At 38.8% G+C, this 56,819-nt stretch carries 64 protein-coding genes and 1 pseudogene (1 of these 65 only partly in view); 16 read left to right on the top strand and 49 right to left on the bottom strand.

Going from position 1 to position 56,819, the window contains the following annotated elements:
* Positions 1-981, top strand: the 3' portion of a protein-coding gene (queG, locus tag NE257_RS03830) for a tRNA epoxyqueuosine(34) reductase QueG (RefSeq protein WP_040366592.1). The gene continues 159 nt to the left of window position 1, outside the view; only the last 981 of its 1,140 coding nucleotides appear in the window; its start codon lies beyond the left edge, outside the window; the stop codon is at positions 979-981.
* A gap of 8 nt (positions 982-989) precedes the next feature.
* Here the strand turns inward: queG and NE257_RS03825 are convergent, their stop codons facing one another.
* Positions 990-1,511 carry an ECF transporter S component gene (locus tag NE257_RS03825; protein WP_251855037.1) on the bottom strand — a complete coding sequence of 174 codons (522 nt, stop codon included), beginning with the start codon at positions 1,509-1,511 and terminating at the stop codon, positions 990-992.
* A gap of 80 nt (positions 1,512-1,591) precedes the next feature.
* Between NE257_RS03825 and NE257_RS03820 the strand changes: the two genes are divergently transcribed.
* A complete protein-coding gene (locus NE257_RS03820) occupies positions 1,592-1,795 on the top strand; it encodes a hypothetical protein (protein WP_251885812.1) in 204 nt (67 codons plus the stop codon).
* 104 nt (positions 1,796-1,899) lie between these two features.
* Here NE257_RS03820 and NE257_RS03815 read toward each other — a convergent pair whose 3' ends face one another.
* The 17 genes from NE257_RS03815 to NE257_RS03735 all read right to left on the bottom strand — a co-directional run bounded on the left by NE257_RS03815 (position 1,900) and on the right by NE257_RS03735 (position 17,402).
* On the bottom strand, positions 1,900-2,262 hold the full coding sequence (locus NE257_RS03815) for a TIGR02328 family protein (protein ID WP_251885811.1): 363 nt from the start codon (positions 2,260-2,262) through the stop codon (positions 1,900-1,902).
* A 375-nt stretch (positions 2,263-2,637) separates the two neighbouring features.
* Positions 2,638-3,315, bottom strand: a complete 678-nt coding sequence (locus tag NE257_RS03810) for an ABC transporter permease (protein WP_040366598.1) — start codon at positions 3,313-3,315, stop codon at positions 2,638-2,640.
* A 4-nt stretch (positions 3,316-3,319) separates the two neighbouring features.
* A complete protein-coding gene (locus NE257_RS03805) occupies positions 3,320-4,240 on the bottom strand; it encodes an osmoprotectant ABC transporter substrate-binding protein (RefSeq protein ID WP_251885810.1) in 921 nt (306 codons plus the stop codon).
* Positions 4,237-4,875, bottom strand: coding sequence for an ABC transporter permease (locus tag NE257_RS03800; protein WP_251851512.1), 639 nt, complete (start codon positions 4,873-4,875; stop codon positions 4,237-4,239). Before NE257_RS03800 ends, NE257_RS03805 begins: the two co-directional genes overlap by 4 nt.
* Before the next feature lie 2 nt (positions 4,876-4,877).
* Positions 4,878-6,041, bottom strand: coding sequence for a betaine/proline/choline family ABC transporter ATP-binding protein (locus NE257_RS03795; RefSeq protein WP_007208362.1), 1,164 nt, complete (start codon positions 6,039-6,041; stop codon positions 4,878-4,880).
* Positions 6,042-6,202: 161 nt separating this feature from the next.
* A complete protein-coding gene (locus tag NE257_RS03790) occupies positions 6,203-6,676 on the bottom strand; it encodes an Lrp/AsnC family transcriptional regulator (RefSeq protein ID WP_251885809.1) in 474 nt (157 codons plus the stop codon).
* An 80-nt stretch (positions 6,677-6,756) separates the two neighbouring features.
* A complete protein-coding gene (locus NE257_RS03785; protein ID WP_251885808.1) occupies positions 6,757-7,932 on the bottom strand; it encodes an MFS transporter in 1,176 nt (391 codons plus the stop codon).
* Positions 7,933-7,941: 9 nt separating this feature from the next.
* Positions 7,942-8,700, bottom strand: a complete 759-nt coding sequence (locus NE257_RS03780; protein ID WP_251885807.1) for an amino acid ABC transporter ATP-binding protein — start codon at positions 8,698-8,700, stop codon at positions 7,942-7,944.
* Between the two features lie 11 nt (positions 8,701-8,711).
* On the bottom strand, positions 8,712-9,686 hold the full coding sequence (locus tag NE257_RS03775; RefSeq protein ID WP_251885806.1) for a D-2-hydroxyacid dehydrogenase: 975 nt from the start codon (positions 9,684-9,686) through the stop codon (positions 8,712-8,714).
* A 12-nt stretch (positions 9,687-9,698) separates the two neighbouring features.
* Positions 9,699-10,925, bottom strand: a complete 1,227-nt coding sequence (locus NE257_RS03770) for an aminotransferase-like domain-containing protein (protein ID WP_251885805.1) — start codon at positions 10,923-10,925, stop codon at positions 9,699-9,701.
* Positions 10,926-10,936: 11 nt separating this feature from the next.
* Positions 10,937-11,683, bottom strand: a complete 747-nt coding sequence (locus NE257_RS03765; RefSeq protein WP_251886442.1) for an amino acid ABC transporter ATP-binding protein — start codon at positions 11,681-11,683, stop codon at positions 10,937-10,939.
* Positions 11,684-11,685: 2 nt separating this feature from the next.
* Positions 11,686-12,396: an amino acid ABC transporter permease gene (locus NE257_RS03760; RefSeq protein WP_251885804.1), complete on the bottom strand. Its 711-nt coding sequence runs from the start codon at positions 12,394-12,396 to the stop codon at positions 11,686-11,688.
* A 15-nt stretch (positions 12,397-12,411) separates the two neighbouring features.
* Positions 12,412-13,233, bottom strand: a complete 822-nt coding sequence (locus tag NE257_RS03755) for a transporter substrate-binding domain-containing protein (protein ID WP_007208370.1) — start codon at positions 13,231-13,233, stop codon at positions 12,412-12,414.
* 24 nt (positions 13,234-13,257) lie between these two features.
* Complete coding sequence (locus tag NE257_RS03750) at positions 13,258-14,016, bottom strand: amino acid ABC transporter permease (RefSeq protein WP_251851505.1); 759 nt, start codon at positions 14,014-14,016, stop codon at positions 13,258-13,260.
* 280 nt (positions 14,017-14,296) lie between these two features.
* The gene (locus NE257_RS03745; protein WP_251855045.1) at positions 14,297-14,983 is read right to left on the bottom strand and encodes a DUF554 domain-containing protein; all 687 of its coding nucleotides are present in this window, start codon (positions 14,981-14,983) and stop codon (positions 14,297-14,299) included.
* A gap of 2 nt (positions 14,984-14,985) precedes the next feature.
* The gene (locus tag NE257_RS03740; protein WP_007208373.1) at positions 14,986-16,014 is read right to left on the bottom strand and encodes a 3-deoxy-7-phosphoheptulonate synthase; all 1,029 of its coding nucleotides are present in this window, start codon (positions 16,012-16,014) and stop codon (positions 14,986-14,988) included.
* Between the two features lie 308 nt (positions 16,015-16,322).
* The gene (locus tag NE257_RS03735) at positions 16,323-17,402 is read right to left on the bottom strand and encodes a S66 family peptidase (RefSeq protein ID WP_251885803.1); all 1,080 of its coding nucleotides are present in this window, start codon (positions 17,400-17,402) and stop codon (positions 16,323-16,325) included.
* 190 nt (positions 17,403-17,592) lie between these two features.
* Between NE257_RS03735 and tuf the strand changes: the two genes are divergently transcribed.
* A complete protein-coding gene (gene tuf / locus NE257_RS03730) occupies positions 17,593-18,780 on the top strand; it encodes an elongation factor Tu (protein WP_251885802.1) in 1,188 nt (395 codons plus the stop codon).
* A gap of 328 nt (positions 18,781-19,108) precedes the next feature.
* On the opposite strand, the gene NE257_RS03725 is transcribed toward tuf, so the two are convergent.
* On the bottom strand, positions 19,109-20,032 hold the full coding sequence (locus tag NE257_RS03725) for an SMP-30/gluconolactonase/LRE family protein (protein ID WP_251885801.1): 924 nt from the start codon (positions 20,030-20,032) through the stop codon (positions 19,109-19,111).
* A gap of 353 nt (positions 20,033-20,385) precedes the next feature.
* On the opposite strand from NE257_RS03725, the gene NE257_RS03720 reads away from it, so the two are divergent.
* The 4 genes and pseudogenes from NE257_RS03720 to NE257_RS03705 all read left to right on the top strand — a co-directional run bounded on the left by NE257_RS03720 (position 20,386) and on the right by NE257_RS03705 (position 24,049).
* On the top strand, positions 20,386-20,577 hold the full coding sequence (locus tag NE257_RS03720) for a hypothetical protein (protein WP_251885800.1): 192 nt from the start codon (positions 20,386-20,388) through the stop codon (positions 20,575-20,577).
* A complete protein-coding gene (tnpB, locus tag NE257_RS03715) occupies positions 20,567-20,920 on the top strand; it encodes an IS66 family insertion sequence element accessory protein TnpB (RefSeq protein ID WP_251885799.1) in 354 nt (117 codons plus the stop codon). The genes NE257_RS03720 and tnpB overlap by 11 nt, the downstream gene beginning before the upstream one ends.
* A gap of 96 nt (positions 20,921-21,016) precedes the next feature.
* A complete protein-coding gene (gene tnpC / locus NE257_RS03710; protein WP_251885798.1) occupies positions 21,017-22,612 on the top strand; it encodes an IS66 family transposase in 1,596 nt (531 codons plus the stop codon).
* Positions 22,613-22,747: 135 nt separating this feature from the next.
* Positions 22,748-24,049 (top strand): annotated as a pseudogene (locus NE257_RS03705) (ISL3 family transposase).
* Between the two features lie 197 nt (positions 24,050-24,246).
* Here the strand turns inward: NE257_RS03705 and NE257_RS03700 are convergent.
* The 9 genes from NE257_RS03700 to NE257_RS03660 are packed head-to-tail and all read right to left on the bottom strand — an operon-like array spanning position 24,247 to position 30,190.
* Positions 24,247-24,843: a YdhK family protein gene (locus NE257_RS03700; RefSeq protein WP_251885797.1), complete on the bottom strand. Its 597-nt coding sequence runs from the start codon at positions 24,841-24,843 to the stop codon at positions 24,247-24,249.
* Positions 24,844-24,863: 20 nt separating this feature from the next.
* Entirely contained in the window at positions 24,864-25,070 is a 207-nt protein-coding gene (locus NE257_RS03695) for a hypothetical protein (protein ID WP_002307659.1), read from the bottom strand.
* Positions 25,071-25,084: 14 nt separating this feature from the next.
* Positions 25,085-26,479 (bottom strand): sensor histidine kinase, encoded by a 1,395-nt coding sequence (locus NE257_RS03690; protein WP_007208412.1) that lies wholly within the window; start codon positions 26,477-26,479, stop codon positions 25,085-25,087.
* On the bottom strand, positions 26,479-27,159 hold the full coding sequence (locus tag NE257_RS03685) for a response regulator transcription factor (protein WP_251885796.1): 681 nt from the start codon (positions 27,157-27,159) through the stop codon (positions 26,479-26,481). The genes NE257_RS03690 and NE257_RS03685 overlap by 1 nt, the downstream gene beginning before the upstream one ends.
* 27 nt (positions 27,160-27,186) lie before the next feature.
* The gene (locus tag NE257_RS03680) at positions 27,187-28,770 is read right to left on the bottom strand and encodes a multicopper oxidase family protein (protein WP_251885795.1); all 1,584 of its coding nucleotides are present in this window, start codon (positions 28,768-28,770) and stop codon (positions 27,187-27,189) included.
* A gap of 10 nt (positions 28,771-28,780) precedes the next feature.
* A complete protein-coding gene (locus tag NE257_RS03675) occupies positions 28,781-28,969 on the bottom strand; it encodes a heavy-metal-associated domain-containing protein (protein ID WP_052607508.1) in 189 nt (62 codons plus the stop codon).
* A 20-nt stretch (positions 28,970-28,989) separates the two neighbouring features.
* Complete coding sequence (locus NE257_RS03670; protein ID WP_251885794.1) at positions 28,990-29,211, bottom strand: cation transporter; 222 nt, start codon at positions 29,209-29,211, stop codon at positions 28,990-28,992.
* Entirely contained in the window at positions 29,195-29,560 is a 366-nt protein-coding gene (locus NE257_RS03665; RefSeq protein WP_251885793.1) for a BlaI/MecI/CopY family transcriptional regulator, read from the bottom strand. The genes NE257_RS03670 and NE257_RS03665 overlap by 17 nt, the downstream gene beginning before the upstream one ends.
* Positions 29,561-29,575: 15 nt before the next feature.
* A complete protein-coding gene (locus NE257_RS03660; protein WP_002405071.1) occupies positions 29,576-30,190 on the bottom strand; it encodes a TIGR01906 family membrane protein in 615 nt (204 codons plus the stop codon).
* A gap of 155 nt (positions 30,191-30,345) precedes the next feature.
* On the opposite strand from NE257_RS03660, the gene lgt reads away from it, so the two are divergent.
* The 4 genes from lgt (at position 30,346) to NE257_RS03640 (ending at position 31,865) form a co-directional block, all read left to right on the top strand.
* Complete coding sequence (gene lgt / locus NE257_RS03655; protein WP_007208418.1) at positions 30,346-31,149, top strand: prolipoprotein diacylglyceryl transferase; 804 nt, start codon at positions 30,346-30,348, stop codon at positions 31,147-31,149.
* Complete coding sequence (locus tag NE257_RS03650; protein WP_251870046.1) at positions 31,133-31,357, top strand: hypothetical protein; 225 nt, start codon at positions 31,133-31,135, stop codon at positions 31,355-31,357. The genes lgt and NE257_RS03650 overlap by 17 nt, the downstream gene beginning before the upstream one ends.
* A complete protein-coding gene (locus tag NE257_RS03645; protein ID WP_002307645.1) occupies positions 31,354-31,539 on the top strand; it encodes a DUF2933 domain-containing protein in 186 nt (61 codons plus the stop codon). Before NE257_RS03650 ends, NE257_RS03645 begins: the two co-directional genes overlap by 4 nt.
* A gap of 221 nt (positions 31,540-31,760) precedes the next feature.
* Positions 31,761-31,865: a type I toxin-antitoxin system Fst family toxin gene (locus tag NE257_RS03640; RefSeq protein ID WP_022797289.1), complete on the top strand. Its 105-nt coding sequence runs from the start codon at positions 31,761-31,763 to the stop codon at positions 31,863-31,865.
* A gap of 310 nt (positions 31,866-32,175) precedes the next feature.
* On the opposite strand, the gene NE257_RS03635 is transcribed toward NE257_RS03640, so the two are convergent.
* The 6 genes from NE257_RS03635 to NE257_RS03610 all read right to left on the bottom strand — a co-directional run bounded on the left by NE257_RS03635 (position 32,176) and on the right by NE257_RS03610 (position 38,083).
* A complete protein-coding gene (locus NE257_RS03635; RefSeq protein WP_251885792.1) occupies positions 32,176-32,604 on the bottom strand; it encodes an LPXTG cell wall anchor domain-containing protein in 429 nt (142 codons plus the stop codon).
* 672 nt (positions 32,605-33,276) lie between these two features.
* Positions 33,277-33,612, bottom strand: coding sequence for a metal-sulfur cluster assembly factor (locus tag NE257_RS03630; RefSeq protein WP_007208451.1), 336 nt, complete (start codon positions 33,610-33,612; stop codon positions 33,277-33,279).
* Between the two features lie 66 nt (positions 33,613-33,678).
* Positions 33,679-34,605, bottom strand: coding sequence for a YitT family protein (locus NE257_RS03625; protein ID WP_251885791.1), 927 nt, complete (start codon positions 34,603-34,605; stop codon positions 33,679-33,681).
* A gap of 105 nt (positions 34,606-34,710) precedes the next feature.
* Positions 34,711-37,071, bottom strand: coding sequence for an ATP-dependent DNA helicase (locus NE257_RS03620; protein ID WP_251885790.1), 2,361 nt, complete (start codon positions 37,069-37,071; stop codon positions 34,711-34,713).
* Between the two features lie 39 nt (positions 37,072-37,110).
* Positions 37,111-37,482, bottom strand: a complete 372-nt coding sequence (locus NE257_RS03615; protein ID WP_251885789.1) for a phage holin family protein — start codon at positions 37,480-37,482, stop codon at positions 37,111-37,113.
* 61 nt (positions 37,483-37,543) lie between these two features.
* Positions 37,544-38,083, bottom strand: a complete 540-nt coding sequence (locus tag NE257_RS03610; protein ID WP_251885788.1) for a hypothetical protein — start codon at positions 38,081-38,083, stop codon at positions 37,544-37,546.
* Between the two features lie 194 nt (positions 38,084-38,277).
* Between NE257_RS03610 and NE257_RS03605 the strand changes: the two genes are divergently transcribed.
* The 3 genes from NE257_RS03605 to NE257_RS03595 all read left to right on the top strand — a co-directional run bounded on the left by NE257_RS03605 (position 38,278) and on the right by NE257_RS03595 (position 40,598).
* Positions 38,278-38,898, top strand: a complete 621-nt coding sequence (locus NE257_RS03605; RefSeq protein ID WP_251885787.1) for an MBL fold metallo-hydrolase — start codon at positions 38,278-38,280, stop codon at positions 38,896-38,898.
* A 38-nt stretch (positions 38,899-38,936) separates the two neighbouring features.
* Positions 38,937-39,620, top strand: coding sequence for a histidine phosphatase family protein (locus NE257_RS03600; protein ID WP_251885786.1), 684 nt, complete (start codon positions 38,937-38,939; stop codon positions 39,618-39,620).
* 144 nt (positions 39,621-39,764) lie between these two features.
* Complete coding sequence (locus NE257_RS03595) at positions 39,765-40,598, top strand: undecaprenyl-diphosphate phosphatase (protein WP_007208458.1); 834 nt, start codon at positions 39,765-39,767, stop codon at positions 40,596-40,598.
* Between the two features lie 153 nt (positions 40,599-40,751).
* On the opposite strand, the gene NE257_RS03590 is transcribed toward NE257_RS03595, so the two are convergent.
* Both NE257_RS03590 and NE257_RS03585 read right to left on the bottom strand, forming a co-directional pair.
* Positions 40,752-41,375, bottom strand: coding sequence for a DUF47 domain-containing protein (locus tag NE257_RS03590; protein WP_251855210.1), 624 nt, complete (start codon positions 41,373-41,375; stop codon positions 40,752-40,754).
* Between the two features lie 11 nt (positions 41,376-41,386).
* Positions 41,387-42,403, bottom strand: coding sequence for an inorganic phosphate transporter (locus NE257_RS03585; RefSeq protein ID WP_251851447.1), 1,017 nt, complete (start codon positions 42,401-42,403; stop codon positions 41,387-41,389).
* A gap of 264 nt (positions 42,404-42,667) precedes the next feature.
* On the opposite strand from NE257_RS03585, the gene rpsT reads away from it, so the two are divergent.
* Positions 42,668-42,922: a 30S ribosomal protein S20 gene (rpsT, locus tag NE257_RS03580; RefSeq protein WP_007208461.1), complete on the top strand. Its 255-nt coding sequence runs from the start codon at positions 42,668-42,670 to the stop codon at positions 42,920-42,922.
* Between the two features lie 79 nt (positions 42,923-43,001).
* On the opposite strand, the gene holA is transcribed toward rpsT, so the two are convergent.
* The 11 genes from holA to NE257_RS03525 form a co-directional block, all read right to left on the bottom strand.
* Positions 43,002-44,036: a DNA polymerase III subunit delta gene (holA, locus tag NE257_RS03575; protein WP_251885785.1), complete on the bottom strand. Its 1,035-nt coding sequence runs from the start codon at positions 44,034-44,036 to the stop codon at positions 43,002-43,004.
* Positions 44,037-44,085: 49 nt separating this feature from the next.
* Complete coding sequence (locus tag NE257_RS03570) at positions 44,086-46,203, bottom strand: DNA internalization-related competence protein ComEC/Rec2 (protein ID WP_251885784.1); 2,118 nt, start codon at positions 46,201-46,203, stop codon at positions 44,086-44,088.
* 103 nt (positions 46,204-46,306) lie between these two features.
* Positions 46,307-46,804 (bottom strand): ComE operon protein 2, encoded by a 498-nt coding sequence (locus tag NE257_RS03565; protein WP_251851445.1) that lies wholly within the window; start codon positions 46,802-46,804, stop codon positions 46,307-46,309.
* Positions 46,805-46,826: 22 nt separating this feature from the next.
* Entirely contained in the window at positions 46,827-47,426 is a 600-nt protein-coding gene (locus NE257_RS03560) for a helix-hairpin-helix domain-containing protein (protein WP_251851444.1), read from the bottom strand.
* 185 nt (positions 47,427-47,611) lie between these two features.
* The gene (locus NE257_RS03555) at positions 47,612-48,226 is read right to left on the bottom strand and encodes an HAD-IA family hydrolase (protein WP_251851443.1); all 615 of its coding nucleotides are present in this window, start codon (positions 48,224-48,226) and stop codon (positions 47,612-47,614) included.
* A 12-nt stretch (positions 48,227-48,238) separates the two neighbouring features.
* On the bottom strand, positions 48,239-49,588 hold the full coding sequence (locus NE257_RS03550; protein ID WP_251851442.1) for a PFL family protein: 1,350 nt from the start codon (positions 49,586-49,588) through the stop codon (positions 48,239-48,241).
* A 15-nt stretch (positions 49,589-49,603) separates the two neighbouring features.
* Positions 49,604-49,870: an ACT domain-containing protein gene (locus NE257_RS03545; RefSeq protein WP_007208468.1), complete on the bottom strand. Its 267-nt coding sequence runs from the start codon at positions 49,868-49,870 to the stop codon at positions 49,604-49,606.
* A 183-nt stretch (positions 49,871-50,053) separates the two neighbouring features.
* A complete protein-coding gene (apf, locus tag NE257_RS03540) occupies positions 50,054-50,641 on the bottom strand; it encodes an aggregation-promoting factor (RefSeq protein WP_251885783.1) in 588 nt (195 codons plus the stop codon).
* Positions 50,642-51,063: 422 nt separating this feature from the next.
* A complete protein-coding gene (locus tag NE257_RS03535) occupies positions 51,064-52,215 on the bottom strand; it encodes an aminotransferase class I/II-fold pyridoxal phosphate-dependent enzyme (protein ID WP_251885782.1) in 1,152 nt (383 codons plus the stop codon).
* 17 nt (positions 52,216-52,232) lie between these two features.
* On the bottom strand, positions 52,233-52,955 hold the full coding sequence (locus NE257_RS03530; protein WP_251885781.1) for an amino acid ABC transporter ATP-binding protein: 723 nt from the start codon (positions 52,953-52,955) through the stop codon (positions 52,233-52,235).
* Positions 52,948-54,378 (bottom strand): ABC transporter substrate-binding protein/permease, encoded by a 1,431-nt coding sequence (locus NE257_RS03525; protein ID WP_251886441.1) that lies wholly within the window; start codon positions 54,376-54,378, stop codon positions 52,948-52,950. Before NE257_RS03525 ends, NE257_RS03530 begins: the two co-directional genes overlap by 8 nt.
* Positions 54,379-54,640: 262 nt before the next feature.
* Between NE257_RS03525 and NE257_RS03520 the strand changes: the two genes are divergently transcribed.
* Positions 54,641-55,732, top strand: a complete 1,092-nt coding sequence (locus NE257_RS03520; protein ID WP_251885780.1) for an iron-containing alcohol dehydrogenase family protein — start codon at positions 54,641-54,643, stop codon at positions 55,730-55,732.
* Between the two features lie 55 nt (positions 55,733-55,787).
* On the opposite strand, the gene NE257_RS03515 is transcribed toward NE257_RS03520, so the two are convergent.
* Complete coding sequence (locus tag NE257_RS03515) at positions 55,788-56,216, bottom strand: YbaK/EbsC family protein (protein ID WP_251886440.1); 429 nt, start codon at positions 56,214-56,216, stop codon at positions 55,788-55,790.
* A 59-nt stretch (positions 56,217-56,275) separates the two neighbouring features.
* Positions 56,276-56,773 carry a DNA alkylation repair protein gene (locus tag NE257_RS03510; RefSeq protein ID WP_251886439.1) on the bottom strand — a complete coding sequence of 166 codons (498 nt, stop codon included), beginning with the start codon at positions 56,771-56,773 and terminating at the stop codon, positions 56,276-56,278.
* Positions 56,774-56,819 lie beyond the last annotated feature (46 nt).

The raw sequence follows: 56,819 nt of genomic DNA, 5'->3' as shown, positions 1-56,819 counted from the left end.
GAGCGGATTTACCCCGAACGGACTTTTGATAATCCAAAAAGCATCATTGCCATCGCTCTTGCTTATCCGACTAGAATTCATGAAAGAATGCCCAGAGATCAAAGGCGTGGGCAATTTGCTAGAGTTTCGTGGGGAATTGATTACCATGATGTATTAAATGAAAAGCTGCAGCAGCTCATTGCCTTTATCCAGGCAGAAACTGCAGGTGTCGATAGCCACTTCAAGCCCCAAGTCGATACTGGTGAATTCGTCGATGTTGCCGTAGCACAACGCGCGGGTTTGGGATTCATTGGTAAGAACGGCTTATTGATTACGGAGGAGTTTGGCTCATTCGTCTACCTAGGAGAAATTGTGACCAATCTTTCGCTTGAACCTGATGAACCTGTAGCCAATGGTTGTGGCGACTGCACGCGCTGTATCACAGGCTGTCCGACGACGGCTTTACTAGGCGATGGTCGCATGAACGCCAAACGCTGTCTCTCTTATCAGACGCAAACAAAAGGCATTATGCCAAATGAATTTCGTAAAAAAATGCATACTGTCATTTACGGTTGTGATATTTGCCAGCTGGTCTGTCCTTATAATCGTGGCAAAGATTTCCACTTCCACGAAGAAATGGAACCAAAAACCGATGAAGTCTATCCGCCACTCGTCCCTTTGTTATCAATTTCGAACAAAGAATTTAAAAAACAGTATGGTCATTTATCAGGCTCATGGCGTGGGAAAAAACCTTTGCAACGAAATGCTCTCATTGCTCTTGTTAACTTAGGTGCTAGGGAAAACTTACCAGAAATTATGCGTTGTCTGAAAGATCCACGTCCAGTTATCCGTGCGACAGCAGTATGGGCGACCGCTGAATTAACGAAGAAAGAACCAGCGGAAACAATTGCTCTTTTTGAAGAATTGCTCCTGGAAGAATCAGATGAAGAAGTTCAAGCGGAAATTAAAAAAAATCTCCACTATTTAGCGAAGATTTCCTAAGAGTCAACTTACTTTTCAATTGAAAAGTAGTTTCTTTGATTTAAATAACGAAACACTGGATATAGAATCACGTAAAAAATACCATTGCCGACTGCATGTACCGCGTCAAAGGAAACTCCTTGCAAATAGTACACCCAATAATTAGTCATGCCATAAATAAAATAATCAAATATGGACATGATAAAGCCGTATAAGAAGCCTGCCACTACCGCAAAGATAACTTGTAAGATGAGACTTTTTTGAAACACAGGTATTTTTTTCAAAAATTGGAAAACCAGTAAAATAATTGCATAAGCTAAAATTTGTTCGACCGTCCAAATACCAATCCCAAAATAAAGACTCGTAATCACTAGCGATAGTGCTGCGACAATGATGCCTCTTTTGACACCATTATAAAAGGTGAATAATAGAAAAATAGTCGTTAGTGGTTGAAAATTGGGTATGAATTGAAAAGCAAATCGTCCAACAACACAAGCTGCCGTAACCATTGCCAGTAATGTTAATTCTCTCGTTACGTATCGTTGATTCATAAATTTATTCCCCTTTTAATAAATTATTGGATCATCAGCATAATTAGTTTACATAATTTTATTATAGGAGGTTTTTTAAGATGAATACAGCCAAAGAAATCGAATTAAGTGTCCAACAGGTATTGGAAACAGTGCGAGCAAGTAGCTATCTTTGTGATAGCTATGGCAATAAAATTGAACAGGTCACCGCTATTGGAGAGTCACTTTTAAAGATTGAGTTTGCTAACAATCAAAAAACACTGATTGAGCATGTATCACAATTTCGTTGCTTTATTGCAAAATAAGCGAACTTTTACAAAATGTTTACTTAAAATTGATTTCAGTACGATAAGCTAACTATATCAAATAAGCACTCCAAAACCCTCACTCTCCCCCTATAGTGAGGGTTTTAGATGTATACACCTTTATTTGCTAGGTTCTCTTTGCATTCATTCAAATAGTCTAGATTGTGTTCAGGATAGATTGGATGACGGGAAACTGTTTCGCTAAGAGTTAAAAAAGCATCACATTTTTTCCCCCTGTACAAGGGATTCAGCCATTCCTCACTCACCTTGTATCCTCTTGACTTCATTTCGTCCATTACCAACTGGTGATAGTCAACTAAATAAGAAGGCGGATAATGAAAAACATAGTTCACCGTTGCATGAGGTTTTCCCCAACCGTTTCCCCGCAAGGCACAGCATTCGCGATGCTGACCTAATAATTGCTGGCGCGGCAGCTTTTCAATTAAATCTTGATGCCATAAATGCATAAATCCTCCACTCCTTTCGAATTCTTTCAACTAATTAGCCAAATAACCTATATTAAGGTACCACAGCCCAGTCGCTATAGACTATAAAACTGCTCGCAAACAAAAAAAAACTATGACAAGATGGTCCGAGTACTAACTTCGGAAATTTAAAATATTCTCAAACTATTAAAAATTTTTTTAAATATTGTCAGGAAAGCTACTTTTGGAACCCATTTTCATATTGATGAGTGTGAATGTATGTCGCAAAAATCAAAGTCAGCCAAATCAACTTACGACGAAAAAAGCCATAAAATCCAAAGCTTAGAATAAACTTCAGATTTTATGGTCTTCTTGCTTGTATCTTAGTGATTTCCTACCAACCACTTTTACTCGCTTCTATGAATCAGTCCGAGATGTCTTCGTTGTCGGATCAAGTCTCCGTTCAACAATCCCTAACACCCAGTCTGTCATAATGGCCATTAATGCTGTAGGTAACGCTCCCGCTAAAATAATCGCCGTTCCATCAGTTGCATTCGTCCCCCGGATAATAATATCTCCTAAGCCTCCTGCCCCGACAAAGGCACCGATTGCCGTAATACCAATAGCTACGACTAAGGCATTTCGAATCCCCGCCATGATCACAGATACCGAAAGCGGTAGTTCAATCATAAATAAACGCTGCGTAGCCGTCATCCCCATTCCTTTTCCGACATCAATAATATCTCGATCAACTTGGATCATGCCTGTGTAGGTATTTTTGATGATTGGCAACAGTGAATACAAGGTTACTGTCACAATCACTACATTTACCCCTAATCCTAATCCAATCATTAAAATCGAAACCATCGCGAGAGAGGGGACTGTTTGAATAATATTCGCTAGACGAATAACCCAGTCAGCCAGGCCACGTTTCTTGGAAATTGCGACTCCAATTGGTATCGCGATGATTGCAGCAAACAACACACCGTAGATTGAAATCAAAAAGTGACGAAGAAATTGACTAAAGACGTAGGTACCATTTTCTTTAAAATAATACACAAATTGCTCCAAAACATTCATATTTTGCAAATCCATTTCATCACTCTCCTTCAAAATACCTATTTTTTTCAAGAAATTCTTTGGCTACGACACTTGGTTCGACTAAGTTATTGTCTGCCTCAAAATTCAGCTTTTGCATTTCATCTGTTGAAATCGTACCAGCCAATTTGTCAATAATTTCTTGTAGTTTCGGTTGTTCTTTTAGAAGTTTGTTGTCAATTATCGGCACCGCATCGTACGGTGGAAAGAATTTCTTGTCATCTTCTAACATGACAAGATCATAGCTACCAATCCGTCCGTCGGTTGAATAACCTAATACGATATCCATTTTACCTGCCGCTACTGCATCATACACCAACCCAATTTGCATAGGTAAGATTGTTTTAAATTCAAATCCATATGCTTTTTTAAACCCTTCATAACCATCACCAGCCCGGGTAATCCAAGCTGGATCGACGCCAGCAGACAATTGATCAGCTACATTTTTCAGGTCACTGACTTTTGATAAATGATATTTTTCCGCTGTCTCTTTTGTCACTAAATACACATATGTATTATCAAATCCGTATGGTTTTAACCACGTTTCATTGTAGCGTTTTTCAAATTCTTTACTGACAATATCATATGCTTCGGTCGGATCTTTGACCGGATCAAGTCCAAGTGTGGTCGTTAAATCCGTTCCCGTATAACGTGCAGTCGAAATTTGTGCATCGCCATTCATCATCGCTTGGTGATTAATGGTTGTTGTCGCCAAGTTGTTGATGATAGTCACTTTATTATCTGTATAGTGCTCAATCATACCAGCAACCAAGCTAGCTAAAATTTGAGATTCCGATGTAATTCCGCCCGTTATCGTGATGGTCTTTTTTGAGTCACTGCTAGAAAGTCCAGGTAAAGAACAAGATGCTAAAAAGACTAGCAAACTGAAACAAAGTACGATGGTATAAGATTTTCTTTTCATTCCTCTACCCCCTTCAATGCACTAGGAGTAAGCATTTTTTCGACTAAGCCTAATAAATAGTCCGCTAATAAAGCTAAGATTGTCACTGGAATTGTCCCAGCAAAGATGAGTGCTGGTTGATAATTATTTAACCCACTAAAGATCAGATCACCCAAACCACCTGCGCCAATATAAGATGCTAAAGTCGCCCACGCAATCACATAGACGGCCGCTAAACGGATACCAGCCATAATCGTCGGCATTGCCAAAGGAAGCTCGACTGAAAAGATTGACTGTAAATTCGTCATCCCCATTCCTTTTGCTACGTCGACGTAATCTCGGCTAACATTTTTCATCCCGATATAAGTATTTCTTAATATCGGTAACAACGAATAAATAAACAAAGCGACAATCGCCGGTGTCTTTCCTACACCAAAAATTGGAATCATTAGTGCTAACAACGCCAAGGAAGGAATCGTTTGTAAAGCACTGGTTAAGCTAATCACGACATTAGCTATTTTTTTAAAGCGCGTCAATAAAACGCCAAATGGCACAGCCACAAGCACACCTAAAACCAGAGCAAAAGCCGAGATATACAAATGTTGAATACTTTTTTGTATTATGTCATTTCCATATTCTGCAAAGAAGTTTTCCATTACTAGACCTCCTCTTTGGCTGATTCAACTGCTCCACTAACTGTTTCTTCTTCGCCCCAAATAACATCATAGACAATATCCACTAGTGAAGCTCGCGTTAGAATGCCCACAAGTCTTTTCTCTTCATCGACCACTGGCACATACTTAATTCCTCTAGTCAAAATTCTACGCAAAGTATCCCGTAAAAGTGCCGACTGTTTTACAAAGAAGACTTGTGGATTCATGACTTCTCCGACTGACTTCCCTGATCCCCGTTCACGGTCGATGACTTCGACATCGATATAGCCTTCAAGGTGGTTCGATTCATCCACGACTAGTAGTGTATCCACTCGTTTTTGCCGCATCAAGCGAATGGCTTCTTGTAATGAGTGTTCGCGCGTAATCGTAATTGGATTGGCCAGTGCTACTTCACCAACTATTGTTGCATCCGGTTTTGCTTGCAATAAGCGGTCCTCACCGATCAGCTCTTCGACAAACTCATTGGCTGGATTCCGTAGTATCTCGTCAGGCGTGCCAAATTGAATTACTTTTCCGCCACTCATGATCACAATGCGATTCGCTAATTTTAACGCCTCATCCATATCATGGGTAACAAAGACGATGGTTTTTCCTAAACGCTCTTGCAAATCTTTCACCAAATCCTGCAAGGCGTCTCTCGTGATTGGATCTAGTGCGCCAAAAGGTTCATCCATTAATATAATATCCTGATCAGCAGCCAATGCGCGCACCACCCCGATCCGCTGTTGTTGCCCACCTGAAAGCTCGCTTGGATAACGATCGAGCATCTCTCTAGGTAGTTCAACAAGATCAATCATTTTTTCTGCTGTTTTGTTTCGTTCTTCATCGCTAACTTTTAACAGTTTTTGCACTAAGGTAATATTGTCGCGAATCGTCATATGTGGCATAAGACCAATACTCTGAATGACATAACCGATCTTTCTTCTTAATTCCACCGGATTAAGAGATTGTATATCTTGGCCGTCGATTAAGATCTTCCCCTCAGTTGGTTCATTCATCCGATTAATCATACGCATACACGTAGTCTTCCCGCTACCACTCGTACCAATAAAACAAATAAATTCACCCTTTTCAAAGGACACATTGACATCCTCGACGGCGATTTTTCCACCCTTGTAAACTTTTGTAACGTGTTGGAATTCGATCAAAACACTTCACCTCTTCTTCTTTTTTGTGTCTACATAAATAAGTATGGGTGAAAGACTGAGAATTCACAATTATTTTGCACGAAATATATTTTATTCCAGGACAGATGTTTTTCTATAAAGTAAAAAAAGCTTTCAAAAGAAAGCTTTTTCCCCATATTTTATCAATCTTTGTGATTCTTTTTATTTAAAGAGACATTCTCTTCAGAAAGATGTAGTCCTCTCGGGCCAATATGGGTAGAGAAGACAATGTTTGTTTTTGTATCACCAAATTTTTGAAGTTGATTAATGAATTCATCCAATTCAACCGTATTCGGAAAAAATACTTTTAACATCATCGAATATTCACCTGTTACACAATCACACTCCGTAACATTGGCCACATTTTCAATGAATGTATAAAAATTTTGTTTATCTTTGGCATTAACAGCGCAATGGATATACGCTTTTATTGAAAAACCTATCTTTTGATAATTTAATACGGCTTGGTAAGAATTAATGAATCCGCGATTTTCTAAATTTTGTAACCGAACAGAAACAGAAGGTGAAGAGATAAAACATTCCTCTGCCATTTGTTTGACGGTTTCTCGTGCATTTTTTTGAAGAATATTTAATATATTTTGATCAATTGCATCCATTCATGACACCTCACTTTTTTTTATTTTAGCGAGTAATTCACCAAGATGCAAGTAATTTTTGCATTTCATGTTATATTTTCTTACATTCGGAGTGTTTTTCTGAAAAGAATCACGAAAAATAAGCTGATTCCTGCAAAAAAAGCACAACTTAGATACATGATTGTAAAGTTTGTTAACGAAGCAACGACACCCCATAGTAATACGCCTCCGCCATATGCGACGTCCAATGATGCTGAAAAAATAGCAGTCGCTTTCCCTCGTTCTTGTGGCAAAGCATTTTCTAAGACGATGGTATTCATCATCGGAAGTAAGCATGCATAGCCAATACCATACAACATAGCAGCAACTATCAATCCCCAAAAAGAGGTCGTCCATGCAATTGTCAAAAAGGAAACACCAATACTAACAATGCTTCCAACAACCAAAACCATCGATTGAATGCGAATGAAGATACTCGGTAAAATAAAACGAATGCCAACCATTACCAGGGACATAATGGTAAAATAGTAGCCCGCGCCACCGATATGCTTTTCATTTGCAAATTGTGCGATAAAGGAAACTACACCAGAATTGGCAAAACAAATAAAAAATAAAATGGCGCTCGGAATAAGGATTGTTTTGCGTTTACTTAGCGCTTCCTCCTCTTGTTTTAAGCTGCTCTTTTGCAGCGTACCTTGAGCTTCATAGCCATCACGAATCAGGAAACTAAATAAAAAGGCAATCAATACAAATAAAAACGCACATTGGAACAAATGCTCGAAGCCAAACTTACTCGCAATGGTAAGTCCAATTAAAGGACCAATTGCACTAGGCAATGCTTGAGCAATACTAAAATACCCTAAACCGGCTGCTAATTGATCTTTAGGAATGCAATCGGCTGCAATCGTACTTGTCGCTGTACTTTGAATACTATTTGCTACTCCTTGGACCATACGTAAAACCAATAAAATGAGGATGGTTTTATAAAGTGTTAAAAAACCAAAATCAAGCAATAATAATACAATCCCTAAGATTAAGAGGCGTTTGCGTCCATATTTATCAAGCCAGATGCCTACAGGAAAACGGGTCACTAACGCAGCTAGTCCTAAGATACCGACTATAAAGCCAGACATAGCTTTGGAGCCACCAAATTGACTGACGTAAATTGGCAGTGACCCCATTTGCATAGTGACCGCTGTCGTAGCAAACGTACTGACGATCATTGTTACTATAAAATTTTTTGACCAAATTTTTTCGGATTGTTGGACTTCTTCCATACGCCCTCCTTAGGCAGACATGACTTCTTTGAAGCGCACTTGAGATAGGAATTGCTTCGTGCGATCTTCTTTCGGATGATTAAAAACTTCATCCGGTGATCCTTGCTCAATAATGTATCCATCTGCCATAAAAATAACTTTGTCTGCAACCTCTTGCGCAAATTGCATCTCATGAGTGACGACAATCATTGTTTGCCCACTATCAGCCAGACTGCGCATGACACTCAAAACCTCACCGACTAATTCAGGATCGAGAGCCGATGTCGGTTCATCAAATAGTAAAATCTCTGGTGTTAGCGCCATTGCCCGTGCGATCCCTACCCGCTGCTGCTGTCCACCAGACAATTGGATTGGATACATATCCTTTTTATCCTCTAGTCCGACTTGTCGCAAAGCATCCAGGGCGATTTGTTCCGCTTCTTTCTTTTTCACCTTGCGAGGTGTCACTAATCCTTCCATGACATTTTTCAAAATAGTCATATGACTGAATAGCTCGTATGATTGAAACACCATTGCCGTCTTCAAAGCAATTTCACGCGCTTGTTTTGCGCCAATTGATGCTAAATTGTACATCGTATCGGCAAGTTGATAATTTCCCTCATTGGGTTCTTCAAGTAGATTTAAACAGCGTAAGAAAGTTGTTTTCCCTGAACCACTGGGACCGATAATACAGACCACTTCACCACGATGGATGGTCAAGTCAATCCCTTTTAAGATTTCATTTTTGCCAAATTGCTTCTTTAAACCAAAAACTTGTGCTTCAATCATAAGACCACTCCTTATAATGATATTGTGTTTCTTGATGCCCCAGACTCTAAAATATCGCGTGCATTGTTCAATGCGGTCTCGGCAATTTCTTTGACTGCAAGTTGTGTGTAATAGGCAATATGTGGCGTGATAAAGACATTTGGATAAACCATCAGCTCTTGATAAAATGGATTTTGCTCTTGTCCTACTTGGAAGTACTTCTCTTCATCTTCCAGTGTATCTAACATACATCCACCCTCACTATGTTCTAACCAACGAATCAGTGCTTTCGTGTCAATAATTTTTCCTCTAGCGGTGTTGACGATTTTGGCAGTCGGTTTCATTTTGGCAAAGAGCTCACCATCAAAAAGATGCACCGATTCCTTTGTCAAAGGTATATGTATGGATAAGATATCAGCCTGACTAACCAAATCTTCTAACGAAAGATAGCTGACCAGCGAGGCAAGCTCCTTGTCCTGTGTGCGACTATAGGCCAGGACAGTTCCACCCATAGCGACGATTGTCTGAGCGACTACTTTGCCAATTCGACCAGTGCCGATAATGCCGACCTTAATATCTTGAATCTCATCGCCAATAGCTGTTTTTCTGACTAACTGATCATCCGTGTGCATACGCATCGGAATATTGCGAGCGAGCATTAGGATTGCCATTACGGCAAAGTGTCCGACCGACGTAGGACTGTATGCGGGGACATTGGTTACTTGAAGGTGATATTTTTTCGCCCACTCAAGATTAACACCATCGATACCTGTCGATTTAATCGACAACTGCTTCATGCCATAATTACTCAACATCCGATAAAAAGTCTCACTTTCACGCATATCAACACTGGGATAAAGACAGATACCGTCATGACCTTTTGCATATTCGATGGTTTCTTTACTGATTTGTTCTTTTCTTATTGTGACAGGAATTTTATGAAGGAAGGACCATCGTTGAATGAATGGTTCCTCCTCTTCACTTACTCCATAATAAATTAATTTCATACACGACTCTCCTCAGATAGCTTTTGATACTTGTTCAACACGAGCAAAGCTGATGGCATCTTGCATCTGCTGAATGCCAAGTCTAATATCTTCAATCGTTGGTTTTGTAAAATTCAGACGAAAGAATTTTTCATATCCTTTACCGTCAACACTCATAATGTTACCAGGAATCACGATAACTTTGTGATCAAACAAATAATCTAAGAAGGCTTCTTCGTCGACATCTTCTGCTAACTCACAACAGATAAAGTAGCCACCAGTCGGTTCAATGTAGTGTATCGCATCTTGGGGGAGCTTTGCTAATTCTTCTAACATGACCGTGAGTTTTTCACGATACAACTCTTTCAAATAAGAGACATGTTGTTCAAAATCATAATTTTTCATGAACTCTGTAAGCAATACTTGCCAATAAAAATTGGTGTGAGAATCAGAAACTTGTTTGGCTAATACTAATTTTTCAAAGATTGCTGGCGGCGCCATGACAAATCCTAGCCGTGTACTTGGTGCGAGAATTTTTGAGAAAGAGCCAGCATAGATAATCAAATCATCCGTATCAAACGACTTCATCTTAGGGATGGAATCGCCAAAGTAAAGCAAATCTCCATACGGATCATCCTCAAAAATGAGCAGGCCATATTTTTTCGCTATTGCATAAATTTCCTGCCGTTTTTCCAATGGAATCGATGTGCCTAGTGGATTTTGAAAGGTAGGAATCAAATAGAGTAACTTAATGCGATGCTCCGTATCTTTTGCCAACAGTTCTTCTAAGACTTTCGTATCGAGACACTCCTCATCGACATTCATCGGCACGGGGACAGCTTTTGCACCATATCCTTTAATCGCATTGACTGCTCCGGAGAACGTTTGCTCCTCGCAAAGGACGACATCCCCTTCATTACATAGAACTTTAATGACTAAATCCATTGCTTGTGTCGAACCCGAGACAATCATTAAGTCATCGTCACTCGCAATCGCAGACTGTTTGGCAATCCGTTGTTTGACTAATTCTCTTAATTCAGGTAAGCCTTCACTAGCACCATATTGGAGAAACGACTCTGGATCAAATTCGGTATACATTCTTTCCGAAATGGTCTTTAAGGTCTCCATCGGAAAAGCATCAATTGATGGGTAACCATAGGCAAAAGAAATCACATCTTTTGCTTCCATATTTCTTTTCGCATTTTCTCGTAAGGGTGACCCTTGTAATTGGTTAATTCGATCCGCAAATTGATAGTGCATCTAGTTTCCTCCTATACAGCAAATTGATTCGTAAAACGTGAAAGAAAGGCTTTTGTCCGCTCTTCTTTTGTGTGTTCAAATACTTCTTGTGGTGATCCTTGTTCGACGACGTAGCCATTTTCCATAAATACTACTTTATCAGCTACCTCATAAGCAAATTTCATTTCATGTGTGACTAAGACCATTGTCGCACCAGTCTCCGCAATCTCACGAAGCAAGGCTAATACTTGGCCAACAAGCTCAGGGTCAAGTGCAGAGGTCGGTTCATCAAATAAAATGACTTTTGGATTGAGCGATAATGCACGCGCAATGCCAATCCGCTGTTGCTGCCCACCTGAAAGTTGACTAGGATAAAAGTTGCCCCGCTCCGATAGACCGACCTGCTCCAATAAATGCGTTGCCAACTGATAGGCTTCTTCTTTTGATTTTTTTTGGGCCATCATGACCGGCATTGCAATGTTTTCAATCGCCGTCTTATTTTGAAACAGCGCATAATTTTGAAAAACCATTGCCGTTTTTCGCTGATGAGCTAAAATCTCTTTTTCTTTGGCCTTACCAACTTCGATTAATTGATTATCCAAGGTCATTTGTCCGTGATCCGCTCGCTCCAAAAAATTTAAGCAGCGAAGAAACGTCGTCTTTCCTGACCCACTCGGACCTAACAAGACGACCACCTCGCCTTGATGGACATCCAAATCGATTCCTTTCAGTACTTCTTTTTTGCCAAACTTTTTATGTAAATTTCTTACTTCTAACATGGTCATAGAGAAGCCCTCCTTAATTTCCGATTCATGCGTTGCTCGAATAGCTGCGCACATTTTTCGATAATAATACTAATCACCCAATAAATAATCGCAACCGCCACATAAGCTTCTAAAAATCGGTAGTTTTGCTGAGCTGAGATTTTCGCTGCAGCAAAGACATCCACGACACTGACCATTGAAGCTAGTGCAGATGCTTTGATTAACGTAATCAGTAAATTACTAAACATCGGTACGGACACTGGAAAAGCTTGTGGCAATAACACTCGTCTGATCGTCTGGAAATTGGTCAATCCTAAAGATTTTGCCGCATCGAATTGTCCTTTTTTTATCGAAGAAAATGCTCCACGAAAAATTTCACTACTATTAATGATGGATAAAATACTTAAAGCAAAAATCGCAATCCAAATCATATTAAAATCTTTAAAACGAACCGACCAGTGCATCGCTTCTGCTAGATCATCAAATTTCTTGGAAGCAATCAAATAGCTTGCCAGAATAATTAACACAATCGGTACCCCTTTAAGTAAGGTGATAAATACTTGGAAAAAAGGCGCAATCACTTTGATTTTGTATTGTCTTGCTAGAGCAATCAATAGGCCAAAGAAGATACCTATGACTAAAGAGGAACCCGCCATGAAAAGCGTGGTTCCTACATAGTGACTAGCAATCTTTAAAGAATTTATCATTGTCGAAAAATCAAAACTCATAGTTGCTCACCCCTCTTAATCTTTTGGAACATAATCTCCATCTAAATATTTTTCAGATAGCTTCTTAATCGTGCCATCTTCTTTTAGTTCTTTCAATGCAGTATTGACCGCATCAATCAACTTTGTATCAGTCTTTTTATTAAATAACAAGTAAGCATCCGAGTTATGAACAGGTTCATCACCAATCTTTAGATCAACATCAAAGGTTTTATTGTAGTTATCAATTTGATATTTTGGTGCCAGGGTCGCATCCACCGCTCCAGACGTTAAGGCTTGAACGATTTGTTCGTTACTGTATTCACCATAAACTAAAGTAAAGGCATCAGGATTATCCTTTAAGTAATTTTCCGCCATCGCTGCTTGGTTCGTCGATGTCGTCACATAGACTTTCTTTCCTTTCAAATCATCAAAAGTGTTGTACGTTTCACCTTTATCTGGATCGTACGCGATATATGTATCCCAAACCACATAGCCGACATCACCATAAACAAATTTTTCTTTCCGTTCATCATTCACTTCATATTCATAAGCAGCCATTTGTGCTTTATTACTTTCAAGATTGGATAACGTCGTAGGGAAATCAGATCCTTCAAACGTAAAACTATAATCTTTCAATTTTTCGTCAATTGCTTTTACTACTGCGACATCATACCCATCATAGTCTCCATTTTCATCTAAATAAGCGTAAGGTAAGGCATCATTCCCTGTCGCAACGGTAACCTTTGTGACACTACTATCATCAGATGAACTTGATGCCGAACTGCTGCTCCCACAAGCAGCTAATAACAGTGATAAAGCCATGACACTTAAACCTGAAACAAGAGTTGATTTTTTCATACATTTTCCCCCTAAGAGCTATTTTTATAATGAAGTTGTTTTAACCTTCTCCTTTTTTTGAAAAAAAAGAAGCGATGGCAACGACACTTTTTTACTAGATGCTTGTTCGAATTTCATTTGCTCCTCTAACCATGCAAATGCTCTTTCAAGCACAAAACTTAATACAATAAAGATGACCGCAGCCCCTACATAACCTTCTAATGTATGGAAAGTAACAGCACCGATTGCTTTAGCTTTCCCTACTACGTCGATGACCCCGATTGTAAACGCTAATGAAGTATCTTGTAATAGTGCTACCGTTGTTGTGCCAAATGAAGGCAAAGCCACTCGCACCATTTGTGGTAAAATGACTGTGCGATAGGACTGGACTCGTGTAAGCCCACAAGCAATAGCGGCTTCTTTTTGTGTCGCAGGAACACTTAATATTGCGGCTCGAATCGTTTCAGATTGAAAAGCTGCTGTATTTAATCCATACGTAATATAAATGAAAAAGATTTTGTTCCAAGATGATACGTCAATATTTACCGCTTCTAACAAAGTCGGGACGCCATAATACACTACATAAAGTTGTACTAAAATCGGTGTCCCTCGTATAAACGAAACAAAAATGGCACTGAGTTGAGTCAATATCGGGATCTTTTCTACTCGTATGAAAGCAATGATACTACCTAAAACGAGTCCTACTAATGTCGCAATGACTACGATCATTAACGTAACAGGCAATGCACTTAGTATTTTGGGAAAGTATTGATACACTAATTCCCAATTGAAAAAACTTTTCATGGCCATTCCTCCTCGTTGCAAAAATCTGAATTTTCTGATTTTTAAAAGCATACCTTGTTTCACTAACTTTTCCTATATTTCCCTTGTCTATAATCGAAATATTTTATAAATTGTGAAGTTCACCTTATCTTCATCAAAATAAATCGATTTCATCTATAAATTATTAAGCACAAAAAAACCATAAAATCCGTAAGTTTCTTTGTAAACTTCTGGATTTTATGGTTTTTTGTATTAGTAATTCGTTCTTTTACACAGATTATTCGGATTTGGCATCACAAAATTATAGACCGAGTGTAATCGACAAGAAGACAGTAATAATCATGGAAACAAATAATCCCGGCAAGAGATTCAGTGTTGGAAGCTCTTTGATTTTTAAAATTGCCAATCCTGAAGCAAAGATCAATATCCCTCCGATAATCATCGGCTCTACAAAAAGTGTCGGATCTAACGATTGCTGAAAAAGAAAAGCCACTAAGTAAATGCTTCCTTGCCAAATAAATAACACCAGCGCAGCCCACATGATACCAAAACCAAATGTTGCTGCTAATACAATCGAAGTAATTCCATCCAATACCCCATTTGTTATCAAAAAAGTGTAATCTTGATTGATCGCAGCTTGAATCGGCCCTAGTATCGATAGACTGCCAATACAATATAGTAACACAGCCGTTGTCAGGCCACTTGCTAAACTGCCATTTGTACCCTGATCAATTTTTGAATTCATCCTTTGTTGTAACTGCAAGCTTTCACCGATGACAGCACCGATTGCCAGACTTAGGATAAACACTATTGGGTACTGGCTTTTTTCTAGATTTACGACTGTTGTATGTAGACCGATAGCAATCGCTACTAATCCCATTGCCTGTAATAAAATCGTTTGGAAACGCACCGGAAATCGTTCCCTTAAAGATCCTCCGATGAGGGACCCTATAATAATGGTACTCACATTAAATAATGTTCCCCACATAGCTAGACATTCTGATGGATATAGTTAACCAAGTCGGCAGTCTTATCCCATCCTAAACATGGGTCAGTAATCGATTGACCATATTCTTGCGAGCCGCCTTCTCCGCGACCATCCGCCAAGTAACTTTCAATCATTAGCCCACGAACTAGTTTACTGATTTGTGGATTCCAAGCACGGTTAGTTAACACTTCTTTGGTAATACGGATTTGATCCAAGTATTTTTTCCCTGAGTTGTCATGATTTGTATCGATTAGCACAAATGGATTGCTAAAGGATTCTTTGTTGTACATCGCAGCTGCTTCTAATAGGTCTTCATAGTGATAATTGGGTTTAATTCTACCACAATCATCCAATCCACCACGTAAGATTAGATGAGACAATGGGTTTGAGCTTGTTGATACCTCTACCCCATTGTAGATAAAGGATTGCGAACGCTGAGCCGCATGCAGCGCATTAAACGCAACGGATAGATTCCCACTTGTTGGATTTTTAAGGCCAACTGGTGCATCAATTCCACTTGCAACAAAGCGATGTTGTTGATTTTCAACCGAGCGTGCACCAACTGCATGGTAACTTACGAGGTCTGACACGAGTTCAAAGTTTTCTGGGTACAACATTTCATCCGCTGTCGTCAAGCCAGTCTCTGTTAATACGCGACGATGAATTTTGCGTACTGCAACCATACCACGAATTAAGTTAACTTCTTCATCGGGTGATTGTTGGTAAAGCATCCCTTTGTAGCCATCGCCATTTGTCCGAGGCTTATTTGTGTAAACACGTTGAACAATAAATACTTTGTCTTTTACTTTTTCTTGTAATTCAGCAAGGCGCTGCGCATAGTCAAATACCGCTTTTTCATTGTCTGCCGAACAAGGACCGATTACTAGTAAGAAGCGTTGATCTTCCCCGGTAATAATTCGTTTTAATTCTTCATCGCGCGCAGTTTTGTAGTCTGCTTGCTCTTTCGTCAATAACGACGTATTCTTTACCAAATCCAAATTTATTTTTTTGCTTAGTTTTTCAAAACTCATACTATTCTTCCTTTCTACATGCCCTTTTCTATTTAAGAATGATATCTCAAAAACAAGACAAAAAAATCCTTAGCATCACCTGCTAAGGACGAATAATTATCCGCGGTACCACCTTAATTGAAGAATAACTCTTCCACTTTACGTCTATTTAATTCTAAACCAACCTGACGTACTTCAACTTGACACTATCATCGATTTGCAGCAACCATCGACTTTCTATAAGAGGGAATGCCAAATTTACTTCATTAGGAGGTAACGTCCATACGTTAGCTGAACTATAGCACAAGACTCGTTTTCACGTCAATACTTTATCTGAATAAACTCTCATTAAAGCGTATCACTTGGGAAATGGTATCGACCGTCACGTTAATACCATACGGCAATACTGTTCGTGGATACGCATGACCAAATGGAAAGTTATACGCAATCGGCAGTGACTCATCCGCAATGGTATCAAGCAATACTGATTTGTATTCTTCATAGAAGCACTCATCTTGCGGTTTTCCTACAATAATTCCTACAATTTGTGAGAAGACACCAGTCTCTTTTAAAATGCCTAGTTTTTGTTTGTACGCTTCTGGTGAGATTTTTTCTTCGCACGTTTCTATAAATAGAATCGCACCTTGCCATTGTGAGCTTTCTGGCCAGAGGTGATAGTTTGCTGTAATTGTCTTTTCATCTGGATACCGTTCCCCAGATAAAAAATCAGTCAAGCTTTCAAAGCAACCACCTAATAGATGGCCAGTAAAGCTAGGTGCCCCTTGCAACAGTTCAAATCCTCGGATATCTTGGTGACTACTACGCGCCTCTCCTTTAGCATTGGCTGAAAAGTCTTTACGCTCCTCGTACCAGATTGCACTCGGTAAGATAGTTTCTTGAAGTGGCTCTTCTGCTATAAACTGCTCGATAGCTGATTTGGTATAGGGAAGCATAGCTGGTCCAATGTCACCAAAATCGGTAAGAAAGGACGGACCATAAAAAGTCTGCAACCCTAGCTGATAAAACATCAGATGATTAATCGTTGTATCTGAATAGCCGGTAAAAATCTTTGGATGTGTTACTACAGCCTCACGAAATTCTTCATCCTCCATCAAATACGGCAATATCCGATACGTATCGTCGCCCCCAATCGCGCACACAATACCTTTGATACGTTCATCCAAAAAGGCCGCCTTGATATCTTCCGCTCGCTTTTCTGGATGATTGCGAATATAGTCACTTCCCGCAAGTGCGTGCTTCGTAAATACAGGCTCTAACCCCATCTCTCTCATACGCTTTGTACCAATTTCTACATTATATGCACAGTGGTCATCACCTAAAATACCACTAGATAAACTTACGATGGCAACTTTGTCTCCTTTTGCTAGACGAGCTGGTTTTTTTCTCATGTCGTTCCTCCAATCTAAGTCACTAGACACTCAAAGACTAATCCTTGTTGCTCTTATCCTAAAAGAATCCTACCCAAAAAGCAATGGCAAGTGCAATTAATTGACTTTGACTTTATTTGACCTATAATGAAGGTATCAAAGATAGTGCTTACAAATTGTAAGACACTACAAATAATGGAGGGATTTTCAAATGGCAAAAGAACATTACAGTCGAACAAAACCACACGTAAATATTGGAACGATTGGACACGTCGATCACGGTAAGACGACATTGACGGCGGCGATTACTTCTGTTTTAGCCAAAAAAGGTCTAGCAAACCCTCAAGACTACGAAAGTATTGATGCCGCTCCTGAAGAACGCGAACGTGGGATTACGATTAATACCGCTCACGTCGAATACGAAACCGAAAAACGCCACTATGCGCATATCGATGCTCCAGGACATGCGGACTACGTAAAAAACATGATTACCGGTGCCGCTCAAATGGACGGTGCGATTCTCGTCGTCTCAGCGACTGACGGACCAATGCCCCAAACGCGTGAACACATTTTGCTTTCACGACAAGTAGGTGTAAAAGATTTAATCGTCTTCTTAAATAAAACAGATTTAGTTGATGACGATGAACTGATTGATCTAGTCGAAATGGAAGTTCGTGAACTCTTAAGTGAATACGATTTTCCTGGCGATGATATTCCGGTCATTAAAGGCTCTGCATTAAAAGCACTAGAAGGTGATCCTGATGCCGAAGCTGCCATCATGGAACTGATGGATACTGTCGATGACTACATCCCTACTCCAGACCGTGATACGGACAAACCATTGCTATTGCCTATCGAAGATGTCTTTACCATTACCGGGCGTGGGACCGTTGCTTCTGGTCGAATCGATCGCGGTACTGTAAAAGTCGGTGACGAAGTCGAAATCGTCGGTATCAAACCTGAAACCCGTAAAGCAATCGTTACCGGAATCGAAATGTTCCGTAAAACATTGGATTTAGGTGAAGCTGGTGATAACGTGGGTGTCTTATTACGTGGTGTCGATCGCGATGAAATTGAACGTGGCCAAGTTTTAGCAAAACCAGGCTCCATTACTCCACATACTAAATTCAAAGGTGAAGTCTATGTCCTTACAAAAGAAGAAGGCGGTCGCCATACCCCATTCTTCAACAACTATCGACCACAATTTTACTTTAGAACAACCGATGTCACTGGGAATGTCGTGCTTCCAGAAGGTACAGAAATGGTCATGCCTGGCGATAACGTCACCATCGAAGTCGAATTGATTCACCCAATTGCCGTCGAAAAAGGGACAACCTTCTCTATCCGTGAAGGTGGCCGGACAGTCGGATCTGGTATCGTAACAGAAATCGAATCATAAAAGCTGAACGAAAGCTAGTCAGCCACAAAGAAAAAGCCCATAACATCCAAAAGTTGTTTTCAAACTTTTTGGATGTTATGGGCTTTTTGTCTTTATAGGTCATTCTCGGATTTTTAATTAGCATTTGCAGCCCTCTCGGAAATTTTAGAACTGATTTTCAGAAGTTCTGATTCATTACTCAGAGCTAAACGCTTTTGACACATCCTCTTTTAACGGTGAGTCAAAAGCAGCTCTCTCGACAATGAATCAAAACTTCTTGAAAATTTGGGAACCAATTTTCAGAAGTTCTGATTCATTACTCAGAGCTAAACGCTTTTGACACATCCTCTTATACAATGCCTGGACTCAAACTTTTACAAGAATACAGCCATGAGCCGCCATCACCTTCCCCATCATTCGAGCAAAGAATCATTTTTTTCTTATCTGGATGGATTGCAACTGAAGTCGAACGCATCATTTTTTGATTGATTCGCTCAGGAATGAGCACTTGCTCGATTGGATTACCATTACGATCAAAAACCATTACGCGACCTTGCATATACATCGCGACATATAAATGATCTTGTGCGTCAATACAAATTGAATCCGGTCCTTCTAGCCCTGTAAAGTTATAAGGTACGGAACTTCCATAGTTGGCAATCACTATCGGATCATCTGTCATCGTCAGATAGTGCAGACGATTTTGACTCATCTCAGTCACCCACAGACCATCCCCCGCTAAATTTAACGCAACTCCATTTGGCACCGCCATATTCCCCATGACTTTGGTAATCGTTTGATAATCAGGTGCAACATAGTAGACACCGCCAGTCGGCTCACAAGAATACCCTTTAAAGTCCGTAAAATAGAAGCCGCCATTTTTATCAAAAGTTAAATCATCGACCACATAGCCTAAAGAAGAATCAACAACGACTTGGACGTCACTTCCATCAGCATTCATCGAAATCACACTACCAGTTGATTTCATATCTCCTAAGAAACAAACAAAGAGGCGTCCATCTTGACGGCGCTTGACCGTTGCAGGATTTTCATCTGGAAACGAAGCAATCTGCTTCAGTTCCATCTCATCTAACGAAAGACAATACACCCCACCACCAAACACATCAACAAAAAACAAATGCCCTTGACCATCAAAGCACAATCCTTCGAGCTGCATTTGACTATCCGACACTTTAAACCAGGGCTTTGCTTCTTTTATCGGAATAGCTCTTTCATTATATGGAACGGACGCTATTAATTCTGACTTACTCATTGTTTCACCTATCCTTCACGCTTCATCGTAATAAAACCGTTTACAGGTTCACTAGAATTGTATCATGAAAATTTGAGAACTATAATGAAATTTTTAGCCGATCTCTTTTATTTTTGCATTCCTTTATTACGGTTATAGCCCCGAGTGAATCCATCATAAGCCAAGATCGCCTCATGGTCCAATTCATTCAATGTTATACTACTGCTTTTACTAAGAGGAACAAATTGAATCGAAAAATTAGTCCCATAACGAAAATCCGCGTATACGTCAGGTAAGCGCCCAATAGAATAGTACCTTACCTTAAAGAAGACCTTCCGATATACTTGAGCCATCAAGAAATCTGGAGGTCTTTTATGAATCATCAAGATATTGTCCCTATCCAAATTCCGAAAGAGATATCTGCAAAACAAATTGTAGGTAACCCTACGAATAAACTTGCTGTCCGTTTGAAACAAAAAAACGGCTCTGAGGTATTCATTTATAATGGAGTGAACAATTATATTCTGCAAGCCGTATTGAAAGAAGGTTTGTCAGGTGCTTCTTAACTTTCAAACTGTCCATCATGTTTTCATTGTCTGTGGTAAAACGGATTTACGAAAAGGAATTGATGGGTTAGCCAGCCTAATTCAACACACATATGATTTAGATATTTATCAGGACGCAGCTTTCCTGTTTTGTGGGCAACGCAGTGATCGCTTTAAAATTCTTTATTGGGATGGTGATGGGTTCTTGTTGTGCTACAAGCGCCTTGAAAACGGTACGCTCAAGTGGCCTCGAAAAAAAGAGGAAGTCAGAAGTTTAACTGCTCAACAAGTACGCTGGCTATTAGAGGGATTGAGCATTGATCAACCCAAAGCCATCTTATCAGGTTCCAAAGGAACCTTTTAAAAACAGAGGAAGAACAAAAAAGTGTTCTTCCTCTATTCTGCATACTCTGAATATGGTAAGATAAAGCGAACTTTTCATGAGGGAGGATTGTTGAAAATGACTAGTCAAAAAAAGAATGCACTTCAACTAGATCAGAAACTTCTTCTCCAGCTATTACAAAGTGCCAATGAAAGAAATCAAAAGCAACAACAACTTAATGAATTTCAACAGCAAACGATTCAAAATTTAACCACAGAAATTCAGTTGCTTAACGAAAAACTGAATTATTTAACCCGTAAACTGTTTGGCCGTTCCAAAGAAACGTTCGATGAAGAAACGAATGGCCAGCTTAACTTGTTTGAAGAAGAAACTGTTCCCAAACCTTCAATTGAGGATGAGGAACAACGGAGTATTGTTGTCCAAGGTCACCGGCGCATCGTTGGAACAAAAGCAAGCAAAATTAGTCAGTTACCTACGGTTGAAGAAGATCATGTGTTAACCATAGAAGAACAAGCTTGTACGCATTGTGGACAACAGATGAAAGATATTGGCCGGACGAAAGTCCGGGAAGAAGTTCGTTTTCACCCTGCCATACTCGATTGCCTTGTTCATTATCAACACACGTATTGTTGTAAAGCTTGTGAAAAAATGGGACGTTCCTCTTTTAAAAAAGCGTCAGTCCCCAAACCTTTAATTTCTAATAGTCTGGGTTCCAATAGTGTCGTTGCTGAAACGATTCGTATGAAATTTGGACAAAAAATTCCTGCTTATCGCCAAGAAAATTATTGGCAAAAAGATTTAGGCTTAGCTATTTCGCGTGATAATATTAGTAACTGGCACATTAAAGCGGTGCACAATGCGCTGGATATGGTTGCGAAAAGATTTCAAGTCTATTTAAATCAAGAAGACATCCTTCATGGCGACGAAACAACGTATCGAGTAATTGAAAGCGCCAAGAGTGATACCTATTACTGGCAATTTTGTACAGGCAAAGAAAGTCTCCATCCCATAGTCTACTATCATCACGACGAAAGTCGTTCTGGAGAAGTACCAAAAGACTTCTTGAAAGACTTTACTGGTTATCTCCACTGTGATGGCTACACTGGATACAACGCCTTAACGCAAACGAAACTCGTCTACTGCTTCGCCCATGCTCGACGTAAGTTCCTGGAAGCTATCCCAAAAGGAGCGAAAACTAGCGAAATGCCTGCAGTAAAAGCGGTAAATCAGTTCAAAAAATGGTTCGCCTTGGAGAAAAAATGGGAAAAGCTATCTCATCAAGAACGCTTAGTTAAAAGACAAGAGGAATTACGTCCGCTAGTAGACAATTTTTATAGTTGGTTAGATGAACTGACCCCTGTTCCCAAATCAAAATTGGATAAAGCTGTTCAGTATGCACATAAGATTCGTAGTGGCTTTTTGTATATCTTTGAAGATGGACGCTTGGAGCTTACCAATAATCGTGCGGAGCGAAATATTAAGGAGCTGGTAATTGGGCGTAAAAATTGGTTGCATTCTACAAGTTTAGAAGGTGCGCGAACATCAGGGATCATTCTCAGCGTTTACAAAACCGCCGAACTAAATGGGCTTCAGCCAATGAAATATCTAGAATTTTTATTCGAAAAAATTCCTAACCTCCCGGTGTTTTCGAATGAAGCCATTGATGCTCTACTGCCTTGGCAAGAGAATGTTCAAAGAATTTGCGGAGAATAAAAATGCCAAACTTCCCAGCTCCCAGTATAGGGGTTGGGCTATTTGGCGTACAGGTACTATTCTATTGGGCGCTTATAGCCTAACTGGTGGAATTTAGTCGTCTAAAACAAAACCATACCAAGAAAGGATATCTCCATGTATCATTGGACTAGAAAATTGTTAGGTTTAACAGATGAAAATTTATTCTTCGAAGAAGAATGGTTAGAGACAGTAGAAGAAGATGGTTTTCGCACCAATCTTATCCATGCTAAACTTAGCTATATACTAAGCCATTGCCGTAAATGTGGCATCAAAAATGAAGGACAAATCATTAAGAATGGCTCACATAAAACAAAAGTCCAACTTTTGCCTTACCGAGCAACCAAAACAGAATTACGCTTGGTACGTACGCGCTTTTACTGTAAAGAATGTCAGTCGACATTCAACGCTCAGACCAATTTGGTAGATGAAAACTGCTATCTCTCAAAGGAATTAAAGGTACAAATTGCCTTGGAACTAGCGAAGAATACAATAAAAAAAGAATTGCCAATCGCTATTTTGTCTCTGACGTAACCGTTTTGCGTGTCCTGCACACCTGTTTAAAAACGTATCATCCTCGTTTTGATACGTTACCTTCGGTCCTTTGTTTTGATGAGTACAAATCGATGAAGTCCTGCAGTGGAAAAAATGAGTTTTGTTTTTATGAATGGGCAGACCCAGCAATTAATCGGTGTATTGGAGAATCGTCGCCTTACTTTCTTAAAACCATATTTCCTTAATTTCACACGAAAAGCACGAGCGAACGTAAAATACGTTGTGATGGATATGAATGCCCCTTATTTTGAACTTGTAAAAGCGGTCTTCCCAAACGCCAAAATCGTGACCAATCGCTTTCACATTGTCCAACAAATCACTCGTACGTTAAATCAGTTGCGAATCAAAACAATGAACAGGTTTCAAAAAACGGAACCGACAAAGTATTGACGATTGAAGCGATTCTGGAAATTACTCCTTACGCATGCCTATGATCTGGATAGTTCCGATTATCAATATGATCGATCCTTTCGCAGACCAATGACGCAAAAAGCGATGGTCGATGAGCTTTTGAGTTACGACGATCAATTAACCAAGGCTTATGAGAATTGCCAGCTCCTCCTCTATCACTTTAAACACAAGGACAACCAAAGTTTTTTCGATACGATCAACAGCTTAGATCAATGCCTTCCACAATGGTTTTGTAAGAAGCTGACGTTTTTAAATAAATACAAATTAGGGATTCAATATGCTTTAAAACCCAGGTATAGTAATGGTGCATTGGAAAGAACAAATAATAAGATAAAAGTGATAAAACGAGTAGCCTACGGCTATCGAAATTTCCACAACTTTCGAGCAAGAATTTATCTCATTCAAGGCTTGATCTTCCAAGTAAAACAAAAACCAGTTAAGCACTCTGCCTAACTGGTTATGACTAAATTTTCAGTTGTCTCTCTACCCGCACTAAATGTCGAAGAGCCAAAAATCTGAGCCAGAATGAGGTTCGTTCTGACCCAGATTTGATTTTGCACAACTCATCAGTCCTTATTAACAAAGAGCTCATATTCCTCATGTTGAGAATACGAAGGCCATGTACCAGCTTATTGGTTTAGTATATAAAATTACTCATTATTTTCGTCATATTCCATCTCATCTTCAGTTACCCACATATGATTCTTAACTTCTTCTTGACCATCGGTTGGAGTGTAATTAACAACGTAAACAGTTCCTGTAATAGATTTATCTACTTTTGCTTCAGCTCCCATCATCCCATCCATGTGATCGGCATTCAAGATAACAGTATCGCCCTCATCTGCTACAGTCTCAGTATCTTTTAACTCTTCTTGTACTACCCATCGATGATTGTTAACCATTGGTCCCCCAGTTTTTGGCTCATAGCTTACTTCATACATTGTAGTATCAAAGGCCCCTACAACTTGAGCTTTTGCACCTTTCATCCCTTCCATATGATCGCCTAGCAGTATAACATTACTTCCCACCGGGAATTTAGGGTTCGCAGCATCTTTCATTGAAGAAGGAACCATACCTTCGTGATTCATTCCCTCCATACTATTCATTTCACTAGACGCTGTAGAAGTCGATTCCACGTTTGTGCTTTTAGAATTATTCGATTCACTTTGATTGCTACACGCTCCTAAAAATACAATAATTCCAAGACTTGCAAATACTAATTTTATCATCTTTTTCACTGTGTTCATCCTCCTTTAATTAATCACATTTAGGTCATCTCATAAATTTGTAATCCAAAAACTTCTTTTTTAATTGTAGCTATTGATAAGTCCTTCTTAGAAAAGATTACTACAGAATTTGATAAGATATCTAAATGAACTTTTTCGACACTATCTATCGAAATCAGTTGAAAAAATATTTTTTTTGCCCAACATTCACATACTAGTTTAGCAATTTTTATCTGTTTTTGAAACAAATAACTCTCCTCCTTTATTGAAATGGTAACTTTATAACAAATTTAGTTCCTAGACCTAATTTACTTTTTACAGTTATACTACCTTTATGCGCTTCAACAACGCTCTTTACAATAGCTAATCCGATACCTTGCCCCCCTAAAGCTCTACTTCTGGAGGGGTCAGCCATATAAAATCTATCAAAAATATGAAGTTGCTGATCTTTTTCTATACCGATGCCGTTGTCTTCAACAATTAAAAGAACATGGTCTTTATTTTTACTTATAGAAAACTTAATGGTTCCCTCCTTTTGCGTAAATTTAATAGCATTATTCAAAAGATTGATAACAACTTGGTTCATTTTATCTTTATCTGCAGATATATTGATGTTATCCCCTTGGATTTCAACATGAAGGTCTTTTGACTCAATTTTGCTGGCGAAATTTTCAATAACGGATTCAATCAACTTATATATGTTAAACTCAGTTTTATTTAAATGATCATATTTTGCTTCAATTTTGTTGATTACTTCTATATTTCCAATTAAACGAGTTAGACGATCTATTTCATCATAACAAGACTGTAGGCGCTCGGGAGTTATTTTCCAGACTCCGTCAATCATTCCTTCCACATTGCCTTTAAGGGTAGCTAATGGAGTTCTTAATTCATGTGAAATATCAGTAGTTAATCTTTTTCGAAGTCCAAGCTGTTTCTCCAACTGATTACTTAAATCATTTAGGGAATCAATCAAGGAATTAATTTCAATAATTGAAGTTTCTTGTGGGATTTTATCAGCATATTCTCCACGGGTTAATTTATGTGTAAAGTCGCTTACATGCTTTAGTGGTAATCCTAATCTAGCAGAGATCCACGAAGCAAGTATAAATGATACAAGAAGAGCTGCAATAGCAACATACATTAAACTTTGTTTCATACTGGAGATAAACAAGGCATCGTGCTCAGTATAAGCAAAAGGTCCGAAATAATAAAACGTTACTTTTCCAAACTCGTTTCCATCATTAATTAACTTCTTTTTCGCTTCTATTGTTTCGTCTAGTTTCACACTTTTTTTCTCAGAAACTTTCAAGGCATTTTTTTTCAGTTTGTCCTGTGCTGACTTCAAATTTTTTCCTTTAAGTTCCCAAACCATGTTGCCTTGTTCGTCTTCTATAGAAAAATAAATATTATTTTCTAATGCTTTCTCAGAAAGTGCTGCAAGTTCCTCGCTGTTCCATGTTTCTCCACTATTTAACCACAATAAATCAATTGTATATACATACTGATTCAACAAATCTTCTTGTCGCTCTTCTACGTATTTACTAAAATGATTATTCGTCAAACTTAATGCGACTAAACTAATCGATCCTATTATTAATGTTGCGATTGCTAAAAAGGAAAGAACTAATTGAGTTTTTATCGTTCTTTTTCTCATTAGTGGCCACCAAATCTATATCCTGTACCATGGACTGTCAAAATATACATAGGTGATTTAGCATCATTCTCAATTTTATGTCTTAAGTTTTTTATATGAGAATCGATGCTCCTATCTAGTCCATCAAATTCTATTCCCTTAACTTTCTTTATCAAATCACTACGAGAAAAGACTTTATTAGGTGTGGATATTAGGGCGTGTAGAATATCAAATTCAGTTGTTGTGAGGTTTAATTCCACTTGATGTAGATAAACTTGGCGACTTTCAGGATATACTATCAATTCCCCATTACTTGAAGAAAGCTTATTAGGATTTGATAAGGTCTCAGTTCTGCGCAATACAGTTTGTATTCTCGCAACTAATTCTTTGGGACTAAATGGTTTAATCATATAGTCATCGGCACCTAACTTGAGACCAGTAAGAATATCATCCTCATCAGACTTAGCTGTTAACATTATAATTGGTACATTTGATACTTCTCTGATTTTTCTACACACAGTCAATCCATCAGTATCCGGAAGCATTAAATCTAACACAACTAAATCAGGATTATTTTTCTCGAACTTTTCCAATGCCATTGCGCCACTTATTGCTTTATAAACTGAATAATGATTAGCAACTAGATAGGCATCAATAATTTCTAATATTTTTTCTTCATCGTCCACAATAAGAATTTTCATAGACAATCATCCTTCTTAAATTATTTTCTATTTAATTTCCATTTGTCCCATCATTCCATACTCTTCATGTTCTAATATATGACAATGATACATGAAAATACCTTCACGGTCGAATTTCACAAGAAGTTCTACTGTTTCATCCGGATTTACCAGCACAGTATCTTTCCATCCTTGCTCGTTTAGTGCGGGCTGATTTCCATCTCTAGATAAAATTTGAAACTGAACACCATGGATATGGAACGGATGAATCATGCCTCCCATCATACTACTAATATTGTTAACTTCCCAAATCTCTTGAGTACCTAATTTTTTATATAAATCTATTCTTTCCATATCAAATTGCTTATTGTTGATGTTTACCATGTGAGACATTCCTCTTAAATTAATACTTTGTCTTGCTAAATCTTCCAATTTCTTTTCATCTAAAGTACTAATAGTATTTAGACTATCAGAGGGAGTAAACTCTTTGTTTTCTATCGTATTCTCAATTCTCATTGTCAAGGCAACCAAATTATTTGCTAGTAAATGAATTACCTCACCTTTTTTATAATTCTGAGTATCCACTAATATTTCTGCCCTTTCACCGGGGGCTAAAAGTAGTTTACTAAGTTTAACAGAAGTATTCAGAAAACCACCATCTGTAGCAATTTGGTAGAATGATTCATCTTTATCCAAAGTAAAAGTGAAGTTTCTTGAATTAGATCCATTAACAATTCTATACCTCATCCATCGGTTTTTTATCTCAATATATGGATTGATAGTGCCATTAGTAAGCAACGTCTCCCCTTTTGTTCCATCAGAGTTAAAATCATTTTCATAGTTAATTTGATTAGTGGAGCTGAAAGATTTATCTTGCACAATCAAGGGAATGTCGTCGACACCATATTTGGAAGGTAAATCTAATGATTTTGAGTTGTCATCATCAATATACATCAAACCTGCTAAACCCTTATAAACTTGAGATGCTGTTTCTCCTTCCGGATGGGGATGAAACCAGAGTGTAGAAGCTTCTTGATCAACCTCGAATGTTACACTTTTTTTCTGTCCTGCTTCTATAATCTGATGTGGACCTCCATCTGCATCAGAAGCTACTTTCAAACCGTGCCAATGAAAAGATGTGCTAGCATCAAGATTATTATTTGTATTGATAGTAACTTTTTGACCTTTTTTCAGTCTAATAACTGGTCCTAAAAAATCCCCGTTATAGCCTAATGTTTCAGTTTTTTCTCCATCCATTATTTGAACTTCTCCGTTTTGAGCAACTATATCATATATCACATTTTCTTTGCTTTTTGAAGATGGTTCAAGAACAGGGGGAATCAATAGTTTTCTATCTGTTTGGTGTACAACCTTCAAATCAGCCTCTTGATTATCCCCCATCATATTGGACATTCTACTTGAGATTTGTCGTTGTTCTTCTTGATAGATAACTTCAGCATGCTCCTCCTTGTTCTGCTGTTGAATCAATATGAAAACACCGCCTAGGGTCAACATTGATATTGTTGCTGCTAACCAAATATATTTATTATTCTTCAACCCATCATCTCCCATATCTATTATGTAGTTACCATAAAAAAAATATGTGGAGATTTTGTGTTGATTCCCCCACATATACTTATACTTATATAGATATATTCCTAGTTACAGTATACTTTGTATTTTTTAGTAGTTGATTTAAGAATGTTAAAGTTAATTTTGAATCAGCATCGAAAGTAACTGTACCTCTAGCCAAATCAACTATTTTTACACTGACTGTTGGCTCTGCTTCCAAAGCATTTCTTACTTTTGTTGCACACCCTGAGCAATTCATTCCACTTATTCCAAATACCTTTATCTCATTTTTTTTCGAATCTCAGCGTCATAACCAATGTCTTGAATAGCTGTTATAACTGTATGATTAGACAAAACACCTTCATCATATTCCAATTTTAGAACCTCAGTTGTTAAGTTAACTTTAGCGAAATATACTCCATCCAACTCATGAATTTTTTTCTCTATTGTTGTTGCGCAAACTGCACAAGTCATTCCATAAAGATTATATTTTGAAATCATTGAATTCCTCCGTGTCAGAACGTTTAACCAATCCGTTTAAATAGTAGCTTAATTCTGATATACAACCTTCATCCATTCCAGAAAGTAACCTTTGTATTTCGGTTTCTAAAAATTCTTGCTTCTTAATCAGTGAAGTGTAGTATCTTTGGTTTTTTGAAGTGTTAAACGTGATCACATTTTTATCTAACAACCTTCTTATTAACGTTTTTGTTGTGGAGGGATGCCAACTATTACGCTCTTGCATTCCATGTGTTATTAAACCACATGTTACCGGTTCATATCTCCAGATAAACTTTAAAACATCTAACTCTGAATTCGATACCTGTATTTTGTGTTCGACCAAGACCATCCCTCCTTAGGCTATTCATAAAGTACGTTCTTCTTTATTAAACAAATGATGAATTGTTGTCAAAGTAGAAACACTTATAGTTACAATTAATAAAAAGCATAAAAAGAAAAATGTTTCCGGTAAAAAACTGATAATTGGATCTGTACGATAGTCAAACATCCAATCATCATTGTCAAAAAATACTTGATGAAAAAGCACAAATGCTTTATCAAAAAACAGAAGTGCCATTACACAGACTGATATTATCATCCACTTGATTAAACTAGTGATTTCTCTGACTTGATCACGCGTTACTAATTTTTTCCTGTTTAGGTATAAAAGAATGCTACTCGTAGAAAGAAGCAATGAATAGTTAAGCTGGAACAAAAATTTAACATCTTTAAAATGGTTTATACCGCGATCTGAGACGTATAGATTATCAAAAACCAATTCTTTTTGAAAAGGATTATTTAAATAGCCCATTAAATTTCTAAAATCTTGATTCACTTGAGATCTACTCCAGTTTTGAAAATTTATATCGCTTTGAAAGAATAAATTGATTTTGAGCAAACCAGGGAAGTTGATTGTCAATGTAATCGCGAGGGATAAAGCAAAGACAAAAAATAATAGAAATAGCATGCTTTTTTTCATTAAATTAATATTTATATTAGATTACTCCTTTTAATATAATGATAAAAAAACTTGTGTAGAAAATGTGTACCAATGTATCTGTCAAAAAGTCTACATAAAATTTCCATAATAGCCTGCTATAGTCAAAACAAGTTCATTAGGAAGGAGGGAAGAATTTGAGAGAACCCTACGACAGAGTATTTATTTCGTTTGGTCCATTTACTATTTATTGGTATGCCATTTTCATAGTGTTTGGGATCATAATCGGATATTTTGTTGCTAATAGAAGAGCAAAGCGTGCGGCATTGCCTGAGGATACAATTGTTGATCTGTTGTTATATGGATTGCCAGTTTCTATTATATCGGCCAGATTATACTATGTACTTTTTGAATTACCTTTGTACATTGATGATCCTTTAAGTATCTTAAAAATTTGGGAAGGTGGTCTAGCAATACATGGTGGATTAATTGGTGCTGTATTGACAGGGGTTATTTATTGCAAGAAGAAAAATCTTTCTTTTTGGAATGTTGCTGACGTAGTTGCTCCCAGTATAGTAATTGGACAAATCATTGGACGATGGGGAAATTTTATGAATCAAGAGGCATATGGAGAAATTGTAGACATAGAGTTCCTGCAATCTCTGAAACTCCCATCTTTCATAATTGATCAAATGTATATTGATGGGGCCTACCATCATCCGACTTTTTTATATGAGTCTTTATGGAATATAGGAGTACTCATTATTTTGCTTCTGGTGTCAAGAAATAGAATGTTCTTTGGGCAAATATTTTTAATTTATCTTTCACTATATTCCGTCGGGAGATTCTGGATTGAAGGATTACGGACCGACAGTTTAATGCTAACAGCAAACTTGAGAATGGCTCAAGTCCTGTCCATAGTCCTATTAATTGGCTCTATATTAACTTACATCTATCTCAAAAAATCTAAGGAGGAAGATTTACATGGAAGCATTACTTAATCTCTTACCACTACTATTACTACTAATTTTTCCTATCTCAATGATGTTTATGCATAAAGGGCACGGACATGCTGGGCATCATCATATGCATGGAGAAGATCATTCAAAACACACTGGTTCCGAAAATGATATAGCAAGTTTAAAAATCCAAACTGAGCAATTAAAAGAAGAAGTTGCTACTCTAAAGAACTTAGTTAAGGAGCGATGACAATGCAGTGGTTATTACTTTTATTATGTCCGATAATGATGATATTTATGATGAGGGGTATGCACTCAGGATCGCATAATGAAAAAGATGACGAACAATTGAAACAGGATCTTGAAAATTTAAAAGAGCAAAATGATATCTTAAGTAGTGAACTAAGCGATTTGAAATCACGGTTAAAATAAGTTAAAGGAGTGTGATTTATATTTCACACTCCTTTAAAATTCACTAAATTCATGGTTCAGAATAGAAATGGTTCTATCAAAATATTTAGTCTAACTTAATTTGACAATTAATATCTTAATAAACAAGTGATTTGTGATTTTAATCTTAATTTACCAACTGTTTAGAATATTAAGTATGCTATACTAATTAACGGCAACTTGCCCCGAAAGGGGGTGTTGTTGTGTTTTACCAAATCTTATCGTTAATCGTTGCGCCAATACTTGTTGGCATAGTCACTGAACTATTTTCTCATTGGTTAGAAGAGAAGGACAAAGACAACGATTGAAAGCAAGTTGCTTGCTAACCCACACGCCAGATTCGCGCCTGGTGCAAAAAAAAGCCCAACCTATTCCAGTAGGTTGGGCTTTTGTGTTGTTGTGTAACAACAAATCTTATCGTTTCGCACATTTATTATAGCATGATTTTAAAATGAAGCCAAGTTGCTGATTCTATCTGTTGTTATTGGTGTTGCCTAGAACGATTCTAAGCGCTTGTTTAATTTTAAAGTATACATTCATCTTCAAAACGTCCTGCAATGATACAATAAAAGCATGGCTGCTAGTGAAACTTGCGACCATGCTTTTATAAATACTTAATTAGATTCTCTTTTTAAAAATGAATGCTGATCCTAATACCCTTAATGAACCTAGGACAGACAATGCAATATTTTCTGTTTCTCCTGTTTTTGGTAAAACTTTCATTTTTCCGTCTGAACCTTTAACTGTTACTGTTCCGTCTTTTTGAACATTTGCGCCAATTTCTTTAGCTTCAACTTTTTTTGTTGTTCCGTCTGCTAATTGAATGATTGGTTTACTATCTTCAATTGCAACAATCACAACGCCTGTATCTGTATTAGCTGGGTTTTCAATTGGGTTTGTGTCTACTGCTTTACTTGGTTCTGTCGGCTTGCTTGGTTCCGTTGGCTTGCTTGGTTCCGTTGGCTCCGTTGGTTCCGTTGGCTCTGTTGGATCGACTGGATCGACTGGATCAACTGGATCTACATAAAACTGAACAAACTCTCCCATATTTTTCTCCTTTTATGAGACTAGATTACGATTATCTCTTCAAGAGTAAATACACTAATTACAGGAAAATAATAGAAAGACAGATAATTTTGTATAGTTAACTCGGGTTGCAGTATACATGTAAACCTTACGGAGACTCACTTTCAACACTGTTTAGTCAAAAATCTTACATGCTTATAGGTGCTAGAAAAAATAGTTGCAAGATTAAAAAAATTAATCCGAAAAGAATTATTGCATCAATCTTTTGTTTAGAAAAATCTTTATTCTTGTATGAAATATATATTTTATAGACCACTACTATACAGAAAAATAATAATATGAGTCCCATCTAATCACCTTGTCTATTCCGTTTGTTAGTTCATCTTGAATTCATCTACTTACCTAGCATAAGTATCAACTTTCCTTTTAAAAGAGTATACTCTCTTTGAAAAGGAATCTAAAGATCATACTACTTCCAAATTTCTTGGGTTTCTGTATCATTTTCGGTAAAATTTCTCTAATCTTTACCCTCTGAAACATTTCTACATACCTGAAATTTTGCAAAACAAAAACTCTCTTATCAACTTCTGTGAAAGTTAATAAGAGAGTTCAACGTTTTTCTTACTAGTTTGGTTCGCATAATCCGAAAAATCAGCTCAGAATACGTACTAAATGAGTGATAAATACTATAGCTTACCTAATCCCCAAAGCAATCCGTGCATAGCGGCTCATGCGATCAGTCGTCCAAGCCGGATACCAAACTAATTTCACTTCGATTTCCCCGACTTCTTCTACTTCAGATAAGGCATCATGGATATTATCTGTTAAGACATCTGCTAGTGGGCAGCCCATTGTCGTTAATGTCATTTTAATCATTGTATGGCCAGTTTCACCATTAAATTCAACTTCATAGACCAAGCCAAGGTTGACGATATCAATTCCTAACTCCGGATCAATAACTGTTTCTAACGCAATCAAAATGCGTTCTTTGATTTCTTCAATTTGTTCCTCTGTATAAGGTTGGCTCATCCAATCTCCTCCTACACTATTCATACGCAAATCATACCTGTTTTTCAACTATTTGTAAATCATTGCTTATCGTTTCTGTTTCTTTAATTCGGGAAATGATCCAGTTGCTTTAAAAATACGTTGCTCATCATCTGAGGCAAAGCGACCGACAATCGATTGAGTGGGCACGATATTAATAAAGGCATCTGAGTCCACTTCTAGTACGGCTTGTTCCAAATCATATAGTTCATAACGAGTGATGACGATCATGATCGTCTGACTACTCACGCCAGAGTAGCCACCTATCGAAGGAAATAATGTCATTCCTCTAAAAACATGCGCTGCAATATTTTTACCGACTTCATCCGCGCATCTTGTTGTTATATAGGCGGTGACTTTTTGATGGCTCGTATGGACGGTATCTACGACGCGACTCATCGCATAAATGGAAATTATTGTATAAAGTGCACTCTCCCAAGAAAATAATAGCCCAGCAAGTAAGACAATGATACCGTTTAGGATCATCATATAGCTGCCGACTGTCTTGCCGGTGATTTTAGAGAAGATGAGCGACAGGATATCCATCCCACCAGTGGTAAAACCATACTTTAGCGAAAGTCCAGCGCCGACACCAATCAAGACCCCACCGACCAGTGCGTTTAATAATAAATTATCCGTGATGTGTCCTTCTGGAAAAACCATAGTTAGCAATGATAAGACGACCACATTCAAAAAACTAAAAAAGGTCGCCGAGCCCCCTAAGCGGATAAAGCCAGCTATAAATACGGGAATATTTAACAATAGAATAAACAGACCCATGCTTAAATGAATCCCCGTCGTCTGTTCAGCAAAAGCGACAATAATTTGGGAAAGACCATTTAGTCCAGCTGACATGATGTTTCCTGGATTTAAAAAGAAATTTAATGAAAGCGATCCTGTAAGTCCAGTAATAAGAATAATACATAATTTTTTGCCTAAGTCATGATAGGCGTTAGTAGCTATCTTCACTGACATGGTACTCCTCTCAAAACAATCTATCCGAAGCATATCAACAACCATCAAAGTTGAAAAGTATCGCTACCATTTTTTTAGCAACTTCTTATCGTTCGACTAGCATTTTCACAGAATATTATCGACACCTGCCCAAAATTGCCGTAAATCTTTTTGGATTGACTGATTATCGTACAGTATCATTGCCGGTTGCCAGTGTTGCGGCAGTAAGTGGCGGTAGGCAGGTTGTCGATAGCGGTTGTCAATGAGTAGGATCACCCCGTAATCTTGTTCGTCGCGAATAACCCGACCACCTGCCTGAATAACTTTGTTCATTCCTGGTAAGCGATAGGCGTAATCAAAGCCATTTTTTTCTTGGTCTTCAAAATACAACCGCAAACGCTCTTGCTTTTGATCCATTTGGGGCAAGCCTACACCAACAATTGCCGTACCGATAAGACGTGTCCCCTTCAAATCAATTCCTTCTGAAAAGACTCCTCCGAGGACACAAAAGCCGACCAAAGTCTTGGTGGGGGCTGCTTGAAAGGCAGCTAAAAATTGGCTGCGGTCTTCTTCGCTCATATTCTCCTCTTGCACTATGACTTGGATGGTCGGATAGGCTTGGTGAAAAGCTGTCAAGGATTGTTGCAAATAGGCATAAGAAGAAAAGAAGACGAGATAATTACCGACTCTTGGCTGCACAAATGTCGCCAATGCTTCTGTCAAATGCGGTAAGGATTGATCCCGCTTACGATAGACTGTCTCAATACCAGCGTGAATCATGACGTGTTGTTGCTTTTCCTGGAAAGGACTTTGGATGCGAAACCGCATGCTCTCTTCGTCTCCACCTAGGACGGTCTGATAGTAGTCCAGTGGCTGAAAGCTCGCTGAAAACAATGCCGCGCCTTGTGTCTGCTTCAATCGTATTTCTAATAATGGTGCCGGATCAAGGCAAACTAAGGTCACTGTGATGGTGTCTGTATCAGATACTGTCACGGCAGTCTCAAAGTGATGATCATAAAGCTCACTAATTTTTAAGTACCGCAATGCAGCAAAATATGTCTCAAGTAATTGTTCGTCGGTACTTTGATTTGCTTGTTTGGCTAATTGTTCCTTGACTTGCCCCGTCCAGTGAAGCAATAAGTTATCGAGGGTGTCAGACTTTGCCTTTTGGTAATGCTCTTTTTTACCCGTGTCATGCAGATATTGGGCAATCGTATCGAGTTCGTTGATGAGCTTGGTGGTTGTTTTTTTGAGCTTGACGTCATTAGTCGAGTTGTTTAGTATTTGCTCAAAGGAAGCTGAGTCAATGGCTGCTGTAAACATTTCTTTTGATCGTTGCACTAGGTTATGGGCTTCGTCGATTAAGACGAGATTTTGATCATTCGATTCATCGAAGAAGCGGCGCAAATAGACATTTGGATCAAAGGCATAATTGTAATCCCCGATAATGACATCGCACCAGAGACTAATATCCAACGAAAACTCAAAGGGACAAATTTCATGCTTTTGAGCATAGCGTTCGATGACTGCACGGGTGAAGGTATCTTCATGGTGTAAGCTGTCCCACAAGGCTTCATTCAAGCGATCATAATAGCCATTTGCAAAGCGACAATCGACTGGATTACACGTTTGCTTATCCAAAAAACAAATTTTTTCTTTGGCCGTTAATGTGACCGACTTGCTTTTTAGGCCCGCTTGCCGTAAATGTTCCATCGCGTCTTCTGTCACTTGCCTTGTAATGGTCTTAGCCGTCAAATAAAACAGATGGTCTTCCTCTTCTTCTCCTAGACTCTTTAGGGTCGGGAAAAGGGTCGCCATGGTCTTACCTGTTCCAGTCGGCGCTTCACAAAACAGTGTGCGTTTGGCTTTCATCGTCTTGTAGACAACGGCTGACAATGCTCGCTGCCCAGGTCGAAAGGAGCCATGCGGAAAAGTTAGTTCTTTTATTGATTCATTGCGGCGTTTTCGCCACGTGCGCTTGAAGACGAGCCAACGATGGTATTCTTTTACTAGTTGCTCAAAAAAGTTTGTCAGTTCGTCGAGTTGATAGGTCTTGGTTTGCTGAGTCAGCTTTTTCTCGATGGTTTGGTAGTAAGATAAACGAATACGCATCTGTGAAACATGAGCTTCTTTGGCATAGATATAGGCATAGACCATCGCCTGGGCAAAGTACAAGGCCAAGGTCTCTTCGGTCAGTGACTCAAACGGTACTTCAGACGTCTTAATCTCATCAATCACCCAGTCTTCCTCTTCACGAAAAAGACCATCCGCCCGTCCCTCGACGAGCAAATGATCTTTTTCAATCACGGCCTCATACGACAATGCTACTTCTTTTTGGTATTCTGGCTCAGTTGCTTGTTTTTGAAGCTTCCGATGAATCGCAGCACCTTCTTGTGCGGTATGCAGACTGACCGTGCGATTATCGATGCTCCCTTTTTTCAGCACAAATTCGACTAGTTTTCGTACTGCTATTTTCTCTTGTGGCATGTGGCTTCCTTTTTCCCGTTTTCTTTTAATCCTACCTTGTTAGCGTCCTTTTTTCAAATAATCTTGTATTGATTTAATAAAAGCCTTCATTCGCTTTGTATCGAAGCCCATTTTTTGATAATTTTCTAAAATCGAATGAATCTCCATAAACAAATAACTTACATAAAAGGCATACAACAAGCCAACCCCAGCTTTAAGTGGTATTAATAGGCTCACAGGTAAAAAGAAGAGCAGTAATAATAGACTGCTGACTTTCCTTAAAATCCCGTTAATGCCGATTTTGGAGGTGAATTCGTGGGTAATTTTAGCCGCCACAATACCACTGACCAAATCGACAAACATCGCCAAACACAACAAAGCCAATAAATACAAAACGTCTTGTTCCATTAATTCTTGAAAGACTACTTTCATCCTCTCACTTCCTCTCTACTCATATAAACGTAAAGAAAAAGCGAAATGTCAAAAGAATTTATTATTTACTGATGCGGACTTCATAAATGACGTCATTTTGATCTTTCACTTGGGTGTAATTGTCATTTTGAAAAGTAAATAGTTGTTGGTAATTGTCTGCCCCTTTGATGAGCAGCTGACTGTCGTCAATCGACACAGTAATGTCAGTTATGACAGTCTCGTAGACCTTATATGGATCTGCATCATAGGTTTGATCAGGAAACGTCTTCATGACGTCTTCTGCGACTTGATGCGTATCCTGAGACCCATCAGCATTTAATTTATTGTCTTGGGTAATATTGGGGTTATCGACTGGAATATATTGTTTGACGACGGTCATTTGATCGCTCTGAATATCAAATACCCCTTGGCTTTGCGGAAAGTGTGCGGCATCCGTCTGTATCAGCATAAAATTTTGCTTTAACAAAAGTGATTCGCTTGTTGGTTCTGTCGATTCTCTTACCGAGTCGGTCGTCACATGGATTGTCGTATCAGCCGCCTTTTGGCAACCAACTAACATGAGGCATACAATAAATAGTCCGAGAAAACGATACTGTTTCAAGCGAATCCCTCCTTTTCTCGCAATTCTTGGTTTCATTTTACCTTATGAAACCAGCACACTATTTTTTTTGTGAAGAAATTTAGTTTTTTCTCAGCTGATTTTCGCTTTTTTCTTTTTTTCCTCTGACTCATCCTGCTTTGTCAGTTTATATATGATAAGGTATACTTAAATGAATAAGAAAAGGAGGATGTTTCATGAATATCCAGAAAATTGTCACAGGACCAGTACAAGAAAATTGCTATTTGCTATGGCAAAATAATGAGCTGTTAGTTGTAGATCCAGGTGCAGATGCAAAAAAGATCATTGCCGCAATCAAAAAAACAGCTGCCACCCCACTAGCAATTATCCTTACGCATACCCATTACGATCATATTGGTGCGGTTGACGCGATTCGCGATCAGTATCAGATTCCCGTCTATGTCAGCTCTGATGAACAAGAATGGCTCCAATCCCCACAAAAAAACCTATCTGGTCGTCATCCAGAATTAGGTCCTATTACTGCGCGCGATGCCGAGCATGAGTTTGAGTTGAATACTACGCTTACGATTGGCTCCTTTTCATTTGAAGTCGTCCCTACTCCTGGCCATTCGATCGGTAGTATCAGCTTCATCTTTGATTCATTTGTGGTTTGTGGCGATGCTTTGTTTAAAGGTAGCATCGGTAGAACGGATTTATATACTGGGAATTTGGAACAATTACTAAACAGCATCCAGACTCAACTATTTACTTTACCAGATTCCTTTGATGCTTACCCTGGGCACGGTGAACCAACCACGATTGGTCACGAAAAAGCAACTAACCCTTTCTTTAACTAAATTTACGCAAAGAACAAGTATAGAACGGAGGAATCTTCATGGCAAAAACTGAATTATATGTCGTTCGTCACGGTAAAACAATGTTTAACACAGTACAACGGGTACAAGGATGGTGTGATACTCCTTTGACAAAAAGTGGGGTTGAACGGATTCAATATTTAGGAAATGGACTGAGTGATATTCCTTTTGTTGAAGCAGTCTCAAGTGATAGTGGACGAGCAATTGAAACGATGCGCCGAATTTTAAAAGAACATCCAAATGGCAAAGACATTCCTTATCATACCGATGAACGAATTCGTGAGTGGTGTTTTGGTTCCCTTGAAGGTGGCTATGATGCAGAAATGTGGGGTGTTGTCCCTAGAATTTTGAATTTTCCAGATTATGACAATATGATTGCCAATCATGTCTCATTTGAAGATATTTGTAATGCCATTTATGATGCTGATACGGCTAACTGGGCTGAGACCTACCAACAATTATCGACAAGAGTCTGGACTGGCTTTGAGGACATCGCCCATCGTGTCGAAAGAAATGGCGGTGGCAAAGTAGTCGTCGTGTCTCACGGCTTAACGATCGCCTTCTTGATGCATCTGATTAATGAAGAAAACACTGTTCGCGTCGATATCGACAATGGATCAGTGACACGCCTCTTGTACGAAAATGGCAAGTTTACCATTGAAGAGTTTGCCAGTACGGCTTACATTGAAAAAGGAATGAACTAATCAATAAGAACCATAAGTTTTAAGAAGATGGAAAAATTGCTATTTGGAGCGTTTTCTTTACACTTCTTTACAAAACTTATGGTTTTTTTCTTTGCTGACCTGTCGTATACTAAATTCGTATGAATTTTTGAAGGGAATGAAAGTATGTTTATTGAAAATTTTATAAAAGCAATTATCTTTGGGATTGTTGAGGGCATTACCGAATGGCTGCCGATTAGTAGTACAGGCCATTTAATCTTGGCTGATGAGTTACTCAAGATGCAAGAGTCAGAAGCGTTTATGACGATGTTTAATGTAGTTATTCAATTAGGTGCCATCTTGGCGGTCGTTGTATTGTACTTCCACAAATTAAACCCATTTGCCCTTAGCAAATCCAAGGCTGAAAAAAACGATACTTGGTCACTGTGGTTTAAAGTAATCGTAGCTATTTTGCCATCCGTCATCATTGGATTGCCATTAGATGATTGGTTGGATGCTCATTTTTATAACTTTATTTCAGTTGCTATTATGTTAATTGTATATGGGGTTGCCTTTATCGTCGTGGAAAAAAGAAATCGTAGCATCACACCGAAGATTACAGAATTTCATCAAATCACGTATAAATTGGCGTTATTCATTGGTATGTTCCAAGTGCTTGCTTTAATCCCTGGGACATCACGCTCTGGTGCAACGATTTTAGGTGGGATTTTATTAGGAGCGTCACGCTTTATCTCTGCTGAATTCTCATTCTTCCTAGGAATTCCGACCATGTTTGGCGCAAGTTTACTAAAAATCGTCAAATTTTTCGCAGAAGGACATTCTTTTACAACAGAAAATACGATCATATTATTAACAGGAACAGTCGTTTCCTTCTTCGTATCGATTCTAGCTATAAAATTCTTGATTTCTTACATTAAGAAAAATGACTTTACTGCCTTTGGATGGTACCGAATAGTTCTTGGTATCATTTTAATCGGCTATTGGGTAGTCGCTCGATAGAAACTGTCTACTATCAAAAATTTGCTGCTGCAAAATTCGACAAACTAGCACGCTAGTACAACGAAAGACCAGAAAATCCAAAAGTTTGAAAAACAACTACTGGATTTTCTGGTCTTTTTGCTTGTAGCTGAGCATTTTTGCCTCAGCCTTTTTTTATGAATTTTTAATGACAACCCCACCTATTAATTCTGCTACATATTCAGCATCATTAATGGTAGTCTCAAAACGCTCATATACGTCTTTCCATTTGATAATTTCTAAAACTTGTGTGCCATCTGTAAACAATTGTTTCTTCAAACGACTGAATAGACGATCAGCTTCTGATTCGGTTTCGGTCACTTGTTTAATCATTTGTTTCAATTTTTTCGAATTTTTGAACTTCGGAAATTCCTTCATCGCTACTTCTAAACCATCGCAGGCGCGACGAACATAATTAGCAAATAAATCTGTTTCTAGTCGCATCGCTGAAATTGCTAAATTTTCAAAAAGATACGTTAAGCTATTGATTCCATCAAGTACATCATCCAAATGAGTCGCGACTTCCAAGATATCTTCTCGATCGATTGGTGTAATAAATGAATCGTAAAGTTCATTTGTGATTTCATCCACGATAGCATCTGCTTGATGTTCATAGTCATGGATTTTTTGAGAATAGCCATCTAAATTTTCTTGCGAAAAATTTTGAACCAATTCTTCTAAACAAATCGCTGCTTTTTGTACCAGGACTGCTAATTCATTTAATTTTTGAAAATAATTGTATTGTTTTTTTCTAGCCATCTTCAATCTCCTTAAAATATTGCTACGAACAATTTAGCCATCAAATATGCAATTAACCCACAACCAGGAAAGGTCATAATCCAAGCGAAAAGCATCTCTTTTACGATTTTCCAATCGACACTTGATAGACGCTTCGACGCTCCTACTCCCATGATTGCTGTCGTTTTTGTATGAGTCGTAGATACTGGTATCCCTAACACAGAAGCCAAAAATAAACAGATAGCAGCACTTAAGTCTGCTGAAAACCCTTGATATACTTCTAATTTCACCATATCCATGCCGACCGACTTGATAATCTTCATGCCACCAACTGACGTTCCTAATCCCATCGTCAATGAACAAAGTGCCATCACCCATAGCGGAATGGTAAAACCGTTACCCGTTTTTTCTGCTAGGTTATTGTAATAAAGCCCTAACATAAATACACCCATGAATTTTTGACCGTCTTGTGCACCGTGCAAAAAGGCGTTGGCAGCTGCACCAAAGGCTTGACCATACGTAAAGAATTTGTTTGCCTTTCTTCTTGGTACATTTCTAAAACATAGTACAACAAGCTTGGTAATCAAATACCCTCCGAAAAAGCCTATCGCTGTTGATACAACCAAACCAACTAATACTTTACTCCATTCCGCCATATTGACTGCAGCTACACCACCCAGTGCCATAGCGGAGCCAGTCAAGCCAGCAATCAGTGCATGTGATTCACTAGTCGGAATACCAAAAAACCACGCAGCTACTGCCCAGACAACAATTGAAAAAAGCGAAGCAGCCAACGCAACTTGCGCAGCCTGTAATCCTTGCGCTTCGAAATTGACAATGTTGCTGATTGTTTCGGCTACTTGTGCATTGAAATACGTCATCACCAATGCACCCAAGAAGTTCATAATTACAGCCAAACCAATTGCAAAATTCGGCCTTAATACTCTCGTAGAAACTGCCGTCGCGATTGCATTTGGCGCATCCGTCCAACCATTAACAAAAATAACCCCCATAACCAACACAATTGTAACAATAAGGGCGATACTCATTTTTTCACCACCATTTAAATTTTCGTAAGTATCATACCATAGCCACAATTAAATCAAAACCATTATTTTAAATATTGTAAATTTTATGTATTCATTTTGTTAATTTATGAAGTTTTTTTTCTTACTCTTCTGGTGATTTCAAAAAAATCTGTTAAGTAAAATTTCTTTACAACTTTTAATTGCAATCGTCGCAAGGATTCGTTATAATAATTAGTGTTGATTTATACGATAATCGTATAAGACTTTATTTTGGAGGTGAACAAAATGCCAAACATTGAATCTGCAATCAAACGCGTTCGCACTAGTGAAATTGCTAATGCGAAAAATTCATCTCAAACAAGCACTATGCGTACAGCAATCAAGAAATTTGAAGAAGCTGTTGCTGCTGGAGCTGAAAACGTAGATGCGTTATACAAAGAAGCTGCTAAAGCGATTGACATGGCTGAAACAAAAGGATTAATCCATAAAAACAAAGCTAGCCGCGACAAATCTCGCCTAAGCAAAAAAATCGCTAAATAAAAAAGAAGTTCCCTTTTGAATTGATTCCTAGAAATTAGCTTACTAGTTTCTAGGAAGTTCGTTCAAGGAACTTCTTTTTTTATCGTCCTACTAATCGATTGGCTGTTTGCAAAATGAATAATTCAAATAAATACTCCTTGGTCATCTGACCAGTCTTCATTTTGTAATCATTTTCCACTAATTGATCAAATAATCCCTCTAGCTCACTTCTTGAATACTTCCGCGACTGTTGCATCGCTAACTTTACTCGGTATGGATGTGCTTTGACTTGATCCGCGATTGCCCCTTGTTGCATTCCTTGTTCCATTAGTATTGCCACTTGTAAATATAATCTAATTTGTCCAATCAAAATCGCATTAATTTTGATTGTCTCCTCACCTTGTAACAAAAGCTCACGATACCCTTCTAACGCCCCATCTGCCTTACCTTTTAAGATCATTTCAGTTAACTCAAAGACATTATTTTCAAGTGTTTTGGGGATGAGTTGCTCTACAGCCTTTACCGTTATACGCCCAGTGGCACTAGCAAAAAGAATGAGCTTCTCTAGTTCATGCATGGCCTTACTCAGATCCATTTCAGTCGATCGTAAAAACTGCTCTAACGCTTGTGGCTCGATGTCCACATTCGCTTGTTTTAGTTTCTCATGTACCATGCGTTTGACTTCGTTTTCCGCTAAGGGTTTGGTATCAATTAGGACTGCTTGTTTTTTTAGTCTCTTGGTTATCTTCTTCCGTTCATCAAATTTATCGTACGGTGCGAAAAAAACGAGTACCGTCGTTTGTAAGGGCGAGTTAAGATACTCAATCAGACGGTCCAAGTTATGATCTGGTCCATTGGTCTTTTTTTCACTCGTCAAAAAATAAGGATTCATGGCAAAGAGTAGCCGTTGATCACCAAAAAATGGCACGGTTTCTGCTTCATCAATTAGTTGATCCACGGTGAGTAGTTCCAAATCAATTTGAGTGAAATTTAAGTCATTTTCAGTAATTGCCATGCGCTGTAAGAAGGCTTCTTTGACCTTTTGTTGCAGATAGGACTCACTACCTTGAATACAGTAAACGGGCTGTAAGGTTTCTATTGTTGCGATAGTTTTTAGTGCTTGTTGAATTGACATTTCTCAACCTACCTTCCGTCTTTATCCTATCATGCACATCTGCTGAATGCTACTTTTTTAAATAAAAAGTTCGCTGATTCCATAAGCCGCTCCGATACTGTATCATGCCATTTTGGTCTGTACGAAATATGTGTACTCCATGTGCCTTTAGCGTAGCCAATGTTTCTTGATGTGGATGCTTGTAGCGATTGTTACGACCGCAGGAAATGATGGCTTCTTTTGGAGTAAGCGAGTCAATAAATTCAGGGCTAGAAGAAGTTTTGCTGCCATGATGGCCGACTTTTAGGACGTCAACAGAAAAGTCCCCATATCGGCTGAGAAAGTCACGCTCTCCTTCTTCTTCAAGATCACCAGTAAATAAAAACGTACGATTCGCCCAGCGAGTATATAGCACTAATGAATCATTATTTTCTCCCTTGCCATCTTCAGGTGACAGGACAAGTAAGTCTCGTTGCTTGCCGACTTTGGTACCAGTCGCTATTTCCTGAAAGTGAACGTGCTGACTGAATGTATAGTACAACGCTTGTACTTTTTCATTTGCTAGGCTTCCTTTGCCAAGGTAGACGTTTTCCACCTTGATTGCTTGCATCAATTCATCCGCATCCCCCAAATGATCCATATCTCCATGTGTTAAAAATAAGCCATCGATTTTTGCAATCCCCTCACCTTTCAGATAGGGCACCAAAGAATACATCACACTCGCCTCAGTTTTTCGCTCTTGCCAATCCTTTCGCTCATACGCAATGCGGCCACCGGTATCGATGACATACACCTCACGATTCCACTTTGTTTGCAAGACTATAGCATCGCCTTGCCCGACATCAACAAAAGTGACTTTTTCAAAAGGAACGAGGCGACTTCCAAGAAATGGTAGCAATAAGCAGCTCGTGACCATGAATCCATATTTTTTCCTTTCAAAAGACCAAATGCCCACGACTGTACAGATAATTATCAGTAGAAGAGATGGCTGACCACTCGTCAAAACGATCTTGGGGAAGACCGTTAAAAGGAACCGACTGCTAGTCATTAAAATAATTAATAGATTTTCTACTATTGTGCCAATCAATGGCACTCTACACACGAGAAAAAGGACCGTCGCCAATGGTAACAGTAATACGTCAAAAAGAGGCATCAATAAATAGGTGAAAACCCCACTCAACAGCGGCCATTCATAAAAAAAATACATTAAAAGAGGTGCACTAATGAAAGGAATCACCTGCGCATGTAGTAGCTTTTGCCAATGTGTATATACTGAGACCGTCACAAATAATAGGAAAAAGGAAAAGGCAAATGATAGTTGACTGGATAGCTGTAGGAGTGTACGTGGTTCAATCAATAGACAACTAGCCAAAACAATGCCATAGCGATCAGTCCCGCTAAGTCTTAGCGCGCCTTCTTTTCCCACCCAATAAAGCAAGTACATGAAAATAGCTCGCAATATACTGCTCGAAACACCAAAAAAGCAAGCTAGCAAAAAGGAAAGGACTAAAAATGGTCCAAGTTGAGCCTGAAAACTTAAACCAATGCGACGAAAGAACCAATCTACCCACCCTAGAAAAAAATAGACGTGCATCCCAGAAATGCTAAATAGATGTAACAACCCATTTTGTGTAAAAGAAGTTAATTCATCATAAAATTCAACTTGACGGTACCCAAATAAAAGACCATTCACTAAATAGCCTATTTTAGGACTGATATATCGCTCCACTCTGGCAATCGCCCAACTTCTGAGCTGATGGACAAGTCGCCATATACTCATTGGCAATGGACGGACTTGTATGATGTGCTCAATTGCAAATTGACCAGTATAACGATTGGCAATTAGGTAGGCTGGATAGTCAAAAGCATATTGATTGGTTTTTTTAGCTGGTGTCACAAATGTTCCCTTCACCTTGATTTGTCGTTGCCAATTCATCCTATTCGTCCAATCTTGCTTTTCTTGCTCGGACGACACAAGGTAGGTACACTTGATCTTGTTCGTTCCCACCTTACCATCGAATTTCACCAAATCACCATTTACAACAATCGTATCGGCTGCGATTTGTATCGTCAGATTTTGGCTTTGTTCACTCGATACAAATGGCGTTGCCAGAAACGACTCACGTGCGACTATGCCGACACTTAAAATACCTCCCAATGCTAGTAAAAAGTACTGCTTACGAAACATAAAAATACAACTATAAAAAAGAGCAATAAAAAGAAGGAACACGCTACGGCTATACCAGCTATAAAAGAGACAAGTAGCTGCCAGGACAGGCAAAGAATATTGATTACGATTCTTTTGAAGTGTGCGGATTGGTGAGCACTCCACTTGAAAGCTTCTCAAAGTAGTGCGGATGTAAGGTTACCTGGTGGATTTCCGCTCCGACGTGCGCCATTAGCTCTTGCGCATACAAATTATTATGATAGTCATGTAAATAATGAATTTTTTTGATTCCTGCTTGTAGAATGGATTTCGTACACTGCAAGCAAGGAAAATGTGTTACATAAATTTCTGCGCCATTGGTCGAGATCCCAAATTTTGCGCATTGCAAGAGCGCATTCATCTCCGCATGGATGGTACGAATACAGTGACCATCTACCATCGCACACCCCTCATCGATACAATGCGTATCGCCACTCACCGAGCCATTGTAGCCACCGGCAATGATGCGCTTTTCCTTAACTAATGTCGCTCCGACTTCTAATCTAGTACACGTGCTTCTCAGTGATAACAATACTGCTTGAGCCATAAAATATTGATCCCAAGGAATTCGTTCGTTTGTCATGTATGTCTCCAATCTCGTTTTCTTATATTGTAATCGAGTCGCGTAATTTTTCAACAGTCTTTTCACCAAAGCCGTCCACCTCGGTCAATTGGTCAATTGATTGAAAGTTGCCGTTTTGTGTTCGATAATCAATAATTGCCTGTGCCTTCTTCTCTCCTATACCCGTTAATGTCTGTAGTTCTTCAGCTGATGCAGTATTAATATTGACTTTGCTTTCGTTGCCTGCTTGCGGGGTTTGATTGGTTTGTTCAACTGTTTCTCCTTTTCTGGGAATATAGACAAGTTGTTGGTCCGCTAACACGATCGCCATATTCACTTGTCGATCCTCTGCATCATCTGTCAATCCACCTGCTACGTTAACTAACTCATGCAGCCGTGCATTGATAGGCAACTCATAGACTCCGGGCTTTTTGACTGCTCCCTTGATGTCTACTAGAATAATTTGCTGCGGCACACTCGTCGTTGTTTGGGTCGTTTGCTCGGTTGGCACCGAGACGTCAGTCCATACATCCTCTTTGGGATTTTGAAAAAGAAAGAACCACACACCAATACTTATCCCAACAAGACCTAGCATACTGCCAATCACCAAATATTGCTTTGTACTCCCACTCGTATTTTTCATCCAATTACCACCTCGTCAATAGTTACGCAAAAAAAGAAACTGAGATAGAATTATTCAATGAAAGCAAAAAGACCAGAAAATCCGCAAGTTTTTTTAAACTTTTGGCTTTCCTGATCTATTTTATAGTAATTAATTTTATCTAATCGACTCAAACTTTGTACCACAAACTAATGTACGTCCCAAAATCATGAATTGATGGCACGAATTGCGAGTAATTCGTTCACTTCATACGTTGCAGGCACATCAATTAATAGTTGATCCTCATCAAAAAAGATGGTTTTCACGCCAGCTGCATTGCCAGCTAAGATATCCATATTTCGATCACCAATCATGACCGTTTCATTTGGATTCATTTGATATTTTTCCATCAAGTATTGAATGGCATCTGGTGCCGGCTTTCCTGGAAATGGACTTTCTGAGCCAATGATTTCCTTGAAGTTATCGAGTAATTCATCTTTTTCTAATAGTTCTTTGGTTCCTGGCGTATCGCGATGGGTCAAAATATAGTTAGTATGACCACTAGCGACTACCCACTCCAAAATTTCTTTCGCTCCTTGAAACGGAATGGGCACTCTTGGATCTTTTGATTCAATGTCTTTATACACAGCCGTTAGCTGGTCGAAAGGCAATTGAAATACGTGCGCCAGTTCTTTTGATGAATGCGCCTTTAACGTACGATAGACTTCTTTTCTGTCTGCGACTTGATGCAACTCTTTTAATGCAGCGACAAAGCCATCTAAAATAACTGGATAAGTGTCGTACAGTGTTCCATCAAAATCCCAAATATAATGCTTAAACATAAATAAAAACTCCTAATTTTTAAATGAATGAATTGGTGCAGGAATGCGACCGCCACGAAGAATAAAGTCAGTCGACTTGGCAGGATTGATCTTCATGACTGGTGCTGTACCAAGCAACCCACCAAACTCCACCATATCGCCGACTTGTGCGTCTTTAGCAGGGATAATTCTTACAGCAGTTGTTTTATGATTAATTACACCAATTGCTGCTTCGTCGGCAATCATACCAGCAATCGACTCTGCAGGTGTATCTCCCGGGATAGCAATCATATCCAAACCAACCGAACAAATCGCCGTCATCGCTTCTAATTTTTCAAGATTTAATAGGCCACTTTCGACTGCTTTGATCATGCCCGCGTCCTCTGATACCGGAATAAAAGCACCTGACAAGCCACCAACATGATTACAAGCCATCACACCACCTTTTTTGACAGCATCGTTTAGCAAGGCCAAGGCTGCGGTCGTACCGTGTGTCCCTACTGACTCTAAGCCCATCTCTTCTAGAATCAACGCCACACTATCCCCTACTGCTGGAGTCGGCGCTAAAGACAAATCAACAATCCCAAAAGGCACACCCAAACGCTCAGAGGCAACACGTCCTACTAATTGACCCATTCGTGTAATTTTAAAGGCTGTTTTTTTGACTGTCTCAGCTACGACGTCAAATGATTCCCCTTTTACTTTTTCCAAGGCACGCTTCACAACACCTGGACCACTTACCCCTACATTGATGACACAATCGGCTTCTCCAACACCATGGAATGCACCAGCCATAAATGGATTATCTTCAACTGCATTCGCAAAAACAACCAATTTCGCACAGCCCATATCAGATGCGACAGCTGTTTTTTTGATTGTTTCTCCCATTAGCTTCACCGCATCCATGTTGATGCCCGAACGAGTTGACCCGATATTGACTGACGAACAGACAAAATCAGTCTCCGCCAAAGCTTGTGGAATCGACTCAATTAAGGGCAGGTCTCCTGCCTGGTAGCCCTTTTCGACTAATGCACTGTACCCTCCAATAAAGTTCACCCCAACTGCTTTGGCTGCTTTATCTAGCGCTCGAGCAAACTGTACACATCCCTGTGCATCGACTTTACTTGCTGCAGCTATCAAGGCAATGGGTGTCACAGAGATGCGCTTGTTTATGATTGGAATACCGTACTCAACTTCAATAGCTTCGCCGACTTTCACCAAATCTTTGGCTTTGGTGGTGATTTTTTGGTAAATTTTTTCACAGGCTTTCTCAGCATCTGCATCGATACAATCTAGTAAAGAAATCCCCATCGTTATCGTCCGAATATCTAAGTTTTCTTCTTCCACCATGCGAATGGTTTCTAAGATTTGATTTGTCTCCATCTTAATTCTCCTCGCCTACAATTTATGCATTGCATCAAAAATTTCTTCATTTTGAATGCTTATTTTTACGCCCAGCTGTTCACCCAATCCATTTAAGTGATTACGGATCATTTCAAAATCTGCTTTTGGTTGTAACTCTAGCATCATCATCATCGTGAAGTATTCTTGGAGAATGGTCTGTGTCACATCGACGATATTTATGTTTAATTTGGCAAGTTCCTGACTCACACCTGCAATGATACCAACCTTATCTTTACCAATAACCGTTAAAACTGCTCTCATTTATGGAAAGCCTCCTTTTATTTTTGTTTATTATAGCATAACCTCTATTTTATTCCGCCCATTTTTTCAAAATAATTTCATAAATCCATTTGTTTATTACCTACTTATACTTGAATGTTCGTCTATCTTTTTTTGCAAAAAAAAAAAAAAAAACTACCTTCCGAGGAAGATAGTTAATTTATTTTAGTACCAACCGTTTGCTAACCAGAAAGCTTTCGCAGCTGTCCATGAACCGTAACGACTTAAGACATATGCGTTGGCTACTTTTTCTTGATTGGCTGCAGAATAGTCACCATTTAGGTAGCTACTTGTTAATTGATAACGACCAATATATTGACCATTTGTTGCAGTATATGAACCACCTGATTCTTTATTTGCAATCCATTCTTTCGCTTCTGCCTCAGAACCTGTTGCAGTTGAAGAATAGGTAGTCGTGCTTTGTGTTGTTGTTTGTGTTGTTTGTGTTGTTTGAGTAGTTGCTGCTTGGCTTGTCGAAGCAGCTGTTGCAGCCGTTTGAGCGACTGTAGCTGAAGCATCGGTATTTAACACTAATGTTTCACCAACATAGATAAGATTTACATTTGAAATATTGTTATCAGTTGCGATACGGTTAACATAATCTGATGATCCAAAATATTCTTGTGCGATACTAGATAATGTATCATTTGCTTTAATTGTATAGTTGATTTCATCTGCATTTGCAGTTCCTGTATAAGCAACGAATCCGACTAGAGCGACAGCACTTAGAGCGAGTGATTTAAAAATTTTCATGTATGGTTGTTCTCCTTTATATTGTGAATAAGTACGTTGTTCTTTACAAGAGATATCTTACCAAGTATTTTCCCTCGATAGGTGACAGTTAGATGACGAATTGTTTCAAAAAGATGAAAAATATCAATTCAAATGCTTTTCAAGTATCGACTAGCGACTAAAATGCTGATATATCAATATTCATCCCTAAATTTTTGTAACATTTGTTTAATCTAATTTCATTGGATTTTCTCATTTTTTAAATTGAATTACCTAATAACGGCAGAAATAATCCTTATATATTACAAAATTGTGAAATTATTTCATAATTGTAATCGGTTTCTTTGACGTCCAAAATAAAAAAGTCCAATAGCTGAGAAAAGCGTATTTGCTTTCACAACTATTGGACGTGTTTAATTTTCCGTAATTTTATAATGTTCCATTCAAAATGTCATCTTCTCAATGCGATCAAAAGCTTTTGCAAGCTGTTCTTTTGATTGAGTTGCTGCCAAGCGCACATGATTCATCCCAGTTTTGACACCGAATGCCGTACCCGGAATCATTAGAACCTGTGTCTCTTTCAATAATTTTTCCACGAAAGCAACGGAAGTCATGCCTGTCTTTTCGGTATTAATATACGCATACATCGTGCCCTTTACCTTACCCATAGATAAGAAAGGAATCGCTGCGACACGTTGTTCGATATACTCTAAGCGTTCTTTGAAAACAGCCACGACATCTGGCACCAACTCATCAAAGTGATCCAATGCATAAGTTCCCGCCTTTTGTGACAATGAATTCGCCGCATAGGAGATGTTTTCATTTAAATACCTTGCCACATCATTCACTGGACTTGGTGAAATCATGTAGCCGATACGCCAGCCAGTCATCGCAAAGGCTTTGGAAAAACCGCTAAACGTAATGGTATTGTCTGGAGCATAGGTCGCCATTGGGGTAAATGTCTCATAGAAAGTAAATGCTTCATAAATTTCATCTGAAAGAATATACAGCTCATTCTCAATTGCAATGTCGGCAATTTTTTTCATCGTATCTTTGGTAAAGACCGCCCCTGTCGGATTATTAGGCGAGTTGATGATGATTGCCTTAGTCTTGTCTGTTACCGCAGCTTTTAAGCGTTGACTGTCTAGCTGGAAGTCCTCTTCTTCAAAGGTCGGGATTACAACCGGTGTGCCACCTGCAAGTAACACTTGGTCTCGATAAGGTGAAAAAAACGGCTCATGAATAATTACTTCATCGCCTGGATTTAAAATTGCCAAAAGTGCGAGATACATGCCATGGGAGACACCAACCGTCGCACGGACTTGATTTTTTTCAAACGTTAACTGGTAATTTTTTTGGTAAAAGTCAATAACCGACTGAACAAATTCAGGACTGCCATCAGAAAGGGTGTAGTGCGTATGACCTTGTTTTGCTGATAGAGCTGCATAGTCGATTATTGTTTGGTTCGTATCTAAATCAGGATCACCTATCGATAAATCAATCAGTCCCTCTGTTTGTTTTGCTAAGATACCGATTTCCATTAATAAATTTTCTTCTGGATTTTGAAAACGTTTGGCAACTGTTAATTTTTTCAACGTACTTATCTCCTCTATTACAAAACTTTATTCAAAAAACTTTGCGTCCGAGCATTTTTAGGACTACCAAATATTTGTTCTGGCGTGCCTTCTTCTTGAATAATGCCCTCATCCATAAAGATTACTCGGTCAGCGACTTCGCGCGCAAAGCCCATTTCATGGGTGACTACGACCATCGTCATACCATTTTCAGCTAATTTTTTCATAACGGCCAATACTTCGCCAACCATTTCCGGATCGAGAGCAGAAGTTGGTTCATCAAATAACATCACGTCAGGATTCATCGCCAATGCACGCGCGATTGCTACCCGTTGTTGTTGTCCACCAGAGAGACTTGAAGGATACGCTTGGCTTTTTTCTTTTAGGCCGACTTGATCTAGTAACTTTAGACCTGTTTCGTTGGCAGCCGCTGACGCTTCTTTTTTGACCTTTATTGGACTAATCGTCACATTTTCTAAGACTGTTTTATGTGGAAATAAATTAAAGCTTTGGAAAACCATCCCCATTTTTTGACGTAATTGATCGATATTGACTCCTTTAGCCAAAAGATTGGTTCCCTCAAAGTCAATGCGACCAGACGTCGGCGTTTCCAATAAATTCAAACAACGTAAAAAGGTACTCTTCCCACTACCAGAAGGACCAATCACAACGACCACTTCACCGGCAGCAATTTCAATATTAATGCCTTTCAGTACTTCGTTTTTCCCAAATGTTTTATGCAAATCTTCTATTTTAATCATTCGTATTCATTCTCCTTTCGGCAACACCTAATAGTCGCGACATGCTAAATGTCAATACAAAGTAAATCAACGATACAATGACATATGGTAAGAACGGCTTGAAGCTAGCTCCTTGTACATTTCCTGCTTGGAAAATCAATTCAGAAACACCAATGACGGAAACAACAGAGGATTCTTTGATGACAGTCACAAACTCATTACCTAGTGCTGGTAAAATATTTTTGATCGCTTGTGGGAAAATAATAAATTGCATAGCTTGGCGTTGATTCATCCCCAATGAACGAGCGGCTTCCATTTGCCCTTTATTCACTGCACTGATCCCAGCACGAATGATTTCTGCGACATAGGCAGCACTATTTAATGCCAATGCAATACATCCAGCCGCAAGTTTTGACAAGTCTATGCCGATGATTCCTGAACCAAAGTAAACAATAAAGATTTGTACTAATAGTGGCGTACCGCGGACATATTCGATGTATGCAGTAGCAATCCATCGTAATACACGGATTTTCCCTAATTTAATAAGTGCTAGAATTGCACCAAATATCGCGCCAAACAATACCCCAATAATCGCTAAGAAAATTGTATAACCTGCACCATTCACGTAATATTTATAGTACTTTTGGAAGAAATTTTGATCTTTTTGAAACATTAATTTATTGGCTTCTGCTTGGTAGGTTTTCATTAAGCCTTTGTCATCAATTTCTTTAATAGAAGCATTTATCTTTTCTTTAAGTACTGGACTATTTTTTGGCATTGCGATTGCTGTTTGCTTCGTGCCATTTTCAAAGGTAACATCGGCCAACGTAAGTGAAGAATCACGGTCAACGTATGCTTCGGCTACTGGTTGCTCTAAAACGACGCCTTCGACTTTTTTATTGGTCAAATTCATGATTAGATCTGGTACTTTCTGTAAGGAAACAGCTGTCGCACCGACTAATTCAGTTTTGACTAGTTCTTCCTGCGTGGTTTGCTTTTGCGCACCGACTGATTGTCCTTTAAAGTCATTCACTGTTTTGTATTTGTCAGCATCAGCCTTGCGGATCACGACTTTTTGCGAAGATGTAAGATACGGGTCAGAAAAATCTACTTCCTTTAATCGTTCTTCAGTCGGAGTCATACCGGAAATAATTAAATCTATTTTACCAGTTTTTAGTGCACCTAATAGTGCATCAAATCCAAGTTCTTCAATTTTAAGCTTGACGCCTAGGTCATCGGCAATTTTTTGAGCAATCGATACATCGAACCCGACAATCGTATCCGTGCCATTAACCTCCGCATGAAACTCATATGGTGCATAGTCTGCAGAAAGACCGACAACTAATTCACCAGCATCCTTGATTTTTTGGTACTCTGCATCGGTTTCCTCTGCTTTCACGAATCCAGCTGGCATGACAGTCCCCAATGTTAGCAGGCAAGCCATTATCGCAAGTACCCACGTTATCTGTTTCTTTCTCACAAATTTTCTCCCCTTTAATTATTCATTTAATGTATAAAAATTCATAACATAGTAGTAACATCATAGCACATTCATCTACAGTTTAAAAGGATTTTTCTTGTAATAACCATGGAATCAATGCTTTAACAAATGATTCTTTTTTTCGTCGAAATTTTCTAAAAATTGACTTGTCAGCTCCATCGTCTTGCTCTACTATTACACTATAGAAAAGGAGTGTGACAAGCGAATGTCTAATCAATTAATCGTCCGTGGTGCACCACAAGAATATAGTTGTCATGAAGGTTCATGGTCGACCCTCCCTGACCATTTAAATGCTCGAAAACTTACAAAGCTACTCGTTTTACATGGAAAGGATTCCTGGGAGGCAGCTAAGCCTTATTTGCCAGATTTAAGTGAATTTGATAGTACGTATGAATATTACGGCGGTGTGTGTACCGATCAGCGTGTATCGGAAGTCGTCGCATTGTTTCAAAAAAGCAAGAATGAAGCAATAATAGCTGTTGGCGGTGGGAAAATCACAGACCTTGCCAAACAAGCAGCGCATCAACTTCGCTGTCCAGTAATCATCCTGCCTACATTGGCGTCAACTTGTGCCGCTTATACTCCATTAAGTGTGATGTATTTTGAAGATGGCGCGATGGATCGCTTTGATATCTTCCCTCAAGCCAATGCCTTGGTACTGATAGAACCAAGAGTTATCCTAGCATCGCCTCGTAAATTATTGATTGCTGGGATTGCTGATACACTAGCTAAATGGTACGAAGGAGATGCCATCATTCGCCAACTTGACACGGTGCCCGTTGAAGTGCAAGTCGCGCACTTTGCAGCAAAACAATGTCAAGAAAACTTACTAACCTATAGCTACGATGCCTTAGCTGCGATGGATCAACAAGAATTAAATGCCGCGTTTCTAACTGTTGTCGAGACGAATATCTTACTAGCAGGTATGGTTGGTGGCTTCGGCGATGAATACGGGCGTACAGCTGGCGCCCATTCAATCCACGATGCCATTACGATGATTCCAGAAAGTCATCATCAATTGCATGGGAATAAAGTTGCTTATGGGATTTTTGTCCAATTAGTTATTGAAAAGAATTTGCCAGAGATTGAAAAACTCCTACCATTTTATCAAGAGCTCGAATTACCTACTTGCCTAGCAGATATGAATATGCACTTCACCGAAGAAGACTATCGACGAGTCGCAGAACGTGCCACCATCCCTGAAGAAAGTATTCACTTACTAGCTGAAGAGATTTCACCAGAAATAGTGATTGCTGCTATGAAAGAATTAGAGACATTCATAACAAACAAAAAATAAAACGAACTGTGGAAGGCACTTGCTTTATTAGTGCCTTCCACGGTTCGTTTTTTTATTACTCGACTTCTTTGCAGACATCCACCCATGCCAGACTGTTGGCATAGCGAGCCAATTCATCAATGGTCAGCTCAATGGCACTATTACTGCTACCACAAGCTGGAAAAACAGTCACAAATTTTTGTAAGGATATATCTAAATAAATCTTGACTCCTTCATTTACAGCAAATGGACACACGCCACCAGCAGCATGATCCACAGCTTCTTCGACCTGATCAAAAGCAACCATGCGTGCCCGCTTTTGAAAGTATGCCTTAAACTTGCGGTTATCAATTTTCTGGTCGCCTGCCACCACAATTAAGATGACTTCATCATCTTTTTGGAAAGCTAGCGTCTTAGCAATCCGCTCTTCCTCGCAATGCAACGCCTCAGCTGCCAGCGCCACTGTCGCACTCGATGTCTCAAACTCTTGGATGCGATCGTCCATGCCAAATTCGGCAAAATACTTACGAACTGCCTCAATACTCTTGCTTTCCAACTCCTTTATTAGTCTTTTGGTACATATTTCATCCCTTCTCGGATACTTAGTGGCTGCATTTGTTTTTCATGTTCTTGGATAAATTGTTTTACCCATGTTGGATTGGTTTTGGAGTAATCTCTTAATGCCCAACCAATCGCCTTTTTTATGAAAAATTCTTTCTCAGACATATTTTTTAAAAGAATGTTTGCAAGCAATGCTTCGTTCGTTTTCTCGCGTCTGCCTAATTGATGATCAATCGCAATACGTCGCAACCAAAAATCAGCGTCCTCTGCCCATACAAGCATCAATTCATCCACTCTATGATCCCCTAACCCAATCGCGCCAATTATCTGGTCAAAACTATCGATCGAATCCCACCATTGTTTGGATTGAATCAGCGGCAAAAGACGCTCTATATCTTCAAAATGCAACTCTTTTTGACGACTTTGAAGAAAATCTAAGGCGACATACTGACATTCACGGTATAGTGAACCCCAAAAGTTAGACTTTTTAACGAAGTAGATTAATTTCTACTTCGTTTTTTTAATTGTACTTTATTTTATGCTGCAT

The organism is Enterococcus italicus (assembly GCF_023743875.1).
Taxonomy (GTDB): domain Bacteria; phylum Bacillota; class Bacilli; order Lactobacillales; family Enterococcaceae; genus Enterococcus_G; species Enterococcus_G italicus.
The sequence above is the reverse complement of the archived record's forward strand: the minus strand, read 5'-3'. Positions and strand labels throughout refer to the sequence as shown.

Excerpts from the sequence above, each read along its gene's own strand:
- NE257_RS03615 (WP_251885789.1), bottom strand. The coding sequence starts at position 37,482 with ATGAAAGTAGTCTTTCAAGAATTAATGGAACAAGACGTTTTGTATTTA.
- apf (WP_251885783.1), bottom strand. The coding sequence starts at position 50,641 with ATGAAAATTTTTAAATCACTCGCTCTAAGTGCTGTCGCTCTAGTCGGA.
- NE257_RS03675 (WP_052607508.1), bottom strand. The coding sequence starts at position 28,969 with ATGAATTGCTCAGGGTGTGCAACAAAAGTAAGAAATGCTTTGGAAGCA.
- NE257_RS03805 (WP_251885810.1), bottom strand. The coding sequence starts at position 4,240 with ATGAAAAGAAAATCTTATACCATCGTACTTTGTTTCAGTTTGCTAGTC.
- holA (WP_251885785.1), bottom strand. The coding sequence starts at position 44,036 with ATGTCAATTCAACAAGCACTAAAAACTATCGCAACAATAGAAACCTTA.
- NE257_RS03800 (WP_251851512.1), bottom strand. The coding sequence starts at position 4,875 with ATGGAAAACTTCTTTGCAGAATATGGAAATGACATAATACAAAAAAGT.
- NE257_RS03725 (WP_251885801.1), bottom strand. The coding sequence starts at position 20,032 with ATGAGTAAGTCAGAATTAATAGCGTCCGTTCCATATAATGAAAGAGCT.
- NE257_RS03550 (WP_251851442.1), bottom strand. The coding sequence starts at position 49,588 with ATGGAGACAAATCAAATCTTAGAAACCATTCGCATGGTGGAAGAAGAA.
- tuf (WP_251885802.1), top strand. The coding sequence starts at position 17,593 with ATGGCAAAAGAACATTACAGTCGAACAAAACCACACGTAAATATTGGA.
- NE257_RS03595 (WP_007208458.1), top strand. The coding sequence starts at position 39,765 with ATGTTTATTGAAAATTTTATAAAAGCAATTATCTTTGGGATTGTTGAG.
- NE257_RS03570 (WP_251885784.1), bottom strand. The coding sequence starts at position 46,203 with ATGTTTCGTAAGCAGTACTTTTTACTAGCATTGGGAGGTATTTTAAGT.
- NE257_RS03790 (WP_251885809.1), bottom strand. The coding sequence starts at position 6,676 with ATGGATGCAATTGATCAAAATATATTAAATATTCTTCAAAAAAATGCA.
- NE257_RS03545 (WP_007208468.1), bottom strand. The coding sequence starts at position 49,870 with ATGAGAGCAGTTTTAACGGTTATTGGTAAAGATAAGGTTGGTATCATT.
- NE257_RS03770 (WP_251885805.1), bottom strand. The coding sequence starts at position 10,925 with ATGCACTATCAATTTGCGGATCGAATTAACCAATTACAAGGGTCACCC.
- NE257_RS03700 (WP_251885797.1), bottom strand. The coding sequence starts at position 24,843 with ATGAACACAGTGAAAAAGATGATAAAATTAGTATTTGCAAGTCTTGGA.
- NE257_RS03515 (WP_251886440.1), bottom strand. The coding sequence starts at position 56,216 with ATGGACGATCGCATCCAAGAGTTTGAGACATCGAGTGCGACAGTGGCG.
- NE257_RS03785 (WP_251885808.1), bottom strand. The coding sequence starts at position 7,932 with ATGGAAGAAGTCCAACAATCCGAAAAAATTTGGTCAAAAAATTTTATA.
- NE257_RS03780 (WP_251885807.1), bottom strand. The coding sequence starts at position 8,700 with ATGATTGAAGCACAAGTTTTTGGTTTAAAGAAGCAATTTGGCAAAAAT.
- NE257_RS03735 (WP_251885803.1), bottom strand. The coding sequence starts at position 17,402 with ATGAGAAAAAAACCAGCTCGTCTAGCAAAAGGAGACAAAGTTGCCATC.
- rpsT (WP_007208461.1), top strand. The coding sequence starts at position 42,668 with ATGCCAAACATTGAATCTGCAATCAAACGCGTTCGCACTAGTGAAATT.
- NE257_RS03815 (WP_251885811.1), bottom strand. The coding sequence starts at position 2,262 with ATGCATTTATGGCATCAAGATTTAATTGAAAAGCTGCCGCGCCAGCAA.
- NE257_RS03740 (WP_007208373.1), bottom strand. The coding sequence starts at position 16,014 with ATGAGTTTTGAAAAACTAAGCAAAAAAATAAATTTGGATTTGGTAAAG.
- NE257_RS03680 (WP_251885795.1), bottom strand. The coding sequence starts at position 28,770 with ATGTGGGGGAATCAACACAAAATCTCCACATATTTTTTTTATGGTAAC.
- NE257_RS03720 (WP_251885800.1), top strand. The coding sequence starts at position 20,386 with ATGAATCATCAAGATATTGTCCCTATCCAAATTCCGAAAGAGATATCT.
- NE257_RS03585 (WP_251851447.1), bottom strand. The coding sequence starts at position 42,403 with ATGAGTATCGCCCTTATTGTTACAATTGTGTTGGTTATGGGGGTTATT.
- NE257_RS03645 (WP_002307645.1), top strand. The coding sequence starts at position 31,354 with ATGACAATGCAGTGGTTATTACTTTTATTATGTCCGATAATGATGATA.
- NE257_RS03765 (WP_251886442.1), bottom strand. The coding sequence starts at position 11,683 with ATGTTAGAAGTAAGAAATTTACATAAAAAGTTTGGCAAAAAAGAAGTA.
- NE257_RS03820 (WP_251885812.1), top strand. The coding sequence starts at position 1,592 with ATGAATACAGCCAAAGAAATCGAATTAAGTGTCCAACAGGTATTGGAA.
- NE257_RS03760 (WP_251885804.1), bottom strand. The coding sequence starts at position 12,396 with ATGAGTTTTGATTTTTCGACAATGATAAATTCTTTAAAGATTGCTAGT.
- NE257_RS03665 (WP_251885793.1), bottom strand. The coding sequence starts at position 29,560 with ATGGTCTTGGTCGAACACAAAATACAGGTATCGAATTCAGAGTTAGAT.
- NE257_RS03525 (WP_251886441.1), bottom strand. The coding sequence starts at position 54,378 with ATGGCTTGCCTGCTAACATTGGGGACTGTCATGCCAGCTGGATTCGTG.
- NE257_RS03660 (WP_002405071.1), bottom strand. The coding sequence starts at position 30,190 with ATGAAAAAAAGCATGCTATTTCTATTATTTTTTGTCTTTGCTTTATCC.
- NE257_RS03565 (WP_251851445.1), bottom strand. The coding sequence starts at position 46,804 with ATGACAAACGAACGAATTCCTTGGGATCAATATTTTATGGCTCAAGCA.
- NE257_RS03825 (WP_251855037.1), bottom strand. The coding sequence starts at position 1,511 with ATGAATCAACGATACGTAACGAGAGAATTAACATTACTGGCAATGGTT.
- NE257_RS03635 (WP_251885792.1), bottom strand. The coding sequence starts at position 32,604 with ATGGGAGAGTTTGTTCAGTTTTATGTAGATCCAGTTGATCCAGTCGAT.
- tnpC (WP_251885798.1), top strand. The coding sequence starts at position 21,017 with ATGACTAGTCAAAAAAAGAATGCACTTCAACTAGATCAGAAACTTCTT.
- NE257_RS03670 (WP_251885794.1), bottom strand. The coding sequence starts at position 29,211 with ATGATTTCAAAATATAATCTTTATGGAATGACTTGTGCAGTTTGCGCA.
- NE257_RS03625 (WP_251885791.1), bottom strand. The coding sequence starts at position 34,605 with ATGTCAGTGAAGATAGCTACTAACGCCTATCATGACTTAGGCAAAAAA.
- NE257_RS03685 (WP_251885796.1), bottom strand. The coding sequence starts at position 27,159 with ATGAAAATTCTTATTGTGGACGATGAAGAAAAAATATTAGAAATTATT.
- NE257_RS03690 (WP_007208412.1), bottom strand. The coding sequence starts at position 26,479 with ATGAGAAAAAGAACGATAAAAACTCAATTAGTTCTTTCCTTTTTAGCA.
- NE257_RS03810 (WP_040366598.1), bottom strand. The coding sequence starts at position 3,315 with ATGGATTTGCAAAATATGAATGTTTTGGAGCAATTTGTGTATTATTTT.
- NE257_RS03530 (WP_251885781.1), bottom strand. The coding sequence starts at position 52,955 with ATGATTAAAATAGAAGATTTGCATAAAACATTTGGGAAAAACGAAGTA.
- NE257_RS03520 (WP_251885780.1), top strand. The coding sequence starts at position 54,641 with ATGTCTAATCAATTAATCGTCCGTGGTGCACCACAAGAATATAGTTGT.
- NE257_RS03630 (WP_007208451.1), bottom strand. The coding sequence starts at position 33,612 with ATGAGCCAACCTTATACAGAGGAACAAATTGAAGAAATCAAAGAACGC.
- NE257_RS03605 (WP_251885787.1), top strand. The coding sequence starts at position 38,278 with ATGAATATCCAGAAAATTGTCACAGGACCAGTACAAGAAAATTGCTAT.
- NE257_RS03650 (WP_251870046.1), top strand. The coding sequence starts at position 31,133 with ATGGAAGCATTACTTAATCTCTTACCACTACTATTACTACTAATTTTT.
- NE257_RS03600 (WP_251885786.1), top strand. The coding sequence starts at position 38,937 with ATGGCAAAAACTGAATTATATGTCGTTCGTCACGGTAAAACAATGTTT.
- NE257_RS03620 (WP_251885790.1), bottom strand. The coding sequence starts at position 37,071 with ATGCCACAAGAGAAAATAGCAGTACGAAAACTAGTCGAATTTGTGCTG.
- NE257_RS03560 (WP_251851444.1), bottom strand. The coding sequence starts at position 47,426 with ATGAAAAATACGAGTGGGAGTACAAAGCAATATTTGGTGATTGGCAGT.
- NE257_RS03775 (WP_251885806.1), bottom strand. The coding sequence starts at position 9,686 with ATGAAATTAATTTATTATGGAGTAAGTGAAGAGGAGGAACCATTCATT.
- NE257_RS03755 (WP_007208370.1), bottom strand. The coding sequence starts at position 13,233 with ATGAAAAAATCAACTCTTGTTTCAGGTTTAAGTGTCATGGCTTTATCA.
- NE257_RS03745 (WP_251855045.1), bottom strand. The coding sequence starts at position 14,983 with ATGTGGGGAACATTATTTAATGTGAGTACCATTATTATAGGGTCCCTC.
- NE257_RS03555 (WP_251851443.1), bottom strand. The coding sequence starts at position 48,226 with ATGTTTAAGCATTATATTTGGGATTTTGATGGAACACTGTACGACACT.
- NE257_RS03590 (WP_251855210.1), bottom strand. The coding sequence starts at position 41,375 with ATGGCTAGAAAAAAACAATACAATTATTTTCAAAAATTAAATGAATTA.
- NE257_RS03750 (WP_251851505.1), bottom strand. The coding sequence starts at position 14,016 with ATGAAAAGTTTTTTCAATTGGGAATTAGTGTATCAATACTTTCCCAAA.